This is a genomic window from Pantoea sp. GM01 (assembly GCF_000282675.1).
GTDB lineage: Bacteria > Pseudomonadota > Gammaproteobacteria > Enterobacterales > Enterobacteriaceae > Pantoea > Pantoea nemavictus.
Genome location: NZ_AKIU01000048.1, coordinates 1 through 48,696, shown reverse-complemented (window position 1 = coordinate 48,696; position 48,696 = coordinate 1). Strand labels below are relative to the sequence as shown.

At 56.7% G+C, this 48,696-nt stretch carries 51 protein-coding genes; 18 read left to right on the top strand and 33 right to left on the bottom strand.

The annotated features are described in order from the left end of the window. Positions 1-226: 226 nt before the first annotated feature. The 9 genes from lafU to PMI17_RS14400 all read right to left on the bottom strand — a co-directional run bounded on the left by lafU (position 227) and on the right by PMI17_RS14400 (position 7,229). Positions 227-1,156 carry a putative lateral flagellar export/assembly protein LafU gene (lafU, locus tag PMI17_RS14440; protein WP_009128191.1) on the bottom strand — a complete coding sequence of 310 codons (930 nt, stop codon included), beginning with the start codon at positions 1,154-1,156 and terminating at the stop codon, positions 227-229. Beyond that, on the bottom strand, positions 1,156-2,019 hold the full coding sequence (gene motA, locus PMI17_RS14435) for a flagellar motor stator protein MotA (RefSeq protein WP_009128188.1): 864 nt from the start codon (positions 2,017-2,019) through the stop codon (positions 1,156-1,158). Before motA ends, lafU begins: the two co-directional genes overlap by 1 nt. Positions 2,020-2,025: 6 nt before the next feature. Next, complete coding sequence (locus tag PMI17_RS14430; RefSeq protein WP_009128185.1) at positions 2,026-2,718, bottom strand: FliA/WhiG family RNA polymerase sigma factor; 693 nt, start codon at positions 2,716-2,718, stop codon at positions 2,026-2,028. Positions 2,719-2,727: 9 nt separating this feature from the next. Beyond that, a complete protein-coding gene (locus PMI17_RS14425; RefSeq protein WP_009128183.1) occupies positions 2,728-3,195 on the bottom strand; it encodes a flagellar basal body-associated FliL family protein in 468 nt (155 codons plus the stop codon). Between the two features lie 4 nt (positions 3,196-3,199). Further along, positions 3,200-4,198: a flagellar hook-length control protein FliK gene (locus PMI17_RS25620; RefSeq protein WP_052013358.1), complete on the bottom strand. Its 999-nt coding sequence runs from the start codon at positions 4,196-4,198 to the stop codon at positions 3,200-3,202. After that, entirely contained in the window at positions 4,195-4,497 is a 303-nt protein-coding gene (locus PMI17_RS14415) for a flagellar protein FliT (protein WP_009128179.1), read from the bottom strand. Before PMI17_RS14415 ends, PMI17_RS25620 begins: the two co-directional genes overlap by 4 nt. Then, on the bottom strand, positions 4,494-4,877 hold the full coding sequence (fliS, locus tag PMI17_RS14410; protein ID WP_009128177.1) for a flagellar export chaperone FliS: 384 nt from the start codon (positions 4,875-4,877) through the stop codon (positions 4,494-4,496). The genes PMI17_RS14415 and fliS overlap by 4 nt, the downstream gene beginning before the upstream one ends. A 12-nt stretch (positions 4,878-4,889) precedes the next feature. After that, the gene (fliD, locus tag PMI17_RS14405; RefSeq protein WP_009128174.1) at positions 4,890-6,203 is read right to left on the bottom strand and encodes a flagellar filament capping protein FliD; all 1,314 of its coding nucleotides are present in this window, start codon (positions 6,201-6,203) and stop codon (positions 4,890-4,892) included. 186 nt (positions 6,204-6,389) lie between these two features. After that, positions 6,390-7,229 carry a flagellin gene (locus PMI17_RS14400; protein ID WP_009128172.1) on the bottom strand — a complete coding sequence of 280 codons (840 nt, stop codon included), beginning with the start codon at positions 7,227-7,229 and terminating at the stop codon, positions 6,390-6,392. Positions 7,230-7,715: 486 nt separating this feature from the next. Between PMI17_RS14400 and PMI17_RS14395 the strand changes: the two genes are divergently transcribed. Together PMI17_RS14395 and PMI17_RS14390 are read left to right on the top strand one after the other, a co-directional pair. Further along, a complete protein-coding gene (locus PMI17_RS14395; RefSeq protein WP_009128170.1) occupies positions 7,716-8,642 on the top strand; it encodes a transcriptional regulator in 927 nt (308 codons plus the stop codon). After that, on the top strand, positions 8,617-9,078 hold the full coding sequence (locus tag PMI17_RS14390) for a hypothetical protein (protein WP_009128168.1): 462 nt from the start codon (positions 8,617-8,619) through the stop codon (positions 9,076-9,078). The genes PMI17_RS14395 and PMI17_RS14390 overlap by 26 nt, the downstream gene beginning before the upstream one ends. A 2-nt stretch (positions 9,079-9,080) precedes the next feature. On the opposite strand, the gene PMI17_RS14385 is transcribed toward PMI17_RS14390, so the two are convergent. The 12 genes from PMI17_RS14385 to PMI17_RS14330 form a co-directional block, all read right to left on the bottom strand. Beyond that, a complete protein-coding gene (locus PMI17_RS14385) occupies positions 9,081-10,118 on the bottom strand; it encodes a hypothetical protein (protein WP_009128166.1) in 1,038 nt (345 codons plus the stop codon). A 5-nt stretch (positions 10,119-10,123) separates the two neighbouring features. Continuing rightward, positions 10,124-11,032 (bottom strand): flagellin/flagellar hook associated protein, encoded by a 909-nt coding sequence (locus PMI17_RS14380; protein WP_009128164.1) that lies wholly within the window; start codon positions 11,030-11,032, stop codon positions 10,124-10,126. A 10-nt stretch (positions 11,033-11,042) separates the two neighbouring features. Then, positions 11,043-12,413, bottom strand: coding sequence for a flagellar hook-associated protein FlgK (flgK, locus tag PMI17_RS14375; RefSeq protein ID WP_009128151.1), 1,371 nt, complete (start codon positions 12,411-12,413; stop codon positions 11,043-11,045). A 64-nt stretch (positions 12,414-12,477) separates the two neighbouring features. Next, positions 12,478-12,771, bottom strand: coding sequence for a rod-binding protein (locus PMI17_RS14370; RefSeq protein WP_009128149.1), 294 nt, complete (start codon positions 12,769-12,771; stop codon positions 12,478-12,480). A gap of 2 nt (positions 12,772-12,773) precedes the next feature. After that, complete coding sequence (locus tag PMI17_RS14365) at positions 12,774-13,880, bottom strand: flagellar basal body P-ring protein FlgI (RefSeq protein ID WP_081496533.1); 1,107 nt, start codon at positions 13,878-13,880, stop codon at positions 12,774-12,776. A gap of 19 nt (positions 13,881-13,899) precedes the next feature. Beyond that, positions 13,900-14,562 carry a flagellar basal body L-ring protein FlgH gene (gene flgH, locus PMI17_RS14360; protein WP_036621303.1) on the bottom strand — a complete coding sequence of 221 codons (663 nt, stop codon included), beginning with the start codon at positions 14,560-14,562 and terminating at the stop codon, positions 13,900-13,902. 70 nt (positions 14,563-14,632) lie between these two features. After that, a complete protein-coding gene (gene flgG / locus PMI17_RS14355; protein ID WP_009128131.1) occupies positions 14,633-15,418 on the bottom strand; it encodes a flagellar basal-body rod protein FlgG in 786 nt (261 codons plus the stop codon). A gap of 13 nt (positions 15,419-15,431) precedes the next feature. Next, entirely contained in the window at positions 15,432-16,163 is a 732-nt protein-coding gene (locus PMI17_RS14350; protein ID WP_009128129.1) for a flagellar basal body rod protein FlgF, read from the bottom strand. A gap of 2 nt (positions 16,164-16,165) precedes the next feature. Further along, positions 16,166-17,356 (bottom strand): flagellar hook protein FlgE, encoded by a 1,191-nt coding sequence (flgE, locus tag PMI17_RS14345; RefSeq protein WP_009128127.1) that lies wholly within the window; start codon positions 17,354-17,356, stop codon positions 16,166-16,168. 11 nt (positions 17,357-17,367) lie between these two features. Further along, positions 17,368-18,078 (bottom strand): flagellar hook capping FlgD N-terminal domain-containing protein, encoded by a 711-nt coding sequence (locus PMI17_RS14340; protein ID WP_009128125.1) that lies wholly within the window; start codon positions 18,076-18,078, stop codon positions 17,368-17,370. A 2-nt stretch (positions 18,079-18,080) separates the two neighbouring features. Next, positions 18,081-18,506 carry a flagellar basal body rod protein FlgC gene (gene flgC, locus PMI17_RS14335; protein ID WP_009128124.1) on the bottom strand — a complete coding sequence of 142 codons (426 nt, stop codon included), beginning with the start codon at positions 18,504-18,506 and terminating at the stop codon, positions 18,081-18,083. Between the two features lie 2 nt (positions 18,507-18,508). Next, entirely contained in the window at positions 18,509-18,859 is a 351-nt protein-coding gene (locus PMI17_RS14330) for a flagellar basal body protein (RefSeq protein WP_009128123.1), read from the bottom strand. A gap of 84 nt (positions 18,860-18,943) precedes the next feature. On the opposite strand from PMI17_RS14330, the gene flgA reads away from it, so the two are divergent. From flgA to PMI17_RS14315, 3 genes are all read left to right on the top strand, one after another. Continuing rightward, the gene (gene flgA, locus PMI17_RS14325) at positions 18,944-19,708 is read left to right on the top strand and encodes a flagellar basal body P-ring formation chaperone FlgA (RefSeq protein ID WP_009128122.1); all 765 of its coding nucleotides are present in this window, start codon (positions 18,944-18,946) and stop codon (positions 19,706-19,708) included. Between the two features lie 74 nt (positions 19,709-19,782). Continuing rightward, on the top strand, positions 19,783-20,061 hold the full coding sequence (gene flgM, locus PMI17_RS14320) for a flagellar biosynthesis anti-sigma factor FlgM (protein ID WP_009128121.1): 279 nt from the start codon (positions 19,783-19,785) through the stop codon (positions 20,059-20,061). Continuing rightward, positions 20,058-20,486 (top strand): flagellar protein FlgN, encoded by a 429-nt coding sequence (locus tag PMI17_RS14315; RefSeq protein WP_009128119.1) that lies wholly within the window; start codon positions 20,058-20,060, stop codon positions 20,484-20,486. The genes flgM and PMI17_RS14315 overlap by 4 nt, the downstream gene beginning before the upstream one ends. A gap of 98 nt (positions 20,487-20,584) precedes the next feature. Here the strand turns inward: PMI17_RS14315 and PMI17_RS14310 are convergent, their stop codons facing one another. The 9 genes from PMI17_RS14310 to PMI17_RS14270 form a co-directional block, all read right to left on the bottom strand. Continuing rightward, on the bottom strand, positions 20,585-21,487 hold the full coding sequence (locus PMI17_RS14310; RefSeq protein WP_009128118.1) for a hypothetical protein: 903 nt from the start codon (positions 21,485-21,487) through the stop codon (positions 20,585-20,587). Further along, complete coding sequence (locus tag PMI17_RS14305) at positions 21,484-22,869, bottom strand: glycosyltransferase family 2 protein (RefSeq protein ID WP_009128117.1); 1,386 nt, start codon at positions 22,867-22,869, stop codon at positions 21,484-21,486. The genes PMI17_RS14310 and PMI17_RS14305 overlap by 4 nt, the downstream gene beginning before the upstream one ends. Then, positions 22,866-23,309, bottom strand: coding sequence for a hypothetical protein (locus tag PMI17_RS14300; RefSeq protein ID WP_009128116.1), 444 nt, complete (start codon positions 23,307-23,309; stop codon positions 22,866-22,868). The genes PMI17_RS14305 and PMI17_RS14300 overlap by 4 nt, the downstream gene beginning before the upstream one ends. A gap of 8 nt (positions 23,310-23,317) precedes the next feature. Then, positions 23,318-24,631 (bottom strand): flagellar protein export ATPase FliI, encoded by a 1,314-nt coding sequence (gene fliI / locus PMI17_RS14295; protein WP_009128115.1) that lies wholly within the window; start codon positions 24,629-24,631, stop codon positions 23,318-23,320. Between the two features lie 256 nt (positions 24,632-24,887). After that, positions 24,888-25,556, bottom strand: a complete 669-nt coding sequence (fliH, locus tag PMI17_RS14290) for a flagellar assembly protein FliH (protein ID WP_009128114.1) — start codon at positions 25,554-25,556, stop codon at positions 24,888-24,890. Between the two features lie 3 nt (positions 25,557-25,559). Next, positions 25,560-26,600: a flagellar motor switch protein FliG gene (locus tag PMI17_RS14285; protein ID WP_009128113.1), complete on the bottom strand. Its 1,041-nt coding sequence runs from the start codon at positions 26,598-26,600 to the stop codon at positions 25,560-25,562. Next, positions 26,578-28,182: a flagellar basal-body MS-ring/collar protein FliF gene (gene fliF / locus PMI17_RS14280; RefSeq protein WP_009128112.1), complete on the bottom strand. Its 1,605-nt coding sequence runs from the start codon at positions 28,180-28,182 to the stop codon at positions 26,578-26,580. Before fliF ends, PMI17_RS14285 begins: the two co-directional genes overlap by 23 nt. Before the next feature lie 13 nt (positions 28,183-28,195). After that, positions 28,196-28,537: a flagellar hook-basal body complex protein FliE gene (locus tag PMI17_RS14275; protein ID WP_009128111.1), complete on the bottom strand. Its 342-nt coding sequence runs from the start codon at positions 28,535-28,537 to the stop codon at positions 28,196-28,198. 17 nt (positions 28,538-28,554) lie between these two features. After that, positions 28,555-29,550, bottom strand: a complete 996-nt coding sequence (locus PMI17_RS14270) for a sigma-54-dependent Fis family transcriptional regulator (RefSeq protein WP_238344416.1) — start codon at positions 29,548-29,550, stop codon at positions 28,555-28,557. Positions 29,551-30,072: 522 nt separating this feature from the next. On the opposite strand from PMI17_RS14270, the gene PMI17_RS14265 reads away from it, so the two are divergent. The 8 genes from PMI17_RS14265 (at position 30,073) to PMI17_RS14230 (ending at position 36,972) form a co-directional block, all read left to right on the top strand. Further along, positions 30,073-30,927, top strand: a complete 855-nt coding sequence (locus PMI17_RS14265; RefSeq protein WP_036621286.1) for a flagellar motor switch protein FliM — start codon at positions 30,073-30,075, stop codon at positions 30,925-30,927. Between the two features lies 1 nt (position 30,928). Then, entirely contained in the window at positions 30,929-31,294 is a 366-nt protein-coding gene (gene fliN, locus PMI17_RS14260; protein WP_009128108.1) for a flagellar motor switch protein FliN, read from the top strand. Then, positions 31,294-32,061: a flagellar type III secretion system pore protein FliP gene (gene fliP / locus PMI17_RS14255; RefSeq protein WP_009128106.1), complete on the top strand. Its 768-nt coding sequence runs from the start codon at positions 31,294-31,296 to the stop codon at positions 32,059-32,061. The genes fliN and fliP overlap by 1 nt, the downstream gene beginning before the upstream one ends. Further along, positions 32,058-32,330, top strand: coding sequence for a flagellar biosynthesis protein FliQ (gene fliQ, locus PMI17_RS14250; protein ID WP_009128104.1), 273 nt, complete (start codon positions 32,058-32,060; stop codon positions 32,328-32,330). The genes fliP and fliQ overlap by 4 nt, the downstream gene beginning before the upstream one ends. Positions 32,331-32,332: 2 nt before the next feature. After that, positions 32,333-33,106 carry a flagellar biosynthetic protein FliR gene (gene fliR, locus PMI17_RS14245; RefSeq protein WP_009128102.1) on the top strand — a complete coding sequence of 258 codons (774 nt, stop codon included), beginning with the start codon at positions 32,333-32,335 and terminating at the stop codon, positions 33,104-33,106. After that, on the top strand, positions 33,106-34,242 hold the full coding sequence (gene flhB / locus PMI17_RS14240; protein ID WP_009128099.1) for a flagellar biosynthesis protein FlhB: 1,137 nt from the start codon (positions 33,106-33,108) through the stop codon (positions 34,240-34,242). The genes fliR and flhB overlap by 1 nt, the downstream gene beginning before the upstream one ends. Beyond that, a complete protein-coding gene (locus tag PMI17_RS14235; protein ID WP_009128096.1) occupies positions 34,229-36,331 on the top strand; it encodes a flagellar biosynthesis protein FlhA in 2,103 nt (700 codons plus the stop codon). The genes flhB and PMI17_RS14235 overlap by 14 nt, the downstream gene beginning before the upstream one ends. 158 nt (positions 36,332-36,489) lie before the next feature. Further along, entirely contained in the window at positions 36,490-36,972 is a 483-nt protein-coding gene (locus PMI17_RS14230; RefSeq protein ID WP_009128093.1) for a YlaC family protein, read from the top strand. Here the strand turns inward: PMI17_RS14230 and PMI17_RS14225 are convergent. The 3 genes from PMI17_RS14225 to PMI17_RS14215 all read right to left on the bottom strand — a co-directional run bounded on the left by PMI17_RS14225 (position 36,969) and on the right by PMI17_RS14215 (position 42,829). Continuing rightward, on the bottom strand, positions 36,969-38,381 hold the full coding sequence (locus PMI17_RS14225; RefSeq protein ID WP_036621282.1) for a PLP-dependent aminotransferase family protein: 1,413 nt from the start codon (positions 38,379-38,381) through the stop codon (positions 36,969-36,971). The genes PMI17_RS14230 and PMI17_RS14225 overlap by 4 nt on opposite strands. 99 nt (positions 38,382-38,480) lie before the next feature. Beyond that, complete coding sequence (locus PMI17_RS14220) at positions 38,481-40,571, bottom strand: bifunctional diguanylate cyclase/phosphodiesterase (protein WP_009128090.1); 2,091 nt, start codon at positions 40,569-40,571, stop codon at positions 38,481-38,483. 158 nt (positions 40,572-40,729) lie between these two features. Continuing rightward, positions 40,730-42,829 carry a bifunctional diguanylate cyclase/phosphodiesterase gene (locus PMI17_RS14215; protein ID WP_009128088.1) on the bottom strand — a complete coding sequence of 700 codons (2,100 nt, stop codon included), beginning with the start codon at positions 42,827-42,829 and terminating at the stop codon, positions 40,730-40,732. 548 nt (positions 42,830-43,377) lie between these two features. On the opposite strand from PMI17_RS14215, the gene PMI17_RS14210 reads away from it, so the two are divergent. From PMI17_RS14210 to PMI17_RS14190, 5 genes are read left to right on the top strand one after another with little or no spacing between them, the layout of a single operon-like run. Continuing rightward, positions 43,378-43,947 carry a spore coat protein U domain-containing protein gene (locus tag PMI17_RS14210; protein WP_009128086.1) on the top strand — a complete coding sequence of 190 codons (570 nt, stop codon included), beginning with the start codon at positions 43,378-43,380 and terminating at the stop codon, positions 43,945-43,947. 38 nt (positions 43,948-43,985) lie between these two features. Continuing rightward, positions 43,986-44,480, top strand: a complete 495-nt coding sequence (locus PMI17_RS14205; RefSeq protein ID WP_180823699.1) for a spore coat U domain-containing protein — start codon at positions 43,986-43,988, stop codon at positions 44,478-44,480. A 28-nt stretch (positions 44,481-44,508) separates the two neighbouring features. Further along, complete coding sequence (locus PMI17_RS14200; RefSeq protein WP_009128082.1) at positions 44,509-45,204, top strand: molecular chaperone; 696 nt, start codon at positions 44,509-44,511, stop codon at positions 45,202-45,204. Next, positions 45,204-47,639: a fimbria/pilus outer membrane usher protein gene (locus PMI17_RS14195; RefSeq protein ID WP_009128080.1), complete on the top strand. Its 2,436-nt coding sequence runs from the start codon at positions 45,204-45,206 to the stop codon at positions 47,637-47,639. The genes PMI17_RS14200 and PMI17_RS14195 overlap by 1 nt, the downstream gene beginning before the upstream one ends. Then, positions 47,636-48,601, top strand: coding sequence for a spore coat U domain-containing protein (locus PMI17_RS14190; RefSeq protein WP_009128079.1), 966 nt, complete (start codon positions 47,636-47,638; stop codon positions 48,599-48,601). Before PMI17_RS14195 ends, PMI17_RS14190 begins: the two co-directional genes overlap by 4 nt. Positions 48,602-48,696: the final 95 nt, after the last annotated feature.

Sequence of the window (48,696 nt, the reverse complement as noted above, 5' to 3'; positions counted from 1 at the left end):
GATGTCGCCTCAACACCCGCGCTGCAGCATCAATGCTTATCCCTGAATCATCATTGCTGTAACGCCTGTCGGGTCGCCATCAATGGCGCCCCTACGCTGGGATCGCGTGGTTTTGTCGGGGCGCATTTATGCGCACCTGGCCGCAAGGCGCATGGATTTCAGGCAAAAAAAAACCGGTGGATTTCGCCACCGGTCGAATCAATGATGATTCAAAGGCACTGACAGGTTATCGCAGGCGTTCAGCGATGGGTTTTACGACGTTCTCCCCTTCGCGGCCATAAAATTGGAACAGGGTTTCGGCTGCTGCATCGGTTAATACCAGGATCTCGATGCGGCGGTTGCGTGCACTCATTGGATCCTCTCTGTCACGCGGCATGCGTGATGCCATGGCGTTGACTTGCAATACGCGCGCACTCTCCAGCCCGCCACGCTCCAGCGCACGGCGCGCCGCCAGCGCACGATCGCCAGACAGGTTCCAGTTGTTGTAAGCCGCGTTACCGCTGTATTGCGCGGCATCGGTATGACCGCTGATCATGATTTTGTTGTCGATGCGGTTAAATACCGGACCGAGTTCCGTCAGCAGTTTCTGGAAGAACGGGGTTAACACCGCACTCCCGCGCGGGAACATCATGCGATCCTGATCGTCCTGAATCAGGATGCGCAGGCCCTGCGGCAGGGTTTCCAGCATCAGATAATTTTGCGCGTGATAGCTATTGATCAACTGCTGGATCTGGCTCTGTAACAGCGTCAGTTCGGCATCAGAACGCGATAATACGCTGTCCAAATCTTCCTGCGGCTTGCTGCCGCTCTCCAGCGTGTTATCCGCCGGTGAAGCGCTAACGGTCGCACTCTGCGTCGGCGGTGAAACCGCGAGGGTTTCGCCAATGATCGACGATCCCGCTGAGCCCATGGACTTCTCGACGTCAAACGGATTGAAGCCGGAGCCCTCAAACACCGACGTGCCGTTCAGCTGCGCCACAATCTCTTTGCGCTCGTCTTCGGTCACCGCGCCCATAATCCACAGCACCATAAACAGCGCCATCATCGCCAGGGTAAAGTCGGCAAACGCCACTTTCCACGCACCGCCATGATGAGCGTGGTGCGCCTTCTTGCCGCCGCGTTTGATGATGGTGGTGTGATGCGCATTGTGTTTCATTACGCACCTTCAGTGAGCTGATTGACCCAGCCATCCAGCGTGGCAAAGGTCGGCTTGGTGTCGAGCGGCAGCATTTTGCGACCTGCATCCACCGCCAGCAGCGTGGGTTTACCCGCCACCTGATTGACCAGCACGGTACGAATACACTCCAGCACCGCCAGACGTTTTTTCTGGTTCTGCTCCATGGCGTTGGCTAACGGATCCATCAGGCAGTAGCAGAAGAATACGCCGAGGAAGGTGCCCACCAGCGCCGCCGCCACTTTCACGCCAATCAAGGCAATGGAACCGTCGATAGACTGCATGGTAATGATGATGCCAAGTACCGCCGCACAGATACCAAAGCCCGGCATCGCTTCAGCGGTACGCTGCATCGAGCGGGACGGCTTCAGCAGCTCTTCTTCCACCGCCTGCAGCTCTGATTCAAGAATGCCTTCCAGCTCGTGTTCGTTGATCTTGCCCATCGCCATTAAACGGAAGTTGTCCGAGATAAAGGAGATAAAGCTACGATCGGCGAGGATCAGCGGATATTTCTGGAACAGCTCGCTGTTTTCCGGCACTTCAATATGCGCATCCAGCGCTTTCAAACCGCCGTCCTGCACCAGCTCCAGCAGCTCATACAGCAGCATCAGCAACTGCTGCTGAAACTCTGCGGTGTAGATATTGCCTTTAACCGTGCCGCGCACCTGCGCCCACATATCTTTCAGCACGCTTTTGGAGTTACCAATCACCATGGCACCCGCGCCCGAGCCGAGAATGATCAACAGCTCGCCAGGTTGCCAGAAGGCGCTCAGCAAGCCACCGGCGTGCGTATAGCCGCCAATCACGCTGCCCAGCACCACAATCAGTCCTAATAGTTTCTGCATGATGTTTTACTCGAAGAATTGTTTAATCTTTTCGCCGATCTTTTTATTGATCTGGCAGACGCGCGCTTCGGTCAGTTCCAGCACCAGAGCGATCTCTTTCAGGCTCATTTCGTGCTGGTAATAGAGGCTCAGAATCAGCTGTTCACGCTCACTCAGCGACGCCAGCGCGGCTTTCAGCGTGCGCTGAATCCCCACTTCTTCCTCCAGTGCCCGACCACTCAAGGCATGGCCGAGGCCCTCGCCCGCCAGCAGGTCATCAAAACTCTCCATGGCACTGGCCGATTCGAGCAGCAGATACTCCTGCACCTCTTCTGCCGTAAGCTTGAGGTGCAGACGCAGCTCTTCTTCGCTGGGCTCGTGCCCCAAACGCCGCGTTAACTCACGCACCGCATCGTTAATTTTGTGGGTTTTCTGACGTAACCGGCGCGGACGCCAGTCGTGCAGACGCAGCTGATCCAGCACCGCACCGCGCACACGCTGTAAGGCGTAACCGGCAAAGTGATCGTCGGGATGCCCGTAGCGACGCAGCGATTCCAGCAGGCCCATTAAGGCGATCTGCTCCAGATCTTCACGATCCATAACCGCATCGGTTTGCGCCGAGAGCTGGCGAACCACGCGCTTAACCAGCGGCAGCCACTGTTGTAAATAGCGGCTCTCCTCCAGCGGGGTCAGTTCGGTGACTTCATTGAATACGCTCATGATCGCCCCTTACTGGAAAACCATTTTGGAGATCATCACGTCGGAGAACGGCTGATTGGTGCCGAACACGCCTTCATATCGCGCCATCATCTGCATATGGATGTCATCAATGGTCATGGTGCGCACCGCGTCGTACTCCATGCCGGAGAACATCGACACCAGCACGTTTTTCAACTTCGGCAGATTGTGTTCCGTGGCTTTCAGGCCTTCATCGCTGTTAGCGACATAAGCCAGATCGAGCAGCAGATAGCGCTCTTTCGCGCTGCTGCCTTTCAGCGTGACCACCTGGTTTTTCACTTCCAGATAGAGGGTTTGCGTCGGCTGCTCTTTTTTCGCAAACAGCGAAGAGAAGCGGCTGGTTTCGCCGGTACTGCTGGCGGGATTGATCAGTTCAGTGCCTGCCACAACCAGCGCGGCGGTCAGCACAGAGCTAGACACCACCATCGCAACGCTGCGAGCAATATTTTTAGTTTTCATAAAATTAGACCGTTGTCAGTATGGAAAGATCGCGGTGACGTTGTTCTTCCGTCACTTCTGCAATGTTGTTACTCAACACCGCATCCTGCGCGTGTTGTTGTCGCGGCGCATGGCGTTGCTCGCCCTGCTGCTGCTGTGAAATCTGGACGTTAACCGCCACCTGATTTTGTTCACTCAAGGCACCGCGCAGCTCCTGGCTCACCTGCTGCAACGCGCGATAAACCTCTGGCTGTGCGGCCTGAATCTGTACCTGCAGTTTGCCGCCCTCGTAATGCAGGGAGATATCCAGCTTGCCGAGGTTCGGTGGATCGAGGCGGATGGTGGCTTTCTGGCTACGCTGATCGATCTGCATCTGCAGGCGTTCACCTAACGCTTCCCGCAGCACGGCGGCTTTCTCGTGGGCGGCTTCGGGCAACATCAGCGGCGCCTGCGTTTTGACGCCAGGCTGTACCGGCAACATTTTTGCCAGCGGCTCATCCGGCTGCGCCTGCATTAGCGCCAGCACCTGCTTGCTGGCTTCACGCGCATCCTGCGGCGTGCGCAGTTTTACTGGCTGACCCGGCGCGGTGTCCGTTGGCGTCACCACCTGCCCGGCGAGCGTGGCGGGCTGGGCGTTTTGCGGCAGTGCCGCTGGGCGCGTCAGCGTCGCCAGCTCAGGCAGTGATGACGAGGTAATCTGCGGAGCCTGAGCCATCCCAGCCGCAGATGGCTGCGGCAAGGGCGCAGGCTGCGGTGGCAAAGGCGTGGTCATTGGCGCCGTCAGCGTCGGATCCAGCAACAGCTGCATCAACTGCTCGGGATCGCTGGTTTCCGGCAGCGCGGCCTCTTCACTCAGCTCAGGCTGCGGAGTCTGAAGCGTTGCCGGCACGCTGCCACCGAGCATAAACATCGGTACCAGCGGCAAGGGCGCATTGGTCGTCGACGGTGCGCCCGGCATAGCCGGTGCGGCAGCGGGCGCGCTGCCCGTCGGCAGCACGAAAGAGGAGAGTGAGGGAATCATCATGACTCTCCCATTTCGTCGCTAAACAGGCTGTACGCCTGTAAAACAGGACGTTGGGTCTGAACCTGCTGCAGTTTGTGGCTCAGCTCATCAACACGCGCCCGGCACTGCGCCGCAACCTGCTGATGGCGCTGCTGGAGCATTTTTACCTGCGCTAACGCCGCCGCACTCAGACTCTGCTGACGCAGTTGCAGTAACAGTGCATTGATCTGTTTATCGACCTGCATCACCTGCAACCAGTCATCGTTGTGCGCGGCCTGCTCTAACGCGGTGCCCAGCGCCACAATCTGCTGCTGGATCATGACTGCATCCCCTCCCAGCCTTCGCGCAGGGTGACTAGCACCGCTTCCACTTCTTCTACCTGGGCGACAGAAAGATTGTGGCTGGCGTCATACAGGCGATAGACGCAGTAGTCATACAGCGACGCCAAACGCAGCGCCAGTTCGCCACCGCGTTCAAAATCCAATGCGCTGGTAAGCGCATTGAGAATGTCGATGCTTTTAGAAATGCTGCTGGCTTTGCGTTCAAAGCGTTTCGCGGCAATGTGCCCTTTGGCACGCACCAGTTCGTCCTGCAAACCGGTGAACAGCATCAGCACCAGCTGATGCGGCGTGGCGGCGGCGGTGCGGATCGCCAGATCCGCATCGTTATAGCCATGAATTTCCGAAGAGTTACCGTACATATTTCACCTTCATTACTGATTTTTGTTCTGACTGAAGAAGCTTCCCAGCGTGTTCTCCATCTGCGCCATGGCGGCTTGCGCGCGCGAAAATTGCTTCAGATAGCGGGCGTAGCTGGTGTCGTAGCGCTGCTTCAATTGCTCGGTTTTGGTGGTTAGCTGGCTGTTTTGGCGGTCAAGCGACTCCTGACGGCTCTTGATCGAACCCGTCGAGGTGCTGAGGAAGCTATCCAGACTCTTGTCCATCTGCTTGATCATGCCGTCCGCGCCGCCGAACATCGCATCGAGCGCGGAGGGGTTATCACGCACCGCGTCGAGGAATTTTTCACTGTCGATCTCCAGCTTGCCTTCCTTGTCGGTGGCAATACCAAAATCCGCCAGCTTTTTGCCGTTGGTGGTCTGGCGCAGCAGCGAGGTCATCTGCTGTTCCAGCACGCGCAGGCCGGAGTCGCCGGCCAGGGCGCCGCGTTTATCTTTATCGCCGCCGCTCTTGGTCAGCTCATCGAGTGTGGTAAACAGCGCGTTGTAGGCGTCGGCGAACTTCTGCGCCTGCTCTTTGGTTTGCGCCTCATCGTTTTCCACGCTGATCACCAGCGGACGCGCCGGATCGGTTTTCTGCACCACGTTGATTTCAACGCCGGGGATCACATCCTTGAAGGTGTTGGTGGCGCTTTTGATTTTCATGTCGCCAATCGAAATCTCTGCATCACGTGCTTCGGAAATGGTTTTGGCGTCAGTAATGGCATTTTGGAAGTCCGCACCCACGGCACCGCTGACGTCAATCTCAAAGCTGTTGGCAAAACCGGTTTTTTCGCTGCCCATCAACATGCGCGTTTCGCCGTTGACCTTCATCAGCGACGCGGTCACACCCGGATTATCCGGATGCTTATTAATTGCATCACGCAGCTCAGCCATGCTGTTGACGTCAGCGAGATCGATTTCGATCTCTTTGTCATCACCCACCGTGATTTTCATGATGCCGCTGGCATCTTTCACGCTGTCATCAGTCATCTTTTCAAATGACTGCTGCTGCGCGGCCGCCGTTTCGGTGACCTTCACTTCATACAGCCCTTTGCTGGCACTGGCGCTGGCTTTCAGGTTGACGTAGCCTTCCTGGTTGGATTTGGCGATGTTTTTCACCAGCTCGCCATTGGTACCAAAACCTTTCAGCGCGGTACGAAAATCGTTCAGCGCGGTTTTCAGTGCGGTTAACGCACTCTGCTGATCGGTGACTTTCTTCTGCTGCGCATTCAGACGCGATTGCATCGCAGCAACACTGTTTGAAGCTAAAATTTCCGCCCACTGGGACGGGTCCATATCCAGGTTCATACTGTTCTCCTCGAGAATGACTGTCTTATAGCAATCAGCGTGCCAGTTTTTATTTTCGAATTAATTCAAATAGTTAAATAAAAATGCAGGAAAAGTCGCTTCCGCTGCAGGGGAAGGCCATTTACGCCCAGGCGGAAACAAAAACACCGCTGCATGAGCGGTGTTTTTCACTACATAAGGGGAGGATTAACCCAGCATGCCCAGAACCATTGAGCCCATGCCGTTAGCTTGCTTCAGCATCGCCTGGCTGCTCTGCATCAGCATGTTCTGACGGCTCATTTTTGACGCTTCGTCAGCGAAGTCAGCATCACGGATGGTGCCGAGGTTCAGATCGGTGTTGTCTTTCATGTTGGCCAGGTTAGCCGCGGTGTGACCCAGACGGTTGATGTTGGCACCCAGGTCAGAACGGATAGAACCCACAGCGTCCAGCGCGCCAGTCACTTCCTTCAGCATGGCGTTACCTGCTGCTGCATCACCCGAAATGCCTGAAGCAGTCAGCTTGCCCAGCGCAGTGCTAACGGCTGTCAATTTAGTGCTCAGGTCAACGCTCAGTTTCTCTTCAGCAGACGCACCAATCTGGAACTGCATCGCAGTGCTCATCTTGCCGCTGGCGCCGAACATTTTTTCGGTGCCGTAAGAGGTGTTGCCCATGATGTTGCCCAGTTCTGCGTTCAGTGCATCGAACTCAGACTGCAGCGCTTTACGGTCATCGCCGTTGTTAGTGTCATCGGCAGCCTGAGTGGCCAGGTCTTTCATACGGAACAGAATGTTGTTCACTTCATCGAAAGCACCTTCAGCGGTCTGCAGCAGCGCAGTGGCTTTCGAAATGTTGTTCTGTGCAACAGCCATGCCACGAGACTGACCGTCGAGGCGGGTTGCGATCTGCAGGCCAGCGGCATCGTCAGCGGCTGAGTTAATACGTTTGCCAGTACCCAGACGCTCCATGGCGGTGGACAGTGCAGAGTTTGCACGGTTCATAGAGTTGGTAGAGGACATAGCTGCTGAGTTGGTGAACATGGTTAACATGAGTGTTATCTCCAAAGGGTGTAATCAAAGGGTGGAATCAGTCGATTCCGTTTCAAGTAACAGGAGAAAACGGCACGCTAATCGCGTCTCTTAAATAGGTTTTTTATTTTTTAGCGAAATAAAAATTTATTTATTGGGGGTTTTTAAATAGAAGAGGAAATAGAAGCGACAAACAGAATAAATATATTAAATGCATTAAAATAAAGGCGAAATTAAATTAAATGGCTGAAAATTAAGGCATTATATAAAAACACTCCATTTTCTTTTGTTATATCGCCCTACTTTTAGGAATCACGCGATTTCTTCGGAGTGATTTTCCGAACGTTTTCCTGTAGCAAAGGTCGCGTTTCTTAAATCAACACATTGAAATGACGTTCTTTTAAGACTAATCTTGCTTAATAAATAATTTCCGTCTAACTGTGTGTTTTTTGCGCTGCGCCAGATTGGCGATGACAGAGCCCGCCGCACCAAGGAAATAAAGTAACGATGACGTCAGATTGCATTATCAATAACTGGTTACTTGATATCGCCAGCGCTTCTCTCATTCATCAGGAGAGCGGCGAACAGCGACGGCTCGGTGAATATCAGCTGAAACTGCTGGTGGTGCTGATTCAACATGCAGGGCAAATTTTATCGCGTGAAGAGTTGAATCAGTTGGTGTGGGAACGCCGGGTGATCGGCAGCAACAGCTTGCCTAATGCCATTCATGCGCTGCGCGTCGCGCTGGAAGATGATGGTAAGCAGCAACTGATCATTAAAACCGTGCCGAAGAAAGGCTACATCCTCGAAGCGGAATTTTGTCAGTTTCAACGCCGTATAAATGAAGACGATGAAGAAGAGAGCGATGCACAGCTGCTGAGCTTCACCCCGCCGCCAATGGCAGCCGCGCCTGCCGAGCCCGTGGTTATCGATGAGCCCAGCCGCTCCCCTGCCGCATCCGTACCGCCGCTAACAGCTGGACCAGTAGCAAAATCGCGTAACCACTGGAAAGTGTTATTTAGCCTGACGCTGGTTATTTTTCTCGCTGTCGCGGTGATGGTGCTGCGTTCGGTCAATCAGGCGAAGCCGCATTTTGCGCCAGTGGCCATTGAGGGCGCCAGCCAGATCCGGTTACTGCGGCTGGCCAATACCCCACGCGATACCAGTACCAATGAGGTGGATATGCCCGCGCTGCTCGGCAGCACGCTGCGCCAACTCAATGCGCCCCTGCAACAACGCAACGTGCGTATGGATATCTACTATTCGGCCACCGCCAACGTACTGAATCTGACGCTGAATCTCAGCAGCAGCTGCGCACATGAGCAGTTAGTGATGACCGTATTTAACGCGGTGGAGAAGCCGCAGGTGTTACGCGAACTGGTGATTGAAGAGATGGGGAGAAAGCTGAATGAAATGGCGACTTGCAACGCTTAGTCTGGCGCTGCTGACCGTGCTGCTGCTGGTGACGGCAGCGCTACGCGGCTGGCTGCCCTCGTTCAGCCATCAAATCTTTGACGAAGATTTTGACGGCAGTGGACTCGAGTTAGGGCTGTATGATGCTGCCAGCGGACAACGTGAACTTTACCTGCCGTTTTTTGCCGTGAAGTCTGACAGCGTAATGATGACGTTAACCAGCAAGGTCGAAAGCCAGTTTGTCGCCAAAATTATGCTGACGCCGCAGGCGGAAACCCGTATCGGCATGATTTACAGCTATCAGCCGATGGTGCTGCATGCGGTTAACGATCGGCCGCTGGTCAAAAGCATTTTCAACTTTAATGCCCATAACGGCGTGACCTTTAATAGCATTGAATTTGAAGGCAACCGCATGCTGGTGATGCCTTCAGGCTTGATTATTAACGAACAGCATTAAGCTCAGGCGCGCAGCAACGCTGCGCTGCCCAGCACATTTTTCACCGTCGCGCGCGGCACATTCGCCTGCGCGCCCAGCGCATCCGCCACACCGCGATAACCTTGCTGACTCATTTGCTGTGCCACACCCTCGGCCGCACTGCTGGCCTGGGCGCTGCTGAAGTTCGCCATGCTATCAACGCGTTGCTGCACTAATCCTTTGGTGCGAACCAGCATCTTGCGCTGACGCGTCAGCTGCTCCAGCGTGCTATCCAGCGTTGGCTGCAACGACTCCAGCTGTGATGGATTCGCCAGCACGCGCGCCACTTCATCTTCCAGCGTGGTTTCCGCCAGCGGTTTAACCGGGAAGAACTGGCTGTGTGGATAACGCTCGCCGCCGCCCTGCACGCTCAGATGTTGATTCACGCGTGACCACTGCTGCTCATCCACCTGAAACTGCACTTCACGCTGCGCATCCAGTTTGCCCTGAATGCCCCATTTTCCCAGCGCCTGATTCAGGCTGAGCAAGGTTTGCTGCGGCGTGCTATCGGCGGCAATCGCGGCCGCGCTGATTTCGCGCTGCTGGCCGGCCAGGGAAAACGTCAGTAGCTCCGGCTGGGTATTATTCACCAGCGCCTGGCCGTCGCGCAGCTGGAAATTAACCTGCGTTTTCCCCTCCAGCGACACCTGCAGCTGACGATTGACGCTGCCGCCAGACAAGGTTTGGCGTTGCGCCAACAGCGATTGCAACACCTGCGTCTGAGCAAGCGCATCCTGACGATTACCGCGACGGCTTAATGCATGGTTCACTTTCAGCAGCTGGTTTTCTGTGGCCTGCAGAAAGTGATCCGCCTGCTGCACGCGCGTCAGTTGCTGATTGAGCTGGACGTTATAGCGCAGCGGCTGCGATGAAATCAGCGGCGCGTCAGGGAAGCTATTGGTTTGCGTCTGACGCGCGGTGGTGCTGGCAACATTGCTGACCGGCGTTTTCGCGCTGAGCGGGGTGTTTTGTAGCGTCGGCGCACGTAAGCCCGGCGACAGTCGATTTTCCACCTGCATCATGCGTATTACCTTAAGTTAAACAGCGACAGCGTGGCGATCTGGTTGTAGGTCTGATACGAGGTCTGCGCCGACGCCATGTAACGATTGAGATCGACCAGCGCGGTGGCCATATCCAGCCCCTGCAGTTCACCGGCCACTTCATCATGGATCATTTTATTATCCTGATGCGCTTCATCGAGTAACGTCATGTTGTTCTGACGTCCACCCAGCTCGGTGAAAATCGTTGCAACCCGATCCGAGGTGGTTTGCACCTCGCCAATCATCGCCGTCATCTCATCGGCATAACTCGCTGGATTCACGGTGGGATCGGACATTTTTTCCAGCAGCGACTCCAGCTGGTTCAGCAGTTTCATATCATCGCCAAAGGCGGCGGCCAAATCGGTATTCGATTTCATCAATACGCCATGCGCCACCGGCGTGCTGTTGCTGTCATGGTTGCCGGCAAAGGTCCATTCTCCTGTGGTGGCATCACGCACCACCGGCTGCTGATTGGTTTTGGTGCCAGCAAACAGATAGCGGCCGCTTTCGTCTCGGCTGTTCATCTGCTCAACCAGCATCTCTTTCATCGATGAAAGCTCAGCGGCATAACCGGCCATATCCACCGCGCCGTTGTTGCTGTTATTGGCTTCGCGCAGTTTATCCAGCATGTTCAGCAGCTGCTTGCTGCTGGAATCCACCAGCGTTTCCTGCTGACCCAGGCTGTGGCCTAAACGCTCGATGTTGCGCTGATACTGGCCGATCGACGCTTGCTCGCGGCGAATCTGCGCCAGCTGCGTGCTGGCGATCGGATCGTCGGAAGGGTTGATGACGCGCTTCTGTTCGTTAATCTGCGTCATCAGCTTATTAAGCTGCGCGTTGTTACGCCCGAGGCTGTTCAGCATGTTGTTGGAGAAACTTAAACTATTCACTCGCATGATTTTTTCCTTAGAACAGCGCCAGCAGATCGCTAAAGATCTGATCGCCAGTAGAGATAACTTTCATGTTGGACTGATACGCCTGCATGTAGTTGGTGAGGCCCACGTACTCTTCGTCATAATTGACCGCGCTAAAGTTATCGCGCTGAGTGACCGCATCCTCGAGCAGCGCAGCGGCGGCGGTGAGCTCGGTTTGGTTCTGACGGCTTTTAATGCCGATGGTGCTGATCAGCGAGGCGCTGGCGCTATCCAGCGTCGATTCGCCAATGCCCGGAATGGTGAAGGTCTGGGTTTTGATACCAATCAGTGCCAGCAGGTTTTTGTTATCGCCGGGCGTGTCAGCAGCGCCGGAAAACGCCAGTTCATCCCAGGCGAGATCGTTGACCTGCAACATGCCATTGGGATTCGCTACATCGAATGTAAACAGCGGCTTACCCGGATCGCCCTTCAAATCGAAACCGCTAGCGAGCTGATCGTTAAAGGCTTTCGCCATGGCATCCGCCATGCCAATCACGCTCTGTTCGATGCCGTCGAGGGTGTTGACCTGATAATCATGCAGCGCGCCGAACGCGCCACCGGTCGCCATATCCACCTGATAACGGCTGCCAGCAAAGTTCAGCTGCAGGAACGGTTGACCGCTGCCATCCATCTCCATCGATAACTTACCGACATCGCTGCCGCTGACCAGCGGCTGACCGGACGGCAGCATCAGGCTGTATTCGCCTTTGTCATTTTCCTGCACGCGCACATCAACATAGCTGCTCAGCTCGTTGACCAACTCGTCACGCTGATCGCGCAGAATGCTGGTGTCGCCGCCAATCGCTTCGGTCTCTTTAATCCGCTTGTTGTACTCGGCAATGTTGCCGCTCACGCTGTTGATCGAAACCGTCAGATCGCGCTGCTGCTGCTGACTGTTGGTGCGCTGCTTCTGCATAAATGACTGAATGTTGTTAAAACGCGTGGCCAGTGCACGCGCTTCGGTCAACACATCCTGGCGCATCGCCTGGTTGTCTGGCTTCTCACTGGCGCCGCTCAGCGATTTAAAGAAGTTATCCAGTCCATCGCCAATGCCGCTGGTTTCGGTACCCAGCAGCTTTTCCAGCGCGCCGAGATAAACCTGGCCCTGATCGAAATAATTGGCTTGGGAGGTGGTACGCCAAACCTGGCCAATACGGAACTGGTCGGCCATACGACGAATATTGTTCACTTCCACGCCGTTGCCGCTCGACAGACGCTGATTGCCCATCGGGCCAATCGCCTGTTGCTCAACGCGCTGGCGGCTGTAGCCACGGGTTCCCGCGTTGGCAATGTTTAACGCCGTGACGTTCAAGCCAATGCGCGCCGCGTTGGCACCGCTGTAACCGATATTAATGATGCTCATGTTTTCCTCTCGCACTCACCGTTTCTGCCTGGGCAGAGCGACAAAAATGCAGCCTTTATTAAGTCTACTTCGGTGATAACTGCTGAATCAGCACGTTGGCGATGCCGGTGCTGCGCTGGCTCGCCAGCTCATGCGCCAGCGCATCGTCGTAAAAATCACGCAGATTGCGCGCTTCGCGGCTGCTAAACATGCCGTCTTCACCGGCAAAGGCATCGGTGCCTTTACGCATTTCGCTCAGCATGGTGCGCAGGAACATCGCTTCGAACTTCTCCGCAGCCTGCTCCAGATTGTTAGGCTTGGCACCGGCAATAAAATCGCCGTTAACCGGGCTAAACGGGGTTGAGATACGATCAATCATTTTTAGATCACCACCAGTTCTGCATCGAGAGCGCCCGCTTCATGCAGCGCCTGTAAAATCGCCATGGTGTCGTCCGGTGCGGCACCCAGGCTGTTGATGGTATTCACAATGCTGCGCAGGCTGGTGCCCGCTGGCACGGTAACCATTTGACCGCGTCCGCGATCGACATTGATATCCGTTTCCGGCGTCACCGCCGTTTCACCGTTGCTGAACGGGCCAGGCTGGCTGACGTTTGGACGCTCGGAAATGGTCACGGTGAGATTGCCATGCGCGACCGCGGCGGCACGCACCACAATGCCTTCGCCCAGCACGATGGTGCCGGTACGGGCGTTGAACACCACGCGTGCCGGCTGCTTACCGGCGTTGATTTGCACATCTTCCAGCATCGACATAAAGGCCACGCGCGCTGCAGCATCACGCGGCGCATTGACCGACACGTTGGTGGCGCTTTTTGCTACTGCGGTGCCGGCACCAAATGCCTGATTCAGCGCCACGGCGATGTTGTTAGCGGTTTTGAAACTCGGGCGCTTCAGGTTGAGCATCACATCGCTGTTGTCCTGGAAATCGCTCGGCACTTCACGCTCTACCGAGGCGCCATTGGGAATACGGCCCACCGTCGGGGTATTAATGGTGACGCTAGAACCGCTGTCGCCTTCGGCTTTCACGCCGCCGACCACCACATTGCCTTGTGCCAGCGCATACACTTCGCCGTCGGCTCCGCGCAGTTGGGTTAACAGCAAGGTTCCGCCACGCAGGCTCTTGGCATCGCCAATTGATGAGACGGTGACGTTAATGGTCTGGCCGCGTGCGTACATTGACGGCAGCGTTGCGCTCAGCGCCACGGCCGCGACGTTTTTCACTTTCGGATCGATTTTTGGCGGCATCTGCACGCCGAACTGGCGCAGCATGTTTGCCAGCGACTGGCCGGTAAATTTCACCTGGCTGCGATCGCCGGTGCCATCAAGGCCAACCACCAGGCTGTAACCCACCAGTTGGTTATCACGTACGCCCTGCACATCCACCAGCGAACTCAGCGCTTGTGCTTTGGCCTGATTGGTCGCCATCATTCCCGCCGCAAGGAACAGCGGCAGCAGATAGCGAACGGTCATTCTGATCATGATCTTCACCTTAAATTGGGAACAGCGGATGGTTGAAGAAACGCGTGAGCCAGCCCGCTGCATTGGCATCACTGAGCGCGCCGCGACCGGCATAGGAGATGCGCGCGTTGGCGATGCGCTGTGACGAAATGCTGTTGTCACGTTCGATGTCATCGGCACGAACTAAACCGGTAACGCGCATATATTCGTCGCCCTGATTCAGCGTCAGCCACTTCTCGCCGCGAATCACCAGCACGCCGTTGGGCAGCACCTTGTGCACCGCGACAGAGATTGAGCCGCGCAGCATGTTTTGCTGCGCCGAGGTGGCATTGCCGTTGAAGTTGCGGTTGCCCTTAATCGAGCCGCTCAAATCATCGAAGGTTTTGCCCATCGCGGAAGGAATCCCCAGCTCCACATCGTTCTTTTTGCCAAAGTTGGTGCGCGCCTGTTTGCTCGACTGGGTGGATTCATCGAGGCGCACGGTGAGGATGTCACCCACGCGATAGGCACGACGATCCTGCATCAGCGACCATTGATATTGGGTGTTATAGAGTCCACCCCCGCTCACGCGGGTATCGGGCTGGACCAGCTCTTCCGGCGGCGCATAGGCGGCGTCATCTTTTTGCACCAGCAGCGCCGGGCTTTCACAGCCGGTCAGCAGCAGTGCGGCGGCGAGTAATACGCCGCCCATCATTTTTTCTGTCAGTGTCATTGTTTTTATGGCCTTACAAGCTGGGCGGAAAGCGTTCTTCCGCCCGAAAAAATTACATCTGTTGGGTGACGAACTTCAGCATGTCATCGGCAGCCGACACCATCTTGGCGTTCATCTCGTAAGCACGCTGAACGGTGATCATGTCGACCATCTCTTCCACCACCTGCACGTTAGAACCCTCCAGCGAGCCCTGTTCCAGCTGGCCAAAGGCTTCTTCGCCCGGCACGCCTTCAACCGCTTCGCCGCTGGCGGCGGTTTCGCGATACAGGTTGCTGCCCGTCGCTTCCAGCCCGGCCGGATTGACGAAGTTCACCAGGGTGATTTGGCCCAGCTCAACCGGATCGGTTTCGCCGCCGACGGTGGCGCTGACGGTGCCGTCTTTGCCGATAGTGAGATTTTTGGTGCCTTCCGGCAGCTCGATCTGCGGGATTAACGGCAGGCCCTGCGCGTTGGTCAACACGCCGTCGGCACTGATTTTCAGGTTGCCTGAGCGGGTATAGGCGATATCGCCATCGGCGGTTTCAACCTGCAAAAAACCCTGTCCGGCGATCGCCACGTCCAGCTCCTGCTGGGTGTTTTTCATCGAACCCTGGGTGAACTGCTTCTGCGTACCCATGATCTTGACGCCACTACCAAACTGGATGCCGGTTGGCGTCTGGTTGTTCTGGTTCAACTGGGTGCCGGGCGCACGCTGCGTTTGATAGAACAGATCTTCAAACACCACGCGATCGCGCTTAAAGCCGGTGGTATCAACGTTCGCCAGGTTGTTGGAGATAGCGGCCATTTTGGCGTCCTGCGCCGCCAGACCGGTTTTACTGACCCAAAGAGCGGGATTCATAATGTTCTTCCTGTTAGCTGCCGCGGATCAGGCGATTGCCTGCCTGCACGAGGGTTTCTGCGGCTTTCATCATTTTGATTTGCGCTTCAAACTGGCGGCTGAGCGACAGGGTTTGCACCATCTCATTCACCGCCGAGACATTACTGGCTTCCAGATGCTGGTTCGCCAGCTGCACGTTTTCGCTGCGCGGCGCGGTGAGGCGATTCGCCGTCATCCAGCCGTCGTTGTTTTTGCGTAGCTGATTGGCGGGAATATCCACCAGCTTGATGCGCTCGACATCCATCGCCGCCGCCACGTTGCCATCTTCCGGAATGATGGTAATGGTGCCGTCATCGCCAATCGCGACCTGAGAAAACGGCGGCAGCTGAATCGGGCCGTTCTCGCCGAGCAGCGGTTTGCCGCTGATGGAGAGGTTGCCCATATCATCGATATCGATGTGGCCGTTACGGGTGTAAAGCTCACGACGACCTTCACGCACCGCAATCAGGCCATCGCCTTTGATACCAATATCCAGCTCGCGACCGGTTTCCTGCAGCGCACCGTGCGCCATGTTGATGCCGCCATTTTCACTGCGCACCTGATGGCGACTGTTGTAGCCGCCACCCTCGATCGCCTGGGTAGACGCACGTTCGAGATCGGCGCGAAAGCCTTCGGTATTGGCATTCGCGAGGTTGTTGGCGTGAATCATCTGCTGCGTCAGGCTGCGATTAGCGCCGCTGACGGCGGTATAAATCAGGCGATCCATAATTACAGCGCCTGGAACAGGGCGTTCATCATCGAATCGTTGGTCGAGATGACTTTGGTATTCGCCTGATAGTTACGCTGGGCGCTCATCAGCCCGACCAGCTCTTCGGTCATATCGACGTTAGAACCTTCCAGCGCAAAATCCTGGATGCTGCCGTTGAGGCCGCTTTTCGGTACGCCCAGCATCGGCTGACCCGACAAGTTGGTGGCCGACCACGCGGTGCCATCTTCGGAGCTCAGGCCGTTGGGGTTGCTGAAGTTAGCCAGCACCAGTTGGCCTTGCAGCATGCGCTCGCCGTTGCTGTAGGTGGCGTAGATCTTGCCGTCATCATCAACCTTTTCACCGGTTTTCTCACCGGCGGCAAAGCCGTTTTGGCTATTTTTTGACACGTTAAATTCAGTGCCGTACTGGCTGGTACCGGCGTAATCCAGCGCGATGTCCAGACCATCGGCACCGGCAATGGGCGCGCTAACGTTGATGGCACCGGTTGGTGCCGTCAGAACGCCATTGGTGCTGAATTCCAGTTCCTGGGTTGCCGGCGTGGCGGCCTGGCCATCGACGAAATAGTGCGCTTCCCATTTGTTCTCGCCGGTTTTGACGAAGTACTGCTCAAGGGTGTGTTCACGACCCAGCGAGTCATAAATTTTGCTGGTGTAGGTGTTGTTGTAGCTGTTGCTGTCGTTCTTATCGAAGGAGGTGACATCGGGCACTTTGGAATTGGCATTCAGGTTGCCGGTGAAGCCGAGGCTATCGGTGGCTTTAGCCGGAATGCTGCCTGAGGAAATTTTCAGGTCGCCCACCACGCCGGTCTGTAACTCACCGTTGGCACCCACCGGATAACCCTGCACGCGTTTGCCGAGATTATTGGTCACGAAGCCCTCGCTGTCGGTGCCCATGTAGCCGGCACGCGAATAACTCACGCTGCCGCTGCTGTCTTTGGTCATAAAGAAGCCGTTGCCAGCGATTGCCAGGTCAAGGCCACGCGCGGAACCATTTACGCCGCCGTTTTTGCTAATGCTTTGAGAAATGCTGCTGACGCCCACGCCCATTGCCTGGCCGCCGGCATACAGCGAGGCGAATTCCGCACGCATGGATTTGTAGCCAACGGTGCCACCGTTAGCGATGTTGTTACTGATGGCGCTCAGTTGTTGGGTAACTGCGTTGAGGCCAGAGGTTGCAATGTTAAAGCTCATGGAAAAAATCCTTAGGAAAAGCGACGTGATGCGTTCGCGTCGGGAGTAGGTAGCGGCACAGGGGCCGGATTTTTACTGCTGCCAAACTGACGAATGGTGTTGTATGCCACTTCGCCGAGGCCCGGAATATTGATCATCGGTGCGCCGGTCTGTGGGTCGAAACGCACGCTGTTGACGGTGCCGGCGATCTCAATCGGAATCTTGGCTTCCCCCACATCGGTGACCACGCTCAGGGTATATTCGCCATCGGCCAGGCCTAACGCTTCAGGATCGATAGTGAAATCGACATCACCCTGCGGCTGTTTGCCCAGCTCCAGCTTGACCTCTTTACCGGCGCTGTCTTTGATGTGCAGGGTGACGTTTTCTGCCGGATGCTGCAGATTGAGGCGACCCTCAATTTTGTTGCCGTCCACCTGAATCTTGTCGCTGCTGGCAAACACATGCTGCCCCACCAGATTGGCCATCCCCATCGCCTGCATACTTTCGGCCATGTAGTAGACGCCAGTCATGGTGTCGGTCAGCGTCTGCATCGACTCCATCTGCGACATCATCGACAGCTGATTGATGTAATCCGCGCTGTCGGTTGGATTGGTGGGATCCTGGTTCTGGATCTGCGCCACCAGCAGCGTCAGGAACATGCTGCTGGTTCCGCCGTTGCTCTGCGGCGTCTGGCCGTAGTTGTCGACGCCATTGCTGCTGTTGTTAACGTTATTCACGCTCATACTTAGGCTTCTCCCAGACGTAACAGGCTTTGCTGCATGCTTTTCACGCTGTTCAGTACTTCCACATTGGTTTCGAAATTGCGCGAAGCGGACATCATGTCGGCCATCTCTTCGACGGTATTAATGTCGGGATAGAAGACATGGCCCTGGGCGTTGGCCAGCGGATTGCCCGGTTCATAGCGGCGCACCGCCGTGCCGGTTTCCACCACGTCCAGCACCTGCACGCGCGCGCCTGCCATGGCGGGTGAATCCATCAGCTGGCTGTTTTGATAAATCGCGGCAAACACAGGACGGCGCGCCTTGTAGGTCGCGGCTTCGCTGGCAGCCGGTGATTCCGCGTTGGCCAGGTTACTGGCGATGGTGTTCAGGCGGACGGTTTGTGCCGTCATCGCTGAACCCGAAACGCGATAGATATCGTTGAAAGACAAAATTATTTCCCTTCAATGGCCTGCTTCAGGCCGATAAATTTGCTGCTGAGAAATTGCAGGCTGGTTTGGTAATCCAGCGAGTTTTTCGAGAACTCGGCCTGCTCAACGTCCAGCGCCACGGTGTTGCCATCGGACGATGGTTGATACGGCACGCGATACTGAATATCTGGCGAAGAAGTGAACGAACTTTTCAGCATTGAACGTTGCATCTCAGCGGCAAAATCAATATCTTTAGCCTGGTAATTCGGGGTATCCACATTTGCCAGGTTGGCCGTTAACAGCTCTGCTCGCGAAAGTCGAAGCTGTAAGGCGGCGGGATGTACCCCCAGCGCTTTGTCAAAACTTATCCCCATGTGGTGTTCCTCATCAGTTGCGATTCACACGCTCTTAAGCAAACAGCGTGCCAACTTTTAAATCATTGATTTGGTGAGAATTACATGAACACATTGCGTCCTACCGGGAAGTCACTTTTCCGCCTGATTCCGCTTAGCCTGCTGTTTTTATCAACGCAGGTTTTTGCCGCACCTGAAGCGCAAACTGCGCGGAAGCAGATCTACAATCAGGCGGTTGCCAACGCCACGGCCGACATTCAGCGCACCGCCAAACAAAAAGGCTGGAAAGACTTCAGCAGCAAACTCAACGTCTTTATTCCCACCGAAGTCAGCCGCTTTCAGCGCTGTACGCGCCCCTTAACCTCCGCCTTGCCGGCTGGCGATCGTTTGGATTTGGCGCGTCTGCGTTACGACATTCGCTGTGATGGGCCGAACGGCTGGGAGATTGCCGTGACGGTGAAACCGGATGTCTATTTGCCGATTCTGGTGGCAAAAAACACCCTGGATCGCGGTCGCCATCTGGCCGCCAGCGATGTGGAAATTAAGAAGCGCAACGTGGTCGGCCTGCGTGATGGCTTTATGACCAAGCCGGATGAGGCGATCGGATTTACGCTGAAGAAGCGAGTGCGTGAGCTGCAGGCCATCGCCCCGGCGCATCTTGATCAACCGGTGATGATCGAACGCGGCCAGCAGGTGGTGATGATTGCCGAGCAGGATGGCGTGCAGGCCAGGATGATGGGCGAAGCGTTAAAGAAAGGCCGTAAAGGCGACATCATTAAGGTGCGTAATCTGCAGAGCCAGCGCGTGGTTAGCGCGCGGGTGGACGATCGCGGCGTGGTGCGCATGCTGGTGGCGCCCGGCACACCCTAAAAGCGGAATTTAAGTTTCCGCACAGCGGTGTCGTTGTGCTGGGGTATGCCGTAATCGACTCGAGACACTTAACCATGAAAATCACCCGTAATGAGACTGGCGTTGCGCCAGTTGCTAAACCTGTCACTGCCGCCCTTAACGATGCGCCTGCTGCGGCGAAGAGCGATCGCGCCGCCGCGCGCAGTGACAACGCCGCCCAGGGCCCCATGCAGACTGCGCAACAGCAGCTACGTGAGATGCCAGAAGTGGACGCGACTTTTGTTAGCGCCATGCAGGACGCGCTGAAAGCAGGCCGTTTGCAGGTAGACACCGACGCGCTGGCACAGGCGATGATGGACTTTTATCGCTCATGACCAGCACCGCAGAACGGGTAAAAACGCTGCTGCGCGATATCAAGCAGGATACGCAGCACTACGATGCGCTAACGGCACTGCTGCAGCAGCAGCGTGAGGCGATGATCGCCTGTGATGCGGCGAATCTGCACACAGTGAATGAGCAACTGCTGGCGATTTATCAGCAGCTGCACGGATCATCCCAGCGTCGCAGCGAAACGCTGCAGGCGCTGAAGCTGGCTTCAGATAGCCGCGGAGTGACTCAGCTGCTGCCCTACTTGCCGGCTTCCCTGGCGCAGCAAGCTGAAAGCTGGTGGCGCACGCTGGAACTCAGCGCATTAGCCTGCCAGCAGATGAACGAACGCAACGGTTTATTGCTCTCGATGCAGCAGGAAACGCTCAGTTCATTAACCGGCCAGCCGCACAACTTTCTCTATCAGCGCTAATCGCACCAGCCAAAAAAAAGTCGCCCTTCCCGGCGACTTTTTTGTTTTCTGCGGCGCGTAAAGACAAAACGGGTCGCCACAAAGGACGACCCGTTCGATTATTTCAGCAACGACAACCCAATCAGTAGCGCATTTTCTTCGCTCAGCGCTGGCAGCGACTGACGCTGCCAGGCGGCGAACAACGCAGCCAGCGTCTCATCATCCAGATCGCACTGCTCGGTCAGCAGCAGGCTGATAATCACCTGCATGCCAAAAACCCGCTGGCACAGCGTAAGGAACGCGGTTTCCCACTGCGCATCCGCGCTGCCTGGGAAGACACCGTGATAAGCGTTCCATAACAGATAGTTACGCCATACCTGACTCTTCTGCAGCATAAACGCCTGCACCTGAGCATCGTCACGCAGTTCACTCAGCAACGGCAACAGCTGCGCATCGCTCAGCATGGCGAGCTCATTTAACTTCATCACCAGCGTCATTCCGGTTAAAGGATCGAGATCGGCATCCAGCTCAACCTGCGCCAGCTGACGCAACGCCGCCAGCGGATAAACATCGATGGCCGGTAACGTGGCGAACGCTTCCGCCAGCAGGCCGCTGTTCATCAGCATCAGCAGCTCTTCACCGACCTGCTGAATCTCCTCCGGTTGCTGCAGCGACTGACATTTACTCACCAATACGCCGGTGGCATACAGCTTCTCCGCCAGCGGTGCATCCTCATTCCCCAGCATGAAAATCGCCTGCTGATTCAGCACCTGCAGACGCGTGCAGAGCGCGGGCGCATCCTGGGCAGCGGCAAGCGTATGCTGCAAGGCGAAGGCATGGTGATCAAATAAAATGGCGGATGCCGCGCTATCGCAGCTCAGCTCGGCGCTGGCGCGCTGCTCTTCACGCCAGCGCAGTTGGCGCAGCGGCTTGTCACCGTTGCACCCTGCACATTGGCAGTTCCAGGGCTGCGCCTGGATGCGCGTGACATATTCCGGGGTATAACTGTTTGCGGTATTCATTGTGGCTCCTGTGCACCGACGTGCGGTACGACACCTAATTTACGGAAAAAGCGCGCCGTACATGCCTGCCCATCGTCGTCTTCGCTACGGAAAAACATGCTGGGGTAAAGGGCAAACCAGCGCAGGTCTGCGGTATTGAGATAACCAGCTTTCGCCAGTTGATCCTGTAAACGTTCGATTAATGGTGCATAGGCTTGCTGATTAACGCAGCAGGCCAAATGCGGCAGTGATTGCACGCTGGCGCTGATCACGCCCGGCAGCTGGGTCAGAATGTTGCCGGCCTCGATTTCGGCGGCCAGATGAAAACCATCCCAGCTGATGTGCTTGAGCGCGCGCAGCAGGCGGTTAAGCGCATCAATACAACGCTGCTGACGTACCCAATCGAGACGGCTGTCCAGCAGCAGATAGTTCGGCCAGTTCTCACGTTGGGCACGCTGCGTGACGGCCAAATGCGTCAGCCGCGCGTCCCCTTCCACCGGCGCCATACATTCCACCTGCGCGGCCGATAAACCGGCAGCCAGCAGCTTGTGGTTGAAGGCTGACAGCAAGGCGTCGTCCTCACCCACCAGTACGACGCGATGGAAAAACATCCAGTCCGGCTGCTGCGATAGCGGTGCCTGATGCAGGCGCTGATAAAATTTGCGCACAAATGCGTCGGGCACCGCCTCGTCCAGCGTGATGTGCTGCGCTTCACAGCTGCCCAGCACAAAGTCTTTATCGAAGGTATTGCTGCTGTGCGAGACGCAGAGAATCGAGCGCCACGGATCGAGCAGCAGCACCGGCGCGGTAAAATTGTGGGTAAAGCCCTGCTCTTCGCCGAGGGTGGCGCTGTCGTCGTAACGGTGCTTTTTCAGGAAGTTACGATGATAGGCAAAGGTGCCGTTCAGCACGTTGCGTTTACCCTGGTCGCTGCTCATAAAGATGCGGTTAACGTGGCTGTACCAGATAGGAATCACGTGGCAACCGGCAAACAGCGCATTGTGACGGCGCATCTCGCTGATGGTGTAACTGAGCTTATCGGGACGATAGAAGTCATCATCGTCCATGCAAACAATGTATTCACCGCGCGCCAGCTCATTGACCCGATTACGTTTGGCACCAATGGTGAGGCGTTCGCTGAGATGGTAATAGCGAATCAGCTCCGGGTGCGGCGCATAGCGCGTCAGCGTGGCGACCAGCTCAGCACTGCTCTCGGCTGAATCATCCAGAATCACCAGTTCACGGCGATCGGCCGGATAATCCTGATACTGGAACATATAGAGCAGATAAGGCAGAAACGCGCGGCGATTCCAGGTTGGCGTGACTACGCTAATAAACGGCAGCTCGCCCTGTTTGAGCGGCTGGCGCTTGGCCATCAGCTGGGTGAAGAGCGGGTTGTTCATGCAAATTTTCTCCGGTTGCGCAGCCAACACTGCATCGCCTGGGCATCGGTGAGCTTCTGCTGCTGCTGTTGACGCGCCTGCATCAGCGCCTGCTGCTGCTGCTCCAGCACCAGCGATACAGTTTTCTCCTGACACGCGTGGCTGATCAGTTCAGATTGCAACGCATCCTGCTGTTTTTCTGCCAGCGCCGACGCCTGGGTTTGCCAGGCGATCACCCGCTGAATATTGGCTTTGTAGCGCGCCAGATTGCTGAGCTGCGTGGCATCCGCTACTTCTGCGCCGGTGCCGCTGCCTAAACGGTTTAGCGCCGAGATATTATTCTGATAGCGCAGCACCAGCTGTTTTTGCTGCGCCAGCTGGCTGCTCAGATCGTTCACTTTGCGTTCGCGCATCTCACGCAGCTGCGTCAGGGTGGCGATCATTTTCTGTTTTCTGATCATGACTGGCCTTATGCCTGGCTCAGAGCCAACAGGTCATTAATGGATTGCGCCAGCGCGGCGGGTTGATCCACCGTCTGGCACAGGAAACTGGTGATGGCGGGCTGCAGGCGCACCGCGCGGTCGGCCTGCGCATCTACGCCCGCCACATAGCCGCCGAGCGGCAGCAGCGGTTTGATCGCCATGTAATCGGCATACAGCTGCTTGAGGGTGCGCGCCGCCAGCTGGTGATCTTTATGCGTCACCTGGCTCATGCAGCGGCTGATGCTTTGCCCAATATCAATCGCCGGATAGTGGCCCGCTTCCGCAAGTTGGCGCGTCAGGACGATGTGGCCATCCAGCACCGCGCGCGCGCAGTCAACGATCGGATCTTGCTGATCGTCGCCCTCGGCCAGCACGGTGTAAATCGCCGTCATGCTGCCGTGCGATGCGCTATTACCGGCGCTCTCCACCAGCCTGGGAATGATGCCAAACGCCGAAGGCGGATAGCCTTTGGTGGCGGGCGGTTCTCCCAGCGAAAGCGCAATCTCACGCTGTGCCATGGCGTAACGCGTAAGCGAATCCACCAGCAGCAGCACGTCATAACCAGCATCGCGATACCAGGCTGCCAGCGTGTGGCACAGCTCCGTGGCTTTCATGCGCATCAGCGGTGATTCATCCGCCGGTGCAGCTACCACCACCGATTTCGCCATCCCGGCCGCCCCAAGTGAGTGATCGATAAACTCTTTCACTTCACGGCCACGCTCGCCAATCAGGCCGACAATCACCACCTGCGCATTGGTGCTGCGGGTGATCATGCCGAGCAGCACGCTTTTACCCACGCCCGAACCGGCCATGAGACCCACGCGCTGGCCTTTCCCGATGGTCAGCAGGCCGTTGATGGCGTTGACGCCCACATCGAGCGGTTCCGCCACCGCTTTACGCGTCAGCGGATGGATTTGCGTCGGTTGCGTCGGCAGCACATCGCTACCGCCCAGCTTGCCGTTGCCGTCGATCGGTTCGCCGAGGCCGTTGACCACGCGTCCTAACCAGCTGGTGCCAATCAGGATGTCGCCCTGCTTCTCCTGGGGAAAAACGCGGGCGCCGGCGATCAAACCTTCCGGGCTTTTGAACGGCATCAGCCAGGTGACGTCACGATCGAATCCCACCACCTGTGCCGCCAGCAGCGTGCCGTCGGCCTGCTCCACGTTGCAGCGCTGGCCAACCGCCAGGCGGCAGCCGACGCTCTCCAGCAGGATGCCGTTGACGCGCACCAGCCGTCCGGCGACGCGCGCCAGCGGGATGTTTTCCAGCGATTGCAGTAGGTTGTTGAAGGATTGCGTCATGATGGTTCCTGTTGGTTTTGTGCGGTTTTTCCCTCACCCCAGCCCTCTCCCGCAAGCGGGAGAGGGCGTATTTAGTCCCCTCTCGCTGTGGGAGAGGGAGTATTTAGTCCCCTCTCGCTGTGGGAGAGGGAGTATTTAGTCCCCTCTCGCTGTGGGAGAGGGAGTATTTAGTCCCCTCTCCCATTCGACAAGGGAGCTAAATCGTCCCCTCTCCCTGTGGGAGAGGGTTAGGGTGAGGGCATCAAACCGCACCGCCCTACAAATTCTCCTGCAGCACACTCATGCACTGGCTCAAACGCTGATTGCAGCCGATATCCATTTCACTGGCGTCGGTCACAATACGGCACTCACCGGGCTCCATCTCGCTATCGGCGACCAGGCCCCAGCTTTTCACCTTCTGCGGCTCCAGCTCCTTGATGCGGCTGAACTCTTCCGCATTCATCAGCACCCGCAGCTGCTTCGGCAGCTCGGGCAAGCTGCTCAGCGCTTCGTCGACCAGCGCCAGCAGCTGCGAAGGCTGCAATGCCAGCTCAACGCGAATCACCTGACGCGTGACTTTTTCCACCAGCGCTAACAATTCGCTTTTGCGCCGCTGCTCGTGTTCATCCAGCTGCTGCTGCAGCTGCACGCTGAGCGCATCCAGCGGTGTCGCGGCGGCCAGGAAGTGATCCAGCGCCTGCTGCTTACCGCTGTCAAAACCCTGCTGCTGGCCCTCATCGCGCCCACGCTGCAGACCTTCCTGGAAACCCTGACTCGTGCCCTGCTCCAGCCCCTGCGCAAAGCCATCGCTGATGCCCTGCTGAAAACCATCCATCAACTGCTGTTGCAGCGTGGCCGCATCGGCGGGCACGCCGGATTCATCCGCGCGCTGCCAGGCTTTGCGCAGCGGCGGAAACTGATGCAAACGCATCTGTTTGCTGGTCATGGCTTACTCCACCGTTTGTTCGCTAAACAGCTGAATCTGGATCTCGCCGCTTTCCGCCAGTTCACGCACGCGCGCCATGATCTCTTTGCGCACCTGCTCAATACGGCTGATCGGCACCGGGCCGAGGCGCGAGGTGGTGTTTTGCAACAGCTGCACCTGACGGCGCGGCATGGCCTCGTAAATCGCCTGGCTCAACATAGGCTCGGTGCCTTTCAGCGCCACAGCCCATTGATCCATCGGTACCTCTTCCAGCAGACGCTGGAGAACCGCACTGTTCTGACGGCTGAGGATGAAGAACTCGTACATTTCACTTTTCAGCTCATCCACCACCGCCTCATCGCGCATCTCTAACTGCGCCAGCAGCGCCTGCTGATTGCCGCTGATGCGGTTAACAATGTTGGCGGCCTGACGCATGCCCTGCACTTTCGAACCGTGCTCTGACAACACCGCCACGCCGCGATCGATCAGGCGATCAAGTTCATCCACTACATCGCGGTTGATGTCGTCCAACCGCGCGACGCGATAAAGAATCTCGTCCTGACGTGACTCATCTAGCTGCGCCAGCACACCGGCGGCGACATCCGGCGGCAGGAAGGCGAGGAATACCGCCTGCAGCTGCAGATGTTCCTGGGCGATCATCGCCGCCAGCTGCGGCGTATCCACCCACTGCAAGCGCGCCATGCGATGGCGAATCTCGTCACCGTAAATGCCGTTGATCACGCTGCGGGCAATTTCACCGCCGAGGGCACGTTCAAGAATGTTGCGCAGATAGCTGCGCGAGGCGCCGTTGATGCCACTTTGTTCACGGTACTCCTGGAAAAAGTTGTTCATCGCCAGCCGCGCATGCGTCAACTTAACGCCGTGCAGGCGCGCCATGGTTTCTGACAAACGCAACACCTCTTCGCGGCTCATCTTGCTCATCACCTGTGCCGCGGCCTCTTCACCAATGCTCAGCAGCACGATGGCCGCCTGCTCCAGACGCGAGCGCACCTTGGTGGACGGCTCGCTGCTTTTGCTGGTTTTACTTTCTGTTGCTTCGCTCATTGCTGCTGATCCATTGTTTCAACACTTCGGCGACGCGATCGGTTTCGCTCTGCGCCAGGGTTTGGAGATGATTGATTTTGGTTTCGAGGCCGGAGCTCTGCGGCGGCAAGTTGTCGTCGCCGTTAAAGCTGCTGCCTGGCAGCGCCGGTGTCTCCTCGTCCCCTTCTGGCGTCGCTTCGGGCTCCACCACGCTGTTAGCCAGCGCTTCATTGGCTGCGGGTTGACGCGCCACGCGGCGCATCATCGGCAGCAGGCCAAACAGAATCACCAGCAGGGCCAGCAGACCAATGCCGCCGCGCTCCGCCCACAGCAAGGTGCTATCGCGTTCCCACCATGGCGTAATCTCGTCCTCAGGAACGTCCGGCTGACTGAAGGCCAGCAGCGCCAGCGACAACTCATCGCCGCGTTGGCTATCGATACCGGCAGCTTTGGTCAGCAGCGCATTGATTTGCGTTTGGTTTTCCGCGTTCCAGCCCTGCACCACCGCCGCATTTTGATTCAGCACCACGGCAACGGTGAGCTTCTGCACCTGATAGCCCTGATGTTTGATATGGCGGATATCGCGATCCCAGTTGAACTGGCGCTGCGCCTGGTTGCGCGTTGACAGCTGTGGCTGCGCGTTGTTCTGTGCGGGCGCATTCGCCGGGCGATTGCTCAGCGAACCGGGAATGCCGACCGCCAGCTGCTCCGTGGTGTTGTCCTGTGCCAGCTGTTCACTTGCCACGCGCGGTTCATTCAGGAAGCGCTCCTGCGTCTCTTCGACCTGGCTGAAATCAACGCGCGGCACCACGCTGACGCGGAAGTTTTCGTGTCCCAGCACTGGCACCAGCAGGTTGGCAATGTTGCGTTCGATCTGTTCACGCATCTGCTGCACCATCTCGCCGCTATTACGCAGGCCAGGACGGCCGTTGAGTTGCTCGGCGATATTGGCCGAGAGCAGCCCCCCTTTCTGGTCCACCACGCTGACCTGTTCCGCCTTCATACCCGGCACGCTGTTGGCAACCAGGCTGACAATCGCACCCACCTGTTCATCGCTCAGCTGGCGACCGTATTTGAGGCGCAATATCACCGAGGCGGTGCTGTTCGGTTTATTGGAAAGCACGAACGAACTGGTTTCCGAAATACCGAGGTGTACGCGGGCGTACTCCACGCTGTCCAGCGCCATAATGCTCTGCGCCAGCTCGCCTTCCATGCTGCGGCGCAGACGCACGTTCTGGACGAACTGGCTGCTGCCGAGCATCTCCTCTTTGTCCATCAGCTCGTAGCCATCCGGCGAAGACGCACGAATACCTTTCGCCGCCAGCGCCATGCGCGCCTGCGGTAAATCACCTTCGCGCACCAGAATCATGCCGCTGTCAGGTGCGACGCGATAGCTCAAGCCTTCGCCGCTCAGGGTTTCCACCACTTCAGACATCGGCAGGTTCTCCTGCGAGCCGAACAGCGTGGTCCACTTGTTATTGCTCTGCCACAACAGCGCCACGATCACCGCGGTGATCACCGCAGCAATCGCCGCCGGGAGCAGCCATTTTTTCACTATTACCAGCACATTCGCCGGCAACAGTGTGTGTAATTTATCCAGCACGACTCAGCTCCATTTACAGTGGACTATTGATGACTTCATCGAAGCCCTGTTGCAGCTTGTTGCGCACCTGCATCAGCGCCGAGAAGGCCACGCTGGCTTTCTGGCTTTCGATCATCGCGCCACTCAAATCATCACTCAGGCCCATGTCGATGGCGGTTTGCTTCTGCGAAGCAACTTGCTGTTGACGATCAACGTTACCGACCGCCCCCTTCAGCACATCAGTGAAACTCGGTGTACCCAGCGAAACCGTTTGGCCGGCAGGCGCGATCGGGCTGGTTTGTGCTTGCAGCTGCATACGTTGCATCTCGGCCAGCATGTTGCCCTGCACGCCAATAGCGGGAAGTTTGTCTAACATTGCGTAGTTCTCTTTTATCAGGCGCAGCCGAGGTCAAAGCCCTGCTCGCGCATTGAGGCCAGTCGATAGCGCAGCGCGCGCGGAGTAATGCCAAGAAACTCGGCGGTTTTGGATTTGTTGCCCTGGTGGCGTTTCAACAGGTCAAGGATGTATTGCGATTCGGCGCGACGGCCGTGGCTCTTAATCTGGCATTCGTCGGCGTTGGCCGCGTCGCCCAGCTGCTGGACCATCACTTCGGGCAGCAAGGCGGTGCTGATTTTCAGATTAAAGCAGCCCGCGTGCAGATCGCCGTCGGCGCACATAATCAGGCCGCGCTGCACAATGTTTTCCAGCTCGCGCACGTTGCCCGGCCAGCTGTAACTTTGCAGCGCCTGGCGGCCACACTCGGTGATGCGCGGGCGGTGTTTGACGAAGGCCTGATATTTTTCGATAAAGCGCTCGGCCAGCGGCAGGATATCGGCGGTGCGTTCACGCAGCGGATCGATATGCATCGGCACCACCGACAGGCGGTAAAACAGATCCTGACGAAAACGCCCTTCAGCAATTTCCACTTCCAGGTCTTTATTGGTGGAGGCAATTAAACGGATATCGAGCGGAATCTTTTTATGGCTACCGAGGCGCTCAACTTCCTGCTCCTGTAATACACGCAGCAATTTCACCTGCAGCGCTAACGGCATATCGCCAATTTCATCCAGCAATAAGGTTCCGCCATTGGCCAATTCGAATTTACCCGGCTGGCTACTCACCGCACCGGTAAAGGCGCCTTTTTCATAACCGAAGAGAATCGCTTCCAGCATATTTTCAGGAATAGCGGCGCAGTTAACACCGACATAAGGCGCCGACTCATTAAAAGCATGCTGATGAATATATTTCGCCACGCACTCTTTACCGGTGCCGGTTTCACCGGTAATCAAAACCGGCACGTTGAACTTTGCCACACGTTGCGCCAGCGCAAACAGATTTACACTCGATGCTGCCTGAGCAATAAAACGTTCATCATTATTCTTCTGCATTGATTCAGCCATATTCATAGATGAAAGATTTCCTAAGAACCGATTAATACCTGCGTCTTTATGAAAAAAGACTTTCCTTATTACGCATCAGAAACCATGCGTTTCAATAAGGTGTAAACCAGACTATTCGCTATTAAGAATCGGCTTAGCTTAAGCCAGGTAATGATGTCGAATTGCTGGTTCCGCCTGTGATGTGCGCTGAGTATACGCATCAGAACATTCTTAGCTATCATCTTCGCAGTATTAAAACATTAATCTTTAATTATCATATAGTTAATCAATTTAATTAATATTAATGTGCGTTTTAAATTAATGGATTAATAAGTTTTGCCACCTTGTTTTAATCATCCAGAAAAGCTTTAATTTGCGCCTGAGAAAACATCTCGCCAAAAAAACATAGAAGATTCCTAATTAGGTTAAGTCTGATAAAGCAAGACTCAACCCTGGCAGGGAAATGTTTAGCGGGATCGCATTCATTCTATATATAAGACAGGTTAACCCCTGACGGACGGAAGCATGAAGATGCGTACGAAATCCAATCGGATGAGAATTTATACGCCAGAGAATCAGCCCGAACTGATGAAGCTGGAAGTCAATAAACTCGGTCGCCCTTATCATAAGGTCCCTAAAGTTTTTAAAGATAACAGCGATCGCTTAGACGCCAAGCTGAGCATCTATTTCCTGAAGAAGTTTCGCGTCGATGTGAGTTTGCGTGATATGCAATTTCAGATGGATTGCGCCGTTAAGCAGGCAACGATTTTTAGCTCTGAGCTGGGCAACCTGGCATTTTGCCTCGACCGCACCTTGTTGCTGAATATCCTGCATGACTATTACGGATTATCACGTGATGAGCAGCACCAATTAACCGCAGATAATTTCCCGGTAACCAAAACGGAAGAGCGTCTGCAAATGAAACTGGCCAGCGAACTGGTACATTTAATTTGTGGCGATGAGTTATTTACCGAAGCGCTGACCATTAAACCCGATCCGGCTTCGTTATTAACCCAGTGGTCGTATCGCGTGGATTTCTTCCTTGATGGTTACAGCAACGGCAATTTCTCACTGCTGTTGGATGCCGCGCACGTTGACCGTTTACTCAGCACGCTGCGTCAGCCTGCTGATAGCAATCGCAATACGCCGGTGCCGACCAGCCCGCACAGTTTTAAACAGTTACCGGTGCGTCTGCGCGGTCGCCTGGCGACGCTGCCGATGACGGTGGCTGACCTGGCGCGCCTGAAACCCAACGACGTGCTGCCGTTTGCCATGAATGACCGTATTCCCCTGCTGGTTGGCGATCAACCGCTGTTTAGCGCCGTAATCTGCGAAGAGCGCGGCAAACTCTTTTTCTCCGAATTCAGTGACCGTACGAGTGAATAACATGAGCGATTTAAACGATTTAGCCAATGCGCTGGACCTCGATTTTTCCCTGGAAAACCAGCCGGATACCGAGGTAGCCGAGCCCGTTACTGCCGTCACGCGTGACGCACCGCGTAATCTGGCGCTGTTCAGCCGCATTCCCGTCACGCTGACGCTGGAAGTCGCGTCGGTGGAGATTTCCCTCGCCGACCTGATTGGCGTCGGCAACGACTCGGTGATCGAGCTGGATAAACTGGCCGGTGAGCCGCTGGACGTCAAAGTGAATGGCATTCTGTTTGGTAAAGCCGAAGTGGTGGTGCTGAACGATAAATATGGCCTGCGCCTAATTGAGTTCAACAACAGCGATCTCAGCGAACTGGCGGGCTAATGATGATGCGCAATTCCGGCTGGATTAAAGGAGGGCTGGCGCTGGCCGGCCTGCTGCTGGTGCCATCGCTGGCGCTGGCAGAACAGAACGGACTGCCGTTGTTCTCCGCTGTGCCCTCCGCCAATGGCGGCCAGGAGTACAGCGTAAAAATTGAAATTCTGATTCTGATGACGCTGCTCGGCCTGCTGCCGATCATGATGCTGATGATGACCTGCTTTACCCGCTTCATTATCGTGCTGGCGCTGCTGCGCCAGGCGATTGGCCTGCAGCAAAGCCCGCCGAATAAGGTGCTGACCGGTATTGCGCTGGTGCTGACGCTGCTGGTGATGCGTCCGGTATGGACCAATGTCTACGACAATGCTGTTGTGCCATACCAAAACAACGAAATCAGCCTGCAGCAGGCGCTGAGCACCGGTCAGGTGCCGTTGAAAAAATTCATGCTGTCGCAAACGCACAGCACTTCGCTGGCGCAGATCATGACCATCGCTAACGCGACGGGCGAGCCGGAAGCGCAGGATCTCACCATCATCGCGCCCGCTTTTGTGCTGAGCGAACTGAAAACCGCCTTCAAAATTGGCTTTATGATCTACATCCCCTTCCTGGTGATCGACCTGATCGTCGCCAGCATTTTGATGGCAATGGGGATGATGATGCTGTCACCGCTGATTGTCTCGCTGCCGTTCAAACTGATTCTGTTTGTTCTCTGTGACGGCTGGTCGCTGATTGTTGGCACGCTGACGCAAAGCGTGCAGGGGCTGGGATTATGATGAATATCGACGTCGCTGGCGACATTCTGGCGCAAGGCCTGAAACTGGTGCTGATCATCTCCGCCGTGGCCATCGTGCCGAGCCTGATCACCGGTCTGCTGGTGAGCATTTTTCAGGCCACCACCCAGATCAATGAACAGACGCTGAGCTTTCTGCCGCGTCTGATCATGACGCTGTTAGTGCTGGTGTTTGCCGGTAAATGGATGCTGACGCAGCTGATCGACTTCACCCAGCTGATCTTTCAGCAGGCCGCGCAGTTGGTGGGCTAACGATGGGCATCGCCATCAACGATCTGATCCAGCCGATCTTCGCGCTGTGGCTGCCCCTGGTGCGCATCTATGCCTTCATGCACTTTTGCCCGCTGCTGGATAACCGCGCCTTTACGCGTAAAGCCAAGCTGGGACTGGCGCTGCTGCTGAGCATCGTGATGACGCCGATGCTGACGCACAACGTGGTGCTGCGTGAGCTGATGTCGGTACAGAGCCTGATTCTGACCGGCGAGCAAATTCTGTGGGGATTCGTGTTTGGCCAGATGCTGTGGTGGACCTTTTGGGCGCTGCAGACGGCGGGCAATATTTTGTCGATGAACATGGGCCTTGGAATGGCGGTAATGAACGATCCCGCCAGCGGCAGCTCCACCATGGTGATCTCACAAATTATTCAGATCTGGGCTGCGCTGCTGTTCTTCAGCATGGACGGTCATCTGCTGCTGCTCACCATTCTCTACAGCGGCTTTACCTACTGGCCGATTGGTCAGGCGATTAATGAATTTTCGCTGCGTACGCTGGCCGGCGGCGTGGGCTGGATCTTTAGCGGCGCGCTGCTGCTGGCGATGCCGACGGTGGTGATCATGATGCTGGTTCAGGGCGTATTTGGTTTGCTGAACCGCATTTCGCCGACGCTGAACCTGTTCGCGCTCGGCTTCCCCATCAGCATGCTGTTTGGCCTGTTTTGCTTCACGTTACTGATAGGCAATGTGGGCAGTCACTATCTCGACCTCACCAACCAGGTGTTGGCGATGCTGGAAAAAATGAGGAGCTACTGATGGCGGATGCTGGCAGTGGAGATAAGAGCGAAAAACCCAGTCCGGGTAAGCTGCGAAAAGCGCGGCAGAAAGGGGATATTCCCCGCTCTAAAGAGGTGAATCTGGCGGTCTGTCTGGTGATGGCGCTGATCATGATGACGCTGTTCTTTCCGTACTATCGTGATTTGATTCAGGCGTCATTTCTTGCGGTGCGCCAAATGGCGGAACGCATTCATGATGATGGCGCGCTGCATCAATTCATGCTGACGCAGGTGCTGATCATGCTGAAATTCATCGCCACGCTGATCCCGATTCCCTTCGCGGCCGCGCTGTCGACGCTGGTGCCCGGCGGCTGGATCTTTGTCATCACGCGCATCAAGCCCGATTTTAAAAAGCTCAACCCGATCAGCGGCGCGAAGCGCATGTTTTCCATGCAGCACTACGTGGATGTGCTGAAGATGATCGCCAAGTGCCTGCTGATGCTGGCGCTGCTGTGGAGCACCATCAAAGGCAATCTGAGCGAAATGATGGGCCTGCAAGGCCTGTTTTTGCGTGATTCGATCAACCACGGGCTGGCGTTGTATGAGTCGATGATGCGGCTATTTATCTTCACCATTGTGCTGTTCGCGGTGATCGATGTGCCGCTGACGAAATTCTTCTTTACCAAGAAGATGAAGATGTCGAAGAAAGAAGTGCGCGATGAACACAAGAACAACGAAGGTAACCCGCAGGTAAAAGGCCGTATTCGTAACCTGCAGCGCCAGATGGCGATGGGGCAAATCAACAAACAGGTGCCGCTGGCGGATGTGGTGATCACTAACCCGACGCACTTCGCGGTGGCGCTGAAATACGATCCGAAAAAAGCGCCGGCACCTTACATCGTCGCCAAAGGCGTGGATGACGTGGCGCTGTATATCCGCAGCGTGGCCGGCAAACACAAAATTGATGTGGTGGAGTTTCCACCGCTGGCGCGTGCGGTTTATCACAGCACGCGCGTTAACCAGCAAATTCCCGCAGCCCTGTTCCGTCCGATTGCGCAGGTGCTGACTTACGTGATGCAACTGCAAACCTGGCGCAATGGCCAGGGTGAAAAACCCCGGCTGGATACCCAACTGCCGAACCTGGATGAGGTAATGAAAGTTCATGAGTCAGTTTAAACCGCGCCAGTTTAGTCAACTGCTGCGCCAGGCACACATTGGCGTTCCGGTACTTCTGCTCAGCGTGCTGGCGATGGTGATCTTGCCGCTGCCGCCGATTGTGCTGGACGTGCTGTTCACCTTTAACATCGTGCTGGCGATCATGGTGCTGCTGGCGAGCGTTAACAGTAATCGCCCGCTGGATTTCTCCATCTTCCCCACCATTTTGCTGATCACCACGCTGATGCGCCTGACGCTCAACGTGGCCTCGACACGCGTGGTGCTGCTCGATGGTCATGAAGGGGTCGGTGCCGCCGGTAAGGTGATTGAAGCCTTCGGTAACGTGGTGATTGGCGGCAACTTTGTCGTCGGCTTTGTGGTGTTCATCATCCTGATGATCATCAACTTTGTGGTGGTGACCAAAGGGGCCGAGCGTATCTCTGAGGTGTCGGCCCGCTTTACCCTTGATGCATTACCCGGCAAACAGATGGCGATCGATGCCGATCTCAATGCTGGCCTGATCAATCAGGAGCAGGCCGGTAGCCGCCGCAAAGACGTGGCGAATGAAGCCGATTTCTACGGTGCGATGGACGGTGCCTCGAAGTTCGTGCGCGGGGATGCGATCGCCGGGATCATGATCCTGCTGATCAGCGTGATTGGCGGTATTTTGATTGGCGTGTTCAAGCACGGATTACCGGCGGGACAAGCATTTGAGCAGTATGTGCTGCTGACCATTGGTGACGGCTTAGTGGCACAGATTCCCTCGCTGCTGCTGTCAACGGCGGCGGCGATTATCGTGACGCGCATCAGCGATGGCGCGGACATGGGCGATGACATTAAATCGCAGCTGCTGGCGAAACCCAACACGCTTTACACCGCCGCCGCCGTGATGTTTGTGCTGGCGATCGTGCCCGGCATGCCACATTTGGTGTTCCTGATCTTTACCGCTCTGCTGCTGTTCGCTGCCTGGCGTCAAGGCCGTAATGTGCAAAAGCCGACGCAGGATCATGCCGATATGGACGCCATCCATCAGGCACTGGCGCAGCCGGAAGAGCAGCCGGCGATTGGCTGGGACAATATCCCGATGGTTGAGCCAATCGGCCTCAATCTCGGCTACAAGCTGGTGACGCTGGTGGATAAAGGCAAAGGTGCGCCGCTGACGTTGCGTATGCGCGGCGTGCGTCAGGTGGTGTCTGAAACCAGCGGCGTGCTGCTGCCGGAAATCGCCCTGCGCGAGGATTTCCATCTCAAACCGGCGCAGTACGCAATTAAGATCAATGGCGTGCGCACCGCAGTTGGCGAAGTGCACGCCGATCGCCTGATGGCGATCCCCACGCCGGAGCAGTACGGCGAGATCGACGGCGTGCTGGACACCGATCCCGCCTATGGCATGGCGGTGACCTGGATCCTGCCGGAGCAGAAAGCCAAGGCGCTGAATCTGGGTTATCAGGTGGTAGATTGCGCCAGCGTCGTCGCTACGCATGTGAATAAAGTGGTGCGCGAGCATCTGCCGGAGCTGTTTAATTATGATGACATCACGCAGCTGCATCAGCGGCTAAGCAACGTGGCTCCCAAGCTATCGGAAGATGTGAATGCCGCGGTGAATTTCAGTCTGCAGCTCAAGGTTTATCGTCTGCTGCTGAACGATCAGGTGTCGTTGAAGGACATCACCACCATTGCGACTACGCTGCTGGAGAGCTCAGCGATCACCAAAGATCCGATTCTGCTGACCTCCGATGTGCGCTATGCGCTGCGGCGCGCGATGGTGGCGGCGATTGCGCCGGACAACAAGCCGTTGTCGGCTTATACGCTGGATAACAGTCTGGAGAATCTGCTGCTCTCCGCGCTGAACCAGGCGCAGCAGGCCGGCAAAGTAGCGCTCGATAGCTTCCCGGTCGATCCGAATATCCTGACGCAGCTGCAGAGCACGCTGCCGGTGATGATGGAGCAGCTTAAAGCGCAGAATCTGACCCAGGTGCTGCTGGTGACGCCGCAGCTGCGTCCACTGATTGCGCGCTATGCCCGACTGTTTGCCAACGGGCTGAACGTGCTGTCGTATAACGAAGTACCGGATGACGCTAATTTGCAGATTGTGGGGCAGGTTTCTTGATTCACTCGATCAATTCCCTCGCCCGCTTGCGGGAGAGGGTTAGGGTGAGGGAAAAACCGCACCAGGCTAACTGTTATAAAAAAACACAGCAAATCTGTCTCTAATTCGCTTCACTGTTATGTGCTTTACTGGCAGGCAGTGATAATTAGAGGTGAACAATGGACGCGATTAAACAAATTCTGCTCGACGAAATCGCCACGCTGAACCGTGAGGGGCAGCGCGATAACTTGCCGCGCTTTAGCTTTTCCTTCCTCAAAACCCATCCGGGACTCTGGGCCATCATGTACCTGTGCTACGCGCTGTGCGTGGCGCTGATCTTCTCCACCGACATGCTCGGCTGGCCGGCCTTCTGGTTTGCCACGGTGTTTGTGGTGGTGATGAGCGTGCTGATGCTGATGGATATCAATCCCAAATATCGCTTCGAAGATATCGATACGCTGGATTTACGCGTTTGCTATAACGGCGAGTGGTATTACGTGCAGCCGGTTTCGCAGCAGGCGCTGGATAAGATTCTGGATAACCCACAAACGCCCGATCGCGTGCGCAGCGGCATCGATCGCCTGATGAAGCAGAAAGGTGAAGTGGATTTCTACGATGTCTACTACCTCACCTGGGGCCACCAGCAGGCGGCTCAGGTTTAGCGGTTTAGCCCGGCAATCAGTTTGCCCAACGTTTCGACGGCCGCTTCGGCACGGCTATCCCACGGCCAGGCGGTGTTAAAGCGGAAACAGTGACTGAAGCCCTCGCTGCTGGAAAACAGCTGACCGGGGGCAATGCTGATCCCTTGCTGCAACGCCAAATGATAAAGCTCAGTGGTATTGATCTGCGCAGGCAGCGCAATCCACAGGAAATAACCGCCCGGCGTGTCGCTGATGCTGGCATCAGCAGGCAGCACCCGCCGCAGCGCCTGCTGCGCCAGCTGTTTGCGTTTCGCTAGCGTCTGGCGCAGCTTTTTCAGATGCGCATCATAGCTGCGCGTGCTGAGAAAATCGGCTAAGGCCAACTGCATCGGCGCGCTGGTCGACAGCGTGCTCATCAGCTGGATACGCTGTACGCGCTGCGCATGACGCCCAGCCGCCACCCAACCTACGCGAAATCCCGCCACCAGATTCTTAGAGAAACTGCCGCAGTGCAGCACGTTGCCGTCACGATCAAAGGCTTTGGCCGGCAGCGGCTTGTCGTGGCCCTCATACAGATCGCCGTACACATCATCCTCAATCATCGCTACGTTGTAGCGCGCCAGCAACGCCACCAGCTGCTGTTTGCGCTCGGCGCTGAGCGTAAAGCCGAGCGGATTTTGCCGGTTGGTCATCAGCCAGCAGGCTTTTACCGGCCAGCGCTGCAGCGCCTGCTCCAGCTCATCGAGATCCATGCCGTGGTCCACATCGCTGGCAATGGCGATGGCGTTCAGCTTGAGGCGTTCAATCGCCTGCAGGGCGCCATAAAACGAGGGATTCTCGAGAATCACCCAATCGCCGGGTTCGGTGACGGCTTGCAGGCTCAGGTTGAGCGCTTCCATCGCGCCGTTGGTAATCACAATGTCATCCGGCGACAGCGTAATGCCCTGCTGCGCGTAGCGCTGCGCCAGAATTTTGCGCAGTTCTTCATTGCCCGGCGGCAGGTTGTTGAGCGCATCGGTGGGTTTAAGATTGTGCGAGACTTTCACCAGCGAGCGCATCAGCTGGCGCTGCGGGAACAGCTCGGGATCCGGGAAGGCTGAGCCAAATGGCATAATGGCGGGATTGCGCGTGGCTTGCAGCACGTCAAACACAAAGCTGTTGGTGTCGGCCTGATCGGTTTTGGCAATTTCCTGGGTGGGCAGCCGGGGACGACTTTCGGCAGCGCGCGGCGCCACGTAGTAACCGGATTGCGGTTTAGATACGATCCAGCCCTGACTCTCCAGCACCTCGTAGGCGTGCATGACCGTCATCAGGCTGAGCCCGCTCTGCTCCGCCTGCTGGCGTAGCGACGGCAGTTTTTCGCCTGGCGGCCAGATGCGTGCCTCAATTTGCGTGCGAAGCTGCTCGACCAACTGCTGATATTTCGCCACCCGAACTCCGATGTAGAGGATTTGGCGGCTAGTTTCCCTCACCCTAACCCTCTCCCGCAAGCGGGAGAGGGAATGAATAGAGGAGGAAAAACTTACTGGCTAAGGCATGCGCTCCAGCTCTAACACTTCCTCGTAAAAATTCGGCAGCTCGTTGATGCGATCCGGCGGCACCGGTTTACCCAGCAAATAGCCCTGCAACGTATCGCAGCCCAGGCCCGTCAGAAACGCCTGCTGATCCTGCGTCTCTACCCCTTCAGCGACCACTTTAAGATGCAGCGACTGCGCCAGCGCGACTATCGCTGACACAATGGTGGCGTCTTCCGAATGCGCCTGCAGTTCATTAACAAACGCGCGATCGATCTTCAGCTCGCTGGCCGGTAAACGCTTGAGATACAGCAAGCTCGAGTAGCCGGTGCCGAAGTCATCTATCGAGGCCTTGACGCCCATATTGGTCAGCTCGGTGAGAATACGCACGCTCTCCTCTGGATCGCGCATCGCGGTGGTTTCCGTCACTTCCAGCGTCAGCAGCTCAGCCGGGATTTGGTGCTGCGCCAGCGCATCGGTCACCGTTTCAACCAGGTTGCTCTGCTCAAACTGCAGTGCCGACAGGTTGACCGCCACCGACCAGTGCGGATGCCCCTGTAAATGCCAGGAACGCAGCTGGCGACAGGCTTCGTTAATCACCCAATTGCCGATACTCACAATCATGCCGGTCTTTTCCGCCATCGGCAGGAAAGTATCTGGCGCCAGTAGACCGCGTGTCGGATGCTGCCAGCGCAGCAGCGCTTCAAAACCAAGGATCGGCCCGCGCGGTGCGCAGTATTTTGGCTGATAGAACAGCCGTAGTTCATGGTTATCCAGCGCTTGCCACAGATCGTTATTCAGCTGCAGCTGGGACTGCGCCAGCATATTCATCGACGGCTGGAAGAAGGTGTAGCCATTGCGACCGTTATTTTTGGTGTGATACATGGCGGCATCGGCGTTAAACATCAGTTCGCGCTCGTCTTTGCCATCGCCCGGATAAACCGCAATGCCAATACTCAGCGACACCACCAGCTCGTAGCGCGAGATATCAAAAGGACGATCTACCGCTTTCACCAGCGAATCTGCCACCGCCGCCGCATCGTTGGGATCGTCAATTTCCAGCAGCAGGACAAATTCGTCGCCGCCCATGCGCGCCAGCGTATAGTGCCCTTTCATCTGGTCGGTCATGCGTTCGGTGACGCCGATCAACAGATTGTCGCCGACATGATGGCCAAAGGCGTCGTTGACGGCCTTGAAACCATCGAGATCCATAAACATCAGCGCAAACTGTGATTTCTCACGGTTGGCTTTATTGATGGCTTGCTCCAGGCGATCTTCAAGCAGAATACGGTTGGGCAAACGCGTCAGGTTATCGTGCAGCGCCAGCTGTGCCAGCTCGCGGTTGGCTTCAGCTAGCGAGTGGGCAAGGATTGAGGTGCGAGCCTGCAGGCGGGCATCCAGCATCGATACCAGCAAGGTAATGCCAAGGATCGCCAGCGTCACCACCGTCACCACCACCGCCAGCCAGTTGCTGTTCACGCCCATGTGCGTCGCGTGGCTCTGCATCGGGAAGTTAGCCGCGACCATGCCTGTGTAATGCATGCCGGCTATCGCACAGCCCATCACCACCGATGCGCCCAGCCGCAGGACGGTAACGCGTCCGTGTCCTTCACGCAGGTTGAACGCCAGCCATAATGCGGCGCCTGAAGCCACCAGCGCGATAGCCACCGAGGCCGCCACCCAGCCCCAGTTCCAGGTGATACCCGGCGAAAACATCAGCGCCGCCATGCCGGTGTAGTGCATGGCCACCACGCCGGTGCCCAGCACCAGCGCACCGCCGCACAGCCGTCGCCATGGCAGCGTCGGGGTTGAGCACACCAGCCACAGCGCAAACACCGAAGCCAGCACCGCCACCACCATCGAGGCGACGGTGAGCGTAGGGTCGTAGCTCATGACCATATCGAGGCTCATCGACAGCATGCCGATAAAGTGCATCGCCCAGATGCCGATGCCCATAGCGAATCCACCGCCGAATAACCAAACCAGCGCCACCTTGCCAGTTGAGGAAGCCACGCGTCCCGCCATATCCAGCGCGGTAAACGAAGCCAGCATTGCCACCAGGATGGAGACGATGACGGTAAACGAATCGTACGAAGTCACTAACATAGTGATTTCCCAAGTTAAAGCCGGGTTAAGTCAGCTGTGGTGTTGTGAAAAGTGAGGAATCTATTGGTTTTATTGTAGGAATTATCGGCAGAATACCTGCCGATCTGAGTCTATGAACGATGAAACCTTCCGATGCGGAAGAAAAGAAAAATGGTTTATCACGCCCTGGCCAGCGGTACGACGCTATTCGGCAACACCAGCGGCAGATTAAGCGCAGCGGTAAATTCGCCGATGCGCTCTGCCGGTGTTGGCTTACCGAGCAGATAGCCTTGCAAGGTATCGAAGCCTAATCCCGTCAGCAAGCGCTGCTGCTCCTCGGTCTCAACGCCCTCGGCTACCATGCGCAGGTTGAGCGTTTGCGCCAGCGATAACATCGCGCTGACCACGGCGGCATCTTCGCTGCCGGCGCGCAGGCTATTGATAAAGGCCCGGTCGATTTTCAGCTCGCTGGCTTCCAGATGTTTCAGATGCAGCAGATTGGCGTAGCCGATGCCAAAGTTATCGATCGCCACTTTCACCCCCAGCCGATGCAATTCGGCAATGCGCTGCTGGCTAAACTGCGGATCGCGCATGGCGATGCTCTCGGTGATCTCCAGCATCAACGTCCCGGCGGGTATCTGATGGTGCAGCAGTGCCTGGCGCACGCTATCGATTAGGTCGCGCTGTTGGAATTGCAGGGCGGAAAGATTAACCGACACCGTCCAGTCAGCGTTGCCGGCATCGTGCCACTGTTTTAGCTGGCGGCAGGCTTCGTTAATCACCCAGTTACCCAGCGCGACAATCTGCCCGGTTTTCTCTGCTCGCGCCAGGAAGGTGTCCGGCATCAGCAGGCCGCGACGCGGATGCTGCCAGCGCAACAGCGCTTCAAAGCCGATCAATACCGTGCCGCCCGCGCGGAATTTAGGCTGATAGAACAGGCGCATTTCTTGATATTCCAGCGCGTTCCACAGATCGTTGGCCAGCGCCAGCTGATGCTGAGCTACCGCGCTCATCGCCGGTTCAAACACGCACCAGCCGTTACGCCCGCTGTGTTTGGTGTGATACATGGCGGAATCGGCGTTGAACATCATCTCCTGCTGGCTGCGACCGTGCAGCGGGAAGATGACAATGCCGATACTGAGCGACACGCGCAGCGAATAACGATCGAGATCGAAAGGCGCATCAATCACCTGCACCAGCCGCTGCGCCAGTTGTGTCGCCTGATGGAGATAGCATTGCGGACACAGCAGCACAAATTCGTCGCCGCCCAACCGCGCCAGTAAAATCTCTTCGCTCAATTCCACACGCAGGCGCTCGGCCACCGCAATGAGCAAGCGGTCGCCAACGTGATGGCCCCAGGTATCGTTAACCGCTTTGAAGCCGTCGAGATCCATAAACATCAGCGCGAAGTTCTCATCCTGCAGCGTCGCCTGTTTGATCTGCGCAGTGAGTTCTTGTTCCAGCATCACGCGGTTCGGCAGCGCGGTCAGATTATCGTGCAGCGCCAGCTGGCGCAGTTCACTGTTGGCACGCTTGAGTTTGGCCGCGAGACGCGCCGCGCGCAGCTGCGCATCCAGCATCGAAATCAGTAACATCAGCCCCAGAATGGTCAGCGTAATTATGGTGACCCACACCGCCAGCCCCTCTTCACTGGCGCCGTGATGCTGCATCATAACCGGCATGCTGAATTCTGCCGCCGCCATGCCGGTGTAGTGCATGCCCGCAACGGCAATGCCCATCACCAGCGCCGCACAGGCGCGTAATAGCAGCAAGCTTTTGCCCTGACGCAAATGGAACGCCAGCCACAATGCCGCGCCAGACGCGGCATAGGCAATCACCACCGACAGCAGCACCAGCGGCATATTCCAGTAGATGGCGGTTTCAATCATTAGCGCGTTCATGCCGAGGTAGTGCATGACAATCACGCCGCTGCCGAGGATGAGGGTGCCGCGCAGTAAACGCCGGCGCGTGAGATGGCTGCCCTGCACGCCCTGGGCAAAGGCAAAGATGGCGGCAACAATCGCCACCAGTAGGGAGATGGCGGTGAGCTGCATGTCATAGCGCATGGTCATCGGCATTTTCATCGCCAGCATGCCAATAAAGTGCATCGCCCAGATGCCGATGCCCATGGCGGTACCGCCGCCGACTAACCACAATTTTGCCAGCGTGCCGCGTGATACGGCCACGCGTCCGGCGCTGTCCAGAGCGGTAAAAGCGGCGATGAAGGCCACAATCAGTGAAACGGTAACCAGAACGCTATCCCAGGTAACCAGCAGCATGTGCGCTCCTAAACTCAACCCGCTGCGCAGCAGGTTCGGTGTCGTCAAATATCAACAAGGATGATAAAACGCCGATCAAGCGTGCTTAATGACCGCCTGTGGCGAAGTTCAACAAAAAGCCGCTCCAGACAAATCTGGAATGGTGGGGCTGGTTTTTTTTATATTCATCGTCAGTCTTTAATAGAAAAATTAATAATATCTGATTAATGCACGAACATATCATCGAACCGAAGCGCGTGGTAGAGGGGGGAATCATCGCTTGTTTAGTTTTTTTAACCACTCGCCACCCCTTGTGTTTACTGCGTTATCGGCGAAAAGTGGCAATTGATTAGGGAAAAAAGTGAACATCGGCGCACAAGGCCCGATTTGCTGATCTATAGTAAAGAAAACTGATATAAATCATTAATCCACCATCTAAGAATTTTCTTAGATAGCGGGCGCTTACGCTGTCGGGCTGCATGCGGCTCTTGTTTGATTTCGGATGTATTTGCATAAATGTATAACCAGGTGAAAAAGCACTGACCTTGGATAATCAGTAAGGAATGATTATGAAACTCAAGCTTTTTCTTGTGGCTACCAGCCTAAGCGCCGCACTTGCCCCTACTGCTGTTTTTGCCGCCACCACAACGGGAACCATCAATGCCACCTTGACGCTGACCACCGGTTGTTTAGTCAACGGTCAGTCAGCAACGACAGGGGTTAACTTTGGTACCTTGAACTTTGGTAGCAGCGCAGCAACCTTCGATACCCTGAACGCCACTTTAGTGGGAGCTTCGGGTAACGGCATCTTTGTCCGCTGCACCACCGGACAAACCTTCAACGTGCAGGTCACCAGCAGTAATACCGCACCGGCGACCATTTACGGTACGGTGAGCGGCCAGCCGCGTTACCTGACTCTTGGTTCTGATAATACTCAAGGCATTGCCTATACGCTTTATAGCGACGCCGCGTTTACCACCGCCATCGCTAATAACACCAACATCGCCGCCAGTGGCACCACGGACCCGACGCTCGGGACTAACTACGCCATTTATGGTCGCGTGGTGGGCGGCGGCTTTAACCCGTTGATTCCCGCAGGCACCTACACCGATACCATCAACGTGGCGGTGAATTACTGAGGGAAAGGATAATCAGGGTGGCCGTGGTGCAGCGGTTGATGCACAGTGCAGGCGGCCTCGCCCTGCTGATAGGGAGTGTCTCCGCCTGGGGGTTGCCGACAGCCACCTTTCAGGTCTCAGCATCAGTAGTGGCAGGCTGTGTCGTCTCCGGAACCAATACCGGGGTATTCGGCACGCTCAATTTTGGTACCCAATCTGGCGTGGCTTCCAGCAGCGTCAGCGCTAGCTATGTGCAAAGCACCACCATCAGGCTCGCCTGCACGCCAGGCACCGCCGTCAGCATGAGCATTAACGGCGGCAGCAACTACACCTCTAGCCGTAACCTCAAACACACCAGTAACACCAATACGGTGGCCTATAGCCTCTACACCAATGCCGCGCATACCACGGCGATCCCGGTAAACAGCGCCGTGGCGCTGAGTTACAGCAATGCCAACAACATTACTTTGCCAATTTATGGCCTGTTAACGCTGCCCGGCCCGACGCGCGCCGGGACCTATACCGACACCTTAACCGTCACGCTCAGTTGGTGACGTCAGTGATAAGAAGGATGACATGAAGATGAACCTGCGCGCCCGATTACTGTTGCTGCTTGTGGTACTCACGCCCGCGGTGCACGCCGCCAACTCGCTGATGGTGTGGCCCATCGATCCCGCCATCAACCCCGACGAAAAAGCCAGCGAGCTGTGGCTGGAGAATCGTGGCAATGCCACCACCATGATGCAGGTGCGCATCTTCAGCTGGCAGCAAATTAACGGCCAGGAACAGTATCAAACCCAGCAGCAGGTGGCGGCGAGCCCGCCGATGGTGCGTCTTGAGCCGGGACAGCGCCAGCTGGTGCGCTTAATTAAACAAACCGCGCCGACTGCCGGACGTGAAATGGCGTATCGCGTGGTGCTGGATGAGATCCCCACGCCACGCACGCCAGGCGAAAACCAGGCGGGCCTGACTTTCCAGATGCGCTATTCGGTGCCGTTATTCGTGTATGGCGACGGCGTCACGCGCGATACGGCAAAACCGCAGCTGAGCTGGCAGGAAGTGAACAGCGGCGGCAAACGCTGGCTGGAGCTGACCAATCGTGGCAGCGGTCACGCGCGGTTAAGCAACGTCACCATTGGCGGACGCAAAATGGGCAATGGCTTGTTCGGCTACGTGCTGGCGAACAGCAGCAATCGCTGGCCGTTAACCAGCAGCGTGAGCGGTGAGCTGGCAGCAGATATGAATAAAGGCCACTGGAGCAGCGCTGCCGCGCGTTGATGAAGTTAACGCCGCATCCCTGCGCGCTGGCGGTGGCCAGCGTGCTCTGTATCAGCCCAATTACCAGCAGCGCGGAGACCTTCTCCGAGCTGCCACCGCCGCCTGCGCTGGAGAATAACGCCAGCGGCCAGCAATACATGCTGGAACTGGTGGTGAACCAGGGCGAACGTGGCGACATCGTCCCGGTGGAGCGCAAAAATGGGGCGTTCTGGGTGCGGCGTGGCGATCTGGAGCGCGCCGGTATTCCGGCCGGGAAACTGCAAGGGCAGCAGATCGACGTCAGCAATCTGAGCGGAGCGAAAGTGGAGTATGACGAACGCCGTCAGCGCCTGTTATTGACGGTGCCGCCCGCCTGGCTGCCGGGCCAGACTATTGGCCAACAGCTAAACGCGCCGCGCTTTCCCGGTCGCGCCAGCAACGGCGTCCTGCTCAACTATGACTTCTACGCCACGCGCACCGATAACGCCGGTTCGCGCCTCTCCAGCTGGAACGAACTGCGTCTCTTCGGCCCGGCTGGGCAGTTTTCAACGAACGGCGTGTACGTACAGCAACTGGAAGGCGGCGTCTCCGGCCAGCAGGAAGGCTACATTCGCTACGACACCTGGTTTAGCAACGAAAACGAGAACGCGGCAATCAGCTGGCGCGCCGGGGATTTGGTCACCGATGCGCTGAGCTGGAGCAACAGCGTGCGCCTCGGCGGGGTGCAGATTGGCCGCGACTTCAGCGTGCGTCCGGATCTGGTGACCTATCCGTTGCCGGCCTTTTCGGGCCAGGCGGCGGTGCCTTCGTCGGTCGATCTGTTTATCAACGGCTACCGCAGCGCGCAGGCGGATGTTCAGCCCGGTCCGTGGTCGCTCACTAACGTGCCGTTTGTGAACGGTGCGGGCGATGCGGTGATCACCACCACCGATGCGGTAGGACGGCAAATCACCACCACGCTACCGTTTTACGTCTCCAGCAGTTTATTGAAACAGGGCTTATCCGATTACTCGTTCTCTGCCGGTGCGATACGCGAAAACTATGGCATTAAGAATTTTGATTATGGTGCCGCCGCCGCCAGCGGTTCTTACCGCTACGGCCTAACCGACTGGCTGACGCTGGAGAGCCATGCGGAGGGCAGCGACAGCGTGGCGATGGGCGGCGCGGGGGGATTGGTCAAGCTTGGCAGCCTGGGCGTGGTCAACGGCGCGCTGGCGCAGAGCCAGATGGCGGGCAGTGCCGGCACGCAATACAGCTGGGGTTATCAATACAACAACAGCTGGTTCAGCCTTGGCACGCAGCACACCATTCGTAGTGCCGAGTTCGGTAATCTCGCGCTGGTTGGCAGCCGTGGCGACAGCGCCAATACCAGCTACTCGCTGTCACGCCGCAGCGCGCAATACACTGCCAGCGTGTCGCTCAGCGATTATGGCAGCCTCGGGCTGGCCTATTTCGATATCTCCGGCGGCAATGGCGATCGCACGCGTTTGATGAACCTGTCGTGGAGTAAAAACCTGTGGGGTAACAGCAGCCTGTACATCTCCGCCAGTCGCGATCGGGTTCAGGGCGACTGGAGCGGCGCGATTTCTCTGGTGATTCCGTTTGGCGAACAGAGTAGCGCTTCGGTCAGCATGGAGCGCGACCAGCAGGGCAACAACAATCAACGCCTGTATGTGTCACGCGCGATGCCAACCGACGGCGGCTTCTCCTACGATGCCGCGTGGGCCAATCAAGGCAGCGACAGCGGGGATTATCGCCAGGGCAGCCTGCGCTATCGCAATAACAAAATTGATACCTCGGCCGGCTTTTACGGTGATAACGACAACACCACGCAGTGGGCCGATTTCACCGGTTCGGTGGTGTTAATGGATAACCGCGTGTTCGCTGCCAACGATATCAATGACGCCTTCGTGGTGGTGAAGACCGATTATCCCGACGTGACGGTGCGCTATGAAAACCAAACCATGGGCCGCACCGATAACGAGGGCTATCTGCTGGTGCCGTCCATCAGCAGCTATTACGGCGCCAAATACGATATCGATACGCTCGATCTCCCCGCCGATCGCACTGCGCCAAAAGTGGAACAGCGCTTTGCCGTGAAACGTAAAAGCGGCTATCTGCTTAACTTCCCGGTTGAGCGGTTACGCGCGGCCAGCGTGGTGTTGCATGACAGCAATCATCAGCCGCTGCCGATCTCCAGCCAGGTGTTACGTCCGAATCAAGCCACTGAATACGTTGGCTGGGACGGCATTGTGTGGATGGAAGATCTCGGCGCTAACAATCCGATTCACGTGGTGACGCCGGATGGGCGCAGCTGTGATACGCAGCTGGCGATTGCCGACGGCCAGCCAAAAGCGCTGGAAACCTACGGGCCGCTTACCTGTGCGCTGCCACCGCCACCGCAGGGTGCCGCGGTGAGCAGCGCGGATAATTCACAGTCAGGAATTTCACCATGAGAACGCTTCTGCTGCTGCTGGCGCTGTTGTTACTGCCTGGCGTTGGCTATGCCGCCTGCGGATTATCCGCACCGACCGCCACCTTCGGCTCTGTCACTACCTTTTCGGTTGGCTCAACCGTTAATCCCACATCCAGCACCACCAACGTCAACTGCGGTACCGGCGGCCTGTCTCTGTTGGGAACAGATTTCATTACTTATGCCTTCACCACCGCCACCAACCTCAGTGGCACGCGCGCGGCGCTGAAAACCTCGAGCGGCGGTACCGACAGCATTCCGATTCAGATGTGTATCGACAGCGCCTGTGCGACCGAATTACAACAGGGCGGCAGCTATCGCTGGAACTCATCATCGCTGCTGGCATTGGGGAACAGTCTCAACTTCAATATTCCGCTCTACTTCCGCACCGTGCCCGGCCAGGTGATTGCGGCGGGCACCTACACCACCACCATTACACTCACGGTGAGTTATAACGTCTGCGCAGGCGTGAACGTGCTGGGAGCCTGTGTGGGGACGCTGCAGACCAGCGCCGGCACGGCGATGCCGATTACCGTAAACCTGGTGGTCACCAATGACTGCACCACTATCACCGCGCCCAACGTCAGCTTTGGCAGTGCGCCGTTAGTCGGCAGTTTTTCAACGGTGCAGCAGACAATTAACGTGGTGTGTTCGAAGGGCAGCACTTACACCGTGGGCTTAAGCAACGGCAGCTACTACAGCGGCACCACGCGGCAGATGGCGAGCGGAACTAATCGGCTGGCGTATGACATCTACAAAGGTACGACGACGACTGCACGCTGGGGGCCGACCGGCACCGATCGCTGGAGCAGCACGACGTCGACCTCGTTGAATGCGGATACTGTGACGCGCAACTTTACCTATACCGCGCAGATTTTGACGACGCAGAATACGCCGGCAGCGGGGAATTATACCGATAGCGTGGTGGTGGATGTGTCGTTTTAGGTTTTGGGTTTTGGGTTTTGGGTTTTGGGTTTTGGGTTTTGGGTTTTGGGTTTTGGGTTTTGGGTTTTGGGTTTTGGGTTTTGGGTTTTGGGTTT

Bases quoted from the DNA above. Each gene is read 5' to 3' on its own strand.
- PMI17_RS14340 (WP_009128125.1), bottom strand. From the start codon at position 18,078: ATGAGCGTGAATAACGTTAACAACAGCAGCAATGGCGTCGACAACTAC.
- fliD (WP_009128174.1), bottom strand. From the start codon at position 6,203: ATGAACCTGGATATGGACCCGTCCCAGTGGGCGGAAATTTTAGCTTCA.
- flgG (WP_009128131.1), bottom strand. From the start codon at position 15,418: ATGAATCCCGCTCTTTGGGTCAGTAAAACCGGTCTGGCGGCGCAGGAC.
- PMI17_RS14210 (WP_009128086.1), top strand. From the start codon at position 43,378: ATGAAACTCAAGCTTTTTCTTGTGGCTACCAGCCTAAGCGCCGCACTT.
- flgM (WP_009128121.1), top strand. From the start codon at position 19,783: ATGAAAATCACCCGTAATGAGACTGGCGTTGCGCCAGTTGCTAAACCT.
- PMI17_RS14230 (WP_009128093.1), top strand. From the start codon at position 36,490: ATGGACGCGATTAAACAAATTCTGCTCGACGAAATCGCCACGCTGAAC.
- PMI17_RS14265 (WP_036621286.1), top strand. From the start codon at position 30,073: ATGCGTACGAAATCCAATCGGATGAGAATTTATACGCCAGAGAATCAG.
- PMI17_RS14390 (WP_009128168.1), top strand. From the start codon at position 8,617: ATGAAATGGCGACTTGCAACGCTTAGTCTGGCGCTGCTGACCGTGCTG.
- fliN (WP_009128108.1), top strand. From the start codon at position 30,929: ATGAGCGATTTAAACGATTTAGCCAATGCGCTGGACCTCGATTTTTCC.
- fliR (WP_009128102.1), top strand. From the start codon at position 32,333: ATGGGCATCGCCATCAACGATCTGATCCAGCCGATCTTCGCGCTGTGG.
- fliQ (WP_009128104.1), top strand. From the start codon at position 32,058: ATGATGAATATCGACGTCGCTGGCGACATTCTGGCGCAAGGCCTGAAA.
- fliS (WP_009128177.1), bottom strand. From the start codon at position 4,877: ATGTACGGTAACTCTTCGGAAATTCATGGCTATAACGATGCGGATCTG.
- PMI17_RS14285 (WP_009128113.1), bottom strand. From the start codon at position 26,600: ATGAGCGAAGCAACAGAAAGTAAAACCAGCAAAAGCAGCGAGCCGTCC.
- PMI17_RS14305 (WP_009128117.1), bottom strand. From the start codon at position 22,869: ATGAACAACCCGCTCTTCACCCAGCTGATGGCCAAGCGCCAGCCGCTC.
- motA (WP_009128188.1), bottom strand. From the start codon at position 2,019: ATGCAGAAACTATTAGGACTGATTGTGGTGCTGGGCAGCGTGATTGGC.
- PMI17_RS14370 (WP_009128149.1), bottom strand. From the start codon at position 12,771: ATGATTGATCGTATCTCAACCCCGTTTAGCCCGGTTAACGGCGATTTT.
- PMI17_RS14190 (WP_009128079.1), top strand. From the start codon at position 47,636: ATGAGAACGCTTCTGCTGCTGCTGGCGCTGTTGTTACTGCCTGGCGTT.
- lafU (WP_009128191.1), bottom strand. From the start codon at position 1,156: ATGAAACACAATGCGCATCACACCACCATCATCAAACGCGGCGGCAAG.
- PMI17_RS14275 (WP_009128111.1), bottom strand. From the start codon at position 28,537: ATGTTAGACAAACTTCCCGCTATTGGCGTGCAGGGCAACATGCTGGCC.
- flgH (WP_036621303.1), bottom strand. From the start codon at position 14,562: ATGATGGGCGGCGTATTACTCGCCGCCGCACTGCTGCTGACCGGCTGT.
- PMI17_RS14425 (WP_009128183.1), bottom strand. From the start codon at position 3,195: ATGAAAACTAAAAATATTGCTCGCAGCGTTGCGATGGTGGTGTCTAGC.
- flgK (WP_009128151.1), bottom strand. From the start codon at position 12,413: ATGAGCATCATTAATATCGGTTACAGCGGTGCCAACGCGGCGCGCATT.
- PMI17_RS14310 (WP_009128118.1), bottom strand. From the start codon at position 21,487: ATGAATACCGCAAACAGTTATACCCCGGAATATGTCACGCGCATCCAG.
- PMI17_RS14380 (WP_009128164.1), bottom strand. From the start codon at position 11,032: ATGCGAGTGAATAGTTTAAGTTTCTCCAACAACATGCTGAACAGCCTC.
- fliH (WP_009128114.1), bottom strand. From the start codon at position 25,556: ATGACCAGCAAACAGATGCGTTTGCATCAGTTTCCGCCGCTGCGCAAA.
- flgA (WP_009128122.1), top strand. From the start codon at position 18,944: ATGAACACATTGCGTCCTACCGGGAAGTCACTTTTCCGCCTGATTCCG.
- flhB (WP_009128099.1), top strand. From the start codon at position 33,106: ATGGCGGATGCTGGCAGTGGAGATAAGAGCGAAAAACCCAGTCCGGGT.
- PMI17_RS25620 (WP_052013358.1), bottom strand. From the start codon at position 4,198: ATGATGATTCCCTCACTCTCCTCTTTCGTGCTGCCGACGGGCAGCGCG.
- PMI17_RS14330 (WP_009128123.1), bottom strand. From the start codon at position 18,859: ATGGGGATAAGTTTTGACAAAGCGCTGGGGGTACATCCCGCCGCCTTA.
- PMI17_RS14270 (WP_238344416.1), bottom strand. From the start codon at position 29,550: ATGCAGAAGAATAATGATGAACGTTTTATTGCTCAGGCAGCATCGAGT.
- fliI (WP_009128115.1), bottom strand. From the start codon at position 24,631: ATGACGCAATCCTTCAACAACCTACTGCAATCGCTGGAAAACATCCCG.
- PMI17_RS14300 (WP_009128116.1), bottom strand. From the start codon at position 23,309: ATGATCAGAAAACAGAAAATGATCGCCACCCTGACGCAGCTGCGTGAG.
- fliP (WP_009128106.1), top strand. From the start codon at position 31,294: ATGATGATGCGCAATTCCGGCTGGATTAAAGGAGGGCTGGCGCTGGCC.
- flgE (WP_009128127.1), bottom strand. From the start codon at position 17,356: ATGAGCTTTAACATTGCAACCTCTGGCCTCAACGCAGTTACCCAACAA.
- PMI17_RS14385 (WP_009128166.1), bottom strand. From the start codon at position 10,118: ATGATGCAGGTGGAAAATCGACTGTCGCCGGGCTTACGTGCGCCGACG.
- PMI17_RS14235 (WP_009128096.1), top strand. From the start codon at position 34,229: ATGAGTCAGTTTAAACCGCGCCAGTTTAGTCAACTGCTGCGCCAGGCA.
- PMI17_RS14415 (WP_009128179.1), bottom strand. From the start codon at position 4,497: ATGATCCAGCAGCAGATTGTGGCGCTGGGCACCGCGTTAGAGCAGGCC.
- PMI17_RS14215 (WP_009128088.1), bottom strand. From the start codon at position 42,829: ATGCTGCTGGTTACCTGGGATAGCGTTCTGGTTACCGTTTCACTGATT.
- PMI17_RS14200 (WP_009128082.1), top strand. From the start codon at position 44,509: ATGAACCTGCGCGCCCGATTACTGTTGCTGCTTGTGGTACTCACGCCC.
- PMI17_RS14395 (WP_009128170.1), top strand. From the start codon at position 7,716: ATGACGTCAGATTGCATTATCAATAACTGGTTACTTGATATCGCCAGC.
- PMI17_RS14350 (WP_009128129.1), bottom strand. From the start codon at position 16,163: ATGGATCGCCTGATTTATACCGCCGTCAGCGGCGCTAATCGCAGCCTG.
- PMI17_RS14315 (WP_009128119.1), top strand. From the start codon at position 20,058: ATGACCAGCACCGCAGAACGGGTAAAAACGCTGCTGCGCGATATCAAG.
- PMI17_RS14205 (WP_180823699.1), top strand. From the start codon at position 43,986: ATGCACAGTGCAGGCGGCCTCGCCCTGCTGATAGGGAGTGTCTCCGCC.
- PMI17_RS14195 (WP_009128080.1), top strand. From the start codon at position 45,204: ATGAAGTTAACGCCGCATCCCTGCGCGCTGGCGGTGGCCAGCGTGCTC.
- PMI17_RS14430 (WP_009128185.1), bottom strand. From the start codon at position 2,718: ATGAGCGTATTCAATGAAGTCACCGAACTGACCCCGCTGGAGGAGAGC.
- PMI17_RS14220 (WP_009128090.1), bottom strand. From the start codon at position 40,571: ATGTTAGTGACTTCGTACGATTCGTTTACCGTCATCGTCTCCATCCTG.
- PMI17_RS14400 (WP_009128172.1), bottom strand. From the start codon at position 7,229: ATGTTAACCATGTTCACCAACTCAGCAGCTATGTCCTCTACCAACTCT.
- PMI17_RS14365 (WP_081496533.1), bottom strand. From the start codon at position 13,880: ATGACCGTTCGCTATCTGCTGCCGCTGTTCCTTGCGGCGGGAATGATG.